Annotated in this window: 63 protein-coding genes, 1 tRNA gene and 9 pseudogenes (2 of these 73 cut by a window edge); 29 read left to right on the top strand and 44 right to left on the bottom strand. The window is 48.4% G+C overall.

Features of this window, described 5'->3' with window-relative positions; translation table 11 throughout:
• Positions 1-1,997: the 5' portion of a glycoside hydrolase domain-containing protein gene (locus MKQ70_RS30465; RefSeq protein ID WP_248078209.1), read on the bottom strand. Its footprint begins 973 nt before the window's first position; only the first 1,997 of its 2,970 coding nucleotides appear in the window; its start codon is at positions 1,995-1,997; its stop codon lies off the left edge, out of view.
• A gap of 70 nt (positions 1,998-2,067) precedes the next feature.
• Positions 2,068-2,208 (bottom strand): hypothetical protein, encoded by a 141-nt coding sequence (locus tag MKQ70_RS30470; RefSeq protein ID WP_248078211.1) that lies wholly within the window; start codon positions 2,206-2,208, stop codon positions 2,068-2,070.
• 141 nt (positions 2,209-2,349) lie between these two features.
• On the opposite strand from MKQ70_RS30470, the gene MKQ70_RS30475 reads away from it, so the two are divergent.
• Positions 2,350-2,871 carry a 3'-5' exoribonuclease domain-containing protein gene (locus tag MKQ70_RS30475; RefSeq protein ID WP_248078219.1) on the top strand — a complete coding sequence of 174 codons (522 nt, stop codon included), beginning with the start codon at positions 2,350-2,352 and terminating at the stop codon, positions 2,869-2,871.
• Here MKQ70_RS30475 and MKQ70_RS30480 read toward each other — a convergent pair.
• Positions 2,868-3,302, bottom strand: a complete 435-nt coding sequence (locus MKQ70_RS30480; protein WP_248078221.1) for a helix-turn-helix domain-containing protein — start codon at positions 3,300-3,302, stop codon at positions 2,868-2,870. The genes MKQ70_RS30475 and MKQ70_RS30480 overlap by 4 nt on opposite strands.
• 79 nt (positions 3,303-3,381) lie before the next feature.
• Positions 3,382-3,684: pseudogene (locus tag MKQ70_RS42920) on the bottom strand (cupin domain-containing protein); the annotation flags it as partial.
• A 272-nt stretch (positions 3,685-3,956) separates the two neighbouring features.
• On the opposite strand from MKQ70_RS42920, the gene MKQ70_RS30490 reads away from it, so the two are divergent.
• Both MKQ70_RS30490 and MKQ70_RS30495 read left to right on the top strand, forming a co-directional pair.
• On the top strand, positions 3,957-4,349 hold the full coding sequence (locus MKQ70_RS30490) for a helix-turn-helix domain-containing protein (RefSeq protein WP_248078223.1): 393 nt from the start codon (positions 3,957-3,959) through the stop codon (positions 4,347-4,349).
• A gap of 42 nt (positions 4,350-4,391) precedes the next feature.
• Entirely contained in the window at positions 4,392-4,787 is a 396-nt protein-coding gene (locus MKQ70_RS30495) for a VOC family protein (protein WP_248078225.1), read from the top strand.
• 395 nt (positions 4,788-5,182) lie between these two features.
• Here the strand turns inward: MKQ70_RS30495 and MKQ70_RS30500 are convergent, their stop codons facing one another.
• From MKQ70_RS30500 to MKQ70_RS30555, 13 genes and pseudogenes are all read right to left on the bottom strand, one after another.
• Entirely contained in the window at positions 5,183-5,962 is a 780-nt protein-coding gene (locus tag MKQ70_RS30500) for a hypothetical protein (protein ID WP_248078227.1), read from the bottom strand.
• A 5-nt stretch (positions 5,963-5,967) separates the two neighbouring features.
• Positions 5,968-6,420, bottom strand: a complete 453-nt coding sequence (locus MKQ70_RS30505; protein WP_248078229.1) for a hypothetical protein — start codon at positions 6,418-6,420, stop codon at positions 5,968-5,970.
• A 3-nt stretch (positions 6,421-6,423) separates the two neighbouring features.
• Positions 6,424-6,498 (bottom strand): annotated as a pseudogene (locus tag MKQ70_RS42925) (hypothetical protein); the annotation flags it as partial.
• On the bottom strand, positions 6,495-6,833 hold the full coding sequence (locus MKQ70_RS30510) for an AbiJ-NTD4 domain-containing protein (RefSeq protein ID WP_248078231.1): 339 nt from the start codon (positions 6,831-6,833) through the stop codon (positions 6,495-6,497). The pseudogene MKQ70_RS42925 and the gene MKQ70_RS30510, both read right to left, overlap by 4 nt.
• A 192-nt stretch (positions 6,834-7,025) precedes the next feature.
• On the bottom strand, positions 7,026-8,159 hold the full coding sequence (locus MKQ70_RS30515; protein WP_248078232.1) for a VapE domain-containing protein: 1,134 nt from the start codon (positions 8,157-8,159) through the stop codon (positions 7,026-7,028).
• 295 nt (positions 8,160-8,454) lie between these two features.
• Entirely contained in the window at positions 8,455-9,147 is a 693-nt protein-coding gene (locus MKQ70_RS30520) for a hypothetical protein (protein WP_248078234.1), read from the bottom strand.
• A gap of 81 nt (positions 9,148-9,228) precedes the next feature.
• Entirely contained in the window at positions 9,229-9,942 is a 714-nt protein-coding gene (locus MKQ70_RS30525; protein WP_248078236.1) for a hypothetical protein, read from the bottom strand.
• A 14-nt stretch (positions 9,943-9,956) separates the two neighbouring features.
• Positions 9,957-10,643, bottom strand: coding sequence for a hypothetical protein (locus MKQ70_RS30530; protein ID WP_248078238.1), 687 nt, complete (start codon positions 10,641-10,643; stop codon positions 9,957-9,959).
• Between the two features lie 194 nt (positions 10,644-10,837).
• The gene (locus MKQ70_RS30535) at positions 10,838-11,350 is read right to left on the bottom strand and encodes a site-specific integrase (RefSeq protein ID WP_248078240.1); all 513 of its coding nucleotides are present in this window, start codon (positions 11,348-11,350) and stop codon (positions 10,838-10,840) included.
• A 118-nt stretch (positions 11,351-11,468) separates the two neighbouring features.
• The gene (locus MKQ70_RS30540; RefSeq protein ID WP_248078242.1) at positions 11,469-12,023 is read right to left on the bottom strand and encodes a phage integrase SAM-like domain-containing protein; all 555 of its coding nucleotides are present in this window, start codon (positions 12,021-12,023) and stop codon (positions 11,469-11,471) included.
• Between the two features lie 276 nt (positions 12,024-12,299).
• A tRNA-Ser gene (locus MKQ70_RS30545) sits at positions 12,300-12,386 on the bottom strand.
• 56 nt (positions 12,387-12,442) lie between these two features.
• Positions 12,443-13,474: an asparaginase gene (locus tag MKQ70_RS30550; protein WP_248078244.1), complete on the bottom strand. Its 1,032-nt coding sequence runs from the start codon at positions 13,472-13,474 to the stop codon at positions 12,443-12,445.
• A gap of 42 nt (positions 13,475-13,516) precedes the next feature.
• Positions 13,517-14,287 carry a TatD family hydrolase gene (locus MKQ70_RS30555; protein WP_248078246.1) on the bottom strand — a complete coding sequence of 257 codons (771 nt, stop codon included), beginning with the start codon at positions 14,285-14,287 and terminating at the stop codon, positions 13,517-13,519.
• A gap of 250 nt (positions 14,288-14,537) precedes the next feature.
• On the opposite strand from MKQ70_RS30555, the gene MKQ70_RS30560 reads away from it, so the two are divergent.
• Positions 14,538-15,179, top strand: a complete 642-nt coding sequence (locus MKQ70_RS30560) for a hypothetical protein (RefSeq protein ID WP_248078248.1) — start codon at positions 14,538-14,540, stop codon at positions 15,177-15,179.
• 187 nt (positions 15,180-15,366) lie between these two features.
• Here MKQ70_RS30560 and MKQ70_RS30565 read toward each other — a convergent pair whose 3' ends face one another.
• Positions 15,367-15,996: a polysaccharide deacetylase family protein gene (locus tag MKQ70_RS30565; protein WP_248078256.1), complete on the bottom strand. Its 630-nt coding sequence runs from the start codon at positions 15,994-15,996 to the stop codon at positions 15,367-15,369.
• 45 nt (positions 15,997-16,041) lie between these two features.
• Between MKQ70_RS30565 and gltX the strand changes: the two are divergent.
• Positions 16,042-17,570 (top strand): annotated as a pseudogene (gene gltX / locus MKQ70_RS30570) (glutamate--tRNA ligase).
• A 113-nt stretch (positions 17,571-17,683) separates the two neighbouring features.
• Here the strand turns inward: gltX and glnS are convergent.
• Entirely contained in the window at positions 17,684-18,958 is a 1,275-nt protein-coding gene (glnS, locus tag MKQ70_RS30575; protein ID WP_282456878.1) for a glutamine--tRNA ligase, read from the bottom strand.
• Positions 18,955-19,347 carry a glutamate--tRNA ligase family protein gene (locus MKQ70_RS43465; RefSeq protein ID WP_282456879.1) on the bottom strand — a complete coding sequence of 131 codons (393 nt, stop codon included), beginning with the start codon at positions 19,345-19,347 and terminating at the stop codon, positions 18,955-18,957. The genes glnS and MKQ70_RS43465 overlap by 4 nt, the downstream gene beginning before the upstream one ends.
• 122 nt (positions 19,348-19,469) lie before the next feature.
• Here MKQ70_RS43465 and MKQ70_RS30580 point away from each other — a divergent pair, with 122 nt between their 5' ends.
• From MKQ70_RS30580 to MKQ70_RS41660, 4 genes and pseudogenes are all read left to right on the top strand, one after another.
• Entirely contained in the window at positions 19,470-19,928 is a 459-nt protein-coding gene (locus MKQ70_RS30580) for a cobalamin B12-binding domain-containing protein (RefSeq protein WP_248078258.1), read from the top strand.
• Positions 19,929-19,991: 63 nt separating this feature from the next.
• Entirely contained in the window at positions 19,992-20,675 is a 684-nt protein-coding gene (locus MKQ70_RS30585; protein WP_248078260.1) for an enoyl-CoA hydratase-related protein, read from the top strand.
• A 77-nt stretch (positions 20,676-20,752) separates the two neighbouring features.
• Positions 20,753-21,695, top strand: a pseudogene (locus MKQ70_RS41655) (class II fumarate hydratase); the annotation flags it as partial.
• 252 nt (positions 21,696-21,947) lie between these two features.
• Positions 21,948-22,127: a hypothetical protein gene (locus tag MKQ70_RS41660; RefSeq protein ID WP_248081751.1), complete on the top strand. Its 180-nt coding sequence runs from the start codon at positions 21,948-21,950 to the stop codon at positions 22,125-22,127.
• 73 nt (positions 22,128-22,200) lie between these two features.
• Here the strand turns inward: MKQ70_RS41660 and MKQ70_RS30600 are convergent, their stop codons facing one another.
• From MKQ70_RS30600 to MKQ70_RS43475, 13 genes and pseudogenes are all read right to left on the bottom strand, one after another.
• Entirely contained in the window at positions 22,201-22,797 is a 597-nt protein-coding gene (locus tag MKQ70_RS30600) for a sulfite exporter TauE/SafE family protein (RefSeq protein WP_248078261.1), read from the bottom strand.
• Positions 22,737-23,165 (bottom strand): hypothetical protein, encoded by a 429-nt coding sequence (locus MKQ70_RS41665; protein ID WP_248078263.1) that lies wholly within the window; start codon positions 23,163-23,165, stop codon positions 22,737-22,739. The genes MKQ70_RS30600 and MKQ70_RS41665 overlap by 61 nt, the downstream gene beginning before the upstream one ends.
• Before the next feature lie 528 nt (positions 23,166-23,693).
• Positions 23,694-24,371 (bottom strand): lipoprotein signal peptidase, encoded by a 678-nt coding sequence (locus MKQ70_RS30610; protein WP_248078264.1) that lies wholly within the window; start codon positions 24,369-24,371, stop codon positions 23,694-23,696.
• Positions 24,372-24,434: 63 nt separating this feature from the next.
• Positions 24,435-25,502, bottom strand: a complete 1,068-nt coding sequence (gene alr, locus MKQ70_RS30615; protein WP_248078265.1) for an alanine racemase — start codon at positions 25,500-25,502, stop codon at positions 24,435-24,437.
• 90 nt (positions 25,503-25,592) lie between these two features.
• Positions 25,593-26,936 (bottom strand): Mur ligase family protein, encoded by a 1,344-nt coding sequence (locus MKQ70_RS30620; RefSeq protein WP_248078267.1) that lies wholly within the window; start codon positions 26,934-26,936, stop codon positions 25,593-25,595.
• 66 nt (positions 26,937-27,002) lie between these two features.
• Positions 27,003-27,841: pseudogene (locus MKQ70_RS30625) on the bottom strand (TerC/Alx family metal homeostasis membrane protein).
• A 157-nt stretch (positions 27,842-27,998) separates the two neighbouring features.
• On the bottom strand, positions 27,999-28,247 hold the full coding sequence (locus tag MKQ70_RS30630) for a hypothetical protein (RefSeq protein WP_248078268.1): 249 nt from the start codon (positions 28,245-28,247) through the stop codon (positions 27,999-28,001).
• Positions 28,248-28,293: 46 nt separating this feature from the next.
• A pseudogene (locus tag MKQ70_RS43470) lies at positions 28,294-28,742 on the bottom strand (Gldg family protein); the annotation flags it as partial.
• Complete coding sequence (locus tag MKQ70_RS40105) at positions 28,720-28,914, bottom strand: Gldg family protein (protein ID WP_308199266.1); 195 nt, start codon at positions 28,912-28,914, stop codon at positions 28,720-28,722. The gene MKQ70_RS40105 and the pseudogene MKQ70_RS43470, both read right to left, overlap by 23 nt.
• Before the next feature lie 44 nt (positions 28,915-28,958).
• Positions 28,959-29,663 (bottom strand): DUF7088 domain-containing protein, encoded by a 705-nt coding sequence (locus tag MKQ70_RS30635; protein WP_308199267.1) that lies wholly within the window; start codon positions 29,661-29,663, stop codon positions 28,959-28,961.
• 70 nt (positions 29,664-29,733) lie between these two features.
• Positions 29,734-30,471, bottom strand: a complete 738-nt coding sequence (gldF, locus tag MKQ70_RS30640) for a gliding motility-associated ABC transporter permease subunit GldF (protein ID WP_248078270.1) — start codon at positions 30,469-30,471, stop codon at positions 29,734-29,736.
• A 76-nt stretch (positions 30,472-30,547) separates the two neighbouring features.
• Complete coding sequence (locus MKQ70_RS30645) at positions 30,548-31,366, bottom strand: cysteine desulfurase family protein (RefSeq protein WP_282456882.1); 819 nt, start codon at positions 31,364-31,366, stop codon at positions 30,548-30,550.
• Complete coding sequence (locus MKQ70_RS43475; RefSeq protein ID WP_282456883.1) at positions 31,351-31,710, bottom strand: aminotransferase class V-fold PLP-dependent enzyme; 360 nt, start codon at positions 31,708-31,710, stop codon at positions 31,351-31,353. The genes MKQ70_RS30645 and MKQ70_RS43475 overlap by 16 nt, the downstream gene beginning before the upstream one ends.
• 44 nt (positions 31,711-31,754) lie before the next feature.
• Between MKQ70_RS43475 and mce the strand changes: the two genes are divergently transcribed.
• Positions 31,755-32,159: a methylmalonyl-CoA epimerase gene (gene mce, locus MKQ70_RS30650; RefSeq protein WP_248078271.1), complete on the top strand. Its 405-nt coding sequence runs from the start codon at positions 31,755-31,757 to the stop codon at positions 32,157-32,159.
• Here the strand turns inward: mce and MKQ70_RS30655 are convergent.
• From MKQ70_RS30655 to MKQ70_RS30665, 3 genes are all read right to left on the bottom strand, one after another.
• Entirely contained in the window at positions 32,154-32,651 is a 498-nt protein-coding gene (locus tag MKQ70_RS30655) for a hypothetical protein (RefSeq protein ID WP_248078272.1), read from the bottom strand. The two genes, mce and MKQ70_RS30655, sit on opposite strands and share 6 nt — an antisense overlap.
• A gap of 1 nt (position 32,652) precedes the next feature.
• Positions 32,653-33,462 (bottom strand): fimbrial biogenesis chaperone, encoded by an 810-nt coding sequence (locus tag MKQ70_RS30660; RefSeq protein ID WP_248078273.1) that lies wholly within the window; start codon positions 33,460-33,462, stop codon positions 32,653-32,655.
• A gap of 101 nt (positions 33,463-33,563) precedes the next feature.
• On the bottom strand, positions 33,564-34,037 hold the full coding sequence (locus tag MKQ70_RS30665) for a hypothetical protein (protein ID WP_248078275.1): 474 nt from the start codon (positions 34,035-34,037) through the stop codon (positions 33,564-33,566).
• Between the two features lie 528 nt (positions 34,038-34,565).
• Here MKQ70_RS30665 and MKQ70_RS30670 point away from each other — a divergent pair.
• Complete coding sequence (locus MKQ70_RS30670) at positions 34,566-36,932, top strand: hypothetical protein (protein WP_248078277.1); 2,367 nt, start codon at positions 34,566-34,568, stop codon at positions 36,930-36,932.
• A 411-nt stretch (positions 36,933-37,343) separates the two neighbouring features.
• Here the strand turns inward: MKQ70_RS30670 and MKQ70_RS30675 are convergent, their stop codons facing one another.
• A complete protein-coding gene (locus MKQ70_RS30675; RefSeq protein WP_248078285.1) occupies positions 37,344-38,615 on the bottom strand; it encodes a UDP-N-acetylmuramoyl-tripeptide--D-alanyl-D-alanine ligase in 1,272 nt (423 codons plus the stop codon).
• Positions 38,616-38,729: 114 nt separating this feature from the next.
• On the opposite strand from MKQ70_RS30675, the gene MKQ70_RS30680 reads away from it, so the two are divergent.
• On the top strand, positions 38,730-39,101 hold the full coding sequence (locus tag MKQ70_RS30680) for a hypothetical protein (RefSeq protein ID WP_248078286.1): 372 nt from the start codon (positions 38,730-38,732) through the stop codon (positions 39,099-39,101).
• Between the two features lie 17 nt (positions 39,102-39,118).
• Here the strand turns inward: MKQ70_RS30680 and MKQ70_RS30685 are convergent, their stop codons facing one another.
• On the bottom strand, positions 39,119-39,322 hold the full coding sequence (locus MKQ70_RS30685) for a hypothetical protein (RefSeq protein WP_248078287.1): 204 nt from the start codon (positions 39,320-39,322) through the stop codon (positions 39,119-39,121).
• A gap of 99 nt (positions 39,323-39,421) precedes the next feature.
• Between MKQ70_RS30685 and MKQ70_RS30690 the strand changes: the two genes are divergently transcribed.
• The 4 genes from MKQ70_RS30690 to apaG all read left to right on the top strand — a co-directional run bounded on the left by MKQ70_RS30690 (position 39,422) and on the right by apaG (position 41,424).
• On the top strand, positions 39,422-39,667 hold the full coding sequence (locus tag MKQ70_RS30690) for a YceI family protein (RefSeq protein WP_248078289.1): 246 nt from the start codon (positions 39,422-39,424) through the stop codon (positions 39,665-39,667).
• Between the two features lie 20 nt (positions 39,668-39,687).
• Positions 39,688-40,626 (top strand): DUF5777 family beta-barrel protein, encoded by a 939-nt coding sequence (locus MKQ70_RS30695; RefSeq protein WP_248078290.1) that lies wholly within the window; start codon positions 39,688-39,690, stop codon positions 40,624-40,626.
• Positions 40,627-40,953 carry an eCIS core domain-containing protein gene (locus tag MKQ70_RS30700; protein ID WP_248078292.1) on the top strand — a complete coding sequence of 109 codons (327 nt, stop codon included), beginning with the start codon at positions 40,627-40,629 and terminating at the stop codon, positions 40,951-40,953. It abuts the gene before it with no gap.
• A gap of 84 nt (positions 40,954-41,037) precedes the next feature.
• A complete protein-coding gene (gene apaG / locus MKQ70_RS30705) occupies positions 41,038-41,424 on the top strand; it encodes a Co2+/Mg2+ efflux facilitator ApaG/CorD (protein WP_244845599.1) in 387 nt (128 codons plus the stop codon).
• A 55-nt stretch (positions 41,425-41,479) separates the two neighbouring features.
• Here apaG and MKQ70_RS30710 read toward each other — a convergent pair whose 3' ends face one another.
• Positions 41,480-42,076, bottom strand: coding sequence for a gliding motility protein GldB-related protein (locus MKQ70_RS30710; protein WP_248078293.1), 597 nt, complete (start codon positions 42,074-42,076; stop codon positions 41,480-41,482).
• 73 nt (positions 42,077-42,149) lie between these two features.
• Positions 42,150-42,527, bottom strand: a pseudogene (locus MKQ70_RS43480) (gliding motility protein GldB-related protein); the annotation flags it as partial.
• Between the two features lie 143 nt (positions 42,528-42,670).
• On the opposite strand from MKQ70_RS43480, the gene MKQ70_RS30715 reads away from it, so the two are divergent.
• The 13 genes and pseudogenes from MKQ70_RS30715 to MKQ70_RS30770 all read left to right on the top strand — a co-directional run bounded on the left by MKQ70_RS30715 (position 42,671) and on the right by MKQ70_RS30770 (position 52,452).
• Entirely contained in the window at positions 42,671-43,291 is a 621-nt protein-coding gene (locus tag MKQ70_RS30715) for a porin family protein (RefSeq protein ID WP_372490160.1), read from the top strand.
• 18 nt (positions 43,292-43,309) lie between these two features.
• On the top strand, positions 43,310-44,965 hold the full coding sequence (locus MKQ70_RS30720) for an NAD+ synthase (protein WP_248078300.1): 1,656 nt from the start codon (positions 43,310-43,312) through the stop codon (positions 44,963-44,965).
• Positions 44,966-45,024: 59 nt separating this feature from the next.
• A complete protein-coding gene (locus MKQ70_RS30725) occupies positions 45,025-45,381 on the top strand; it encodes a serine--tRNA ligase (RefSeq protein WP_248078302.1) in 357 nt (118 codons plus the stop codon).
• Positions 45,338-45,508 (top strand): hypothetical protein, encoded by a 171-nt coding sequence (locus MKQ70_RS30730; protein WP_248078304.1) that lies wholly within the window; start codon positions 45,338-45,340, stop codon positions 45,506-45,508. The genes MKQ70_RS30725 and MKQ70_RS30730 overlap by 44 nt, the downstream gene beginning before the upstream one ends.
• Positions 45,505-46,296 carry a serine--tRNA ligase gene (gene serS, locus MKQ70_RS30735; RefSeq protein WP_248081762.1) on the top strand — a complete coding sequence of 264 codons (792 nt, stop codon included), beginning with the start codon at positions 45,505-45,507 and terminating at the stop codon, positions 46,294-46,296. Before MKQ70_RS30730 ends, serS begins: the two co-directional genes overlap by 4 nt.
• A 186-nt stretch (positions 46,297-46,482) precedes the next feature.
• The gene (locus MKQ70_RS30740) at positions 46,483-46,773 is read left to right on the top strand and encodes a hypothetical protein (RefSeq protein ID WP_248078306.1); all 291 of its coding nucleotides are present in this window, start codon (positions 46,483-46,485) and stop codon (positions 46,771-46,773) included.
• A 103-nt stretch (positions 46,774-46,876) separates the two neighbouring features.
• Positions 46,877-47,422 (top strand): GNAT family N-acetyltransferase, encoded by a 546-nt coding sequence (locus tag MKQ70_RS30745; RefSeq protein ID WP_248078308.1) that lies wholly within the window; start codon positions 46,877-46,879, stop codon positions 47,420-47,422.
• 6 nt (positions 47,423-47,428) lie between these two features.
• Positions 47,429-47,932 (top strand): hypothetical protein, encoded by a 504-nt coding sequence (locus MKQ70_RS30750; protein WP_248078310.1) that lies wholly within the window; start codon positions 47,429-47,431, stop codon positions 47,930-47,932.
• Positions 47,884-48,261 carry a M48 family metallopeptidase gene (locus tag MKQ70_RS30755; RefSeq protein WP_248078312.1) on the top strand — a complete coding sequence of 126 codons (378 nt, stop codon included), beginning with the start codon at positions 47,884-47,886 and terminating at the stop codon, positions 48,259-48,261. Before MKQ70_RS30750 ends, MKQ70_RS30755 begins: the two co-directional genes overlap by 49 nt.
• A gap of 14 nt (positions 48,262-48,275) precedes the next feature.
• Positions 48,276-48,497: a hypothetical protein gene (locus MKQ70_RS43935; protein WP_504909803.1), complete on the top strand. Its 222-nt coding sequence runs from the start codon at positions 48,276-48,278 to the stop codon at positions 48,495-48,497.
• A gap of 17 nt (positions 48,498-48,514) precedes the next feature.
• On the top strand, positions 48,515-49,579 hold the full coding sequence (locus MKQ70_RS30760) for a HesA/MoeB/ThiF family protein (protein WP_248078314.1): 1,065 nt from the start codon (positions 48,515-48,517) through the stop codon (positions 49,577-49,579).
• A gap of 228 nt (positions 49,580-49,807) precedes the next feature.
• A pseudogene (locus tag MKQ70_RS30765) lies at positions 49,808-51,224 on the top strand (DUF1800 domain-containing protein).
• Positions 51,225-51,303: 79 nt separating this feature from the next.
• Positions 51,304-52,452 (top strand): DUF1501 domain-containing protein, encoded by a 1,149-nt coding sequence (locus MKQ70_RS30770; protein WP_248078316.1) that lies wholly within the window; start codon positions 51,304-51,306, stop codon positions 52,450-52,452.
• A gap of 41 nt (positions 52,453-52,493) precedes the next feature.
• On the opposite strand, the gene MKQ70_RS30775 is transcribed toward MKQ70_RS30770, so the two are convergent.
• The 4 genes and pseudogenes from MKQ70_RS30775 to MKQ70_RS30790 form a co-directional block, all read right to left on the bottom strand.
• On the bottom strand, positions 52,494-52,991 hold the full coding sequence (locus MKQ70_RS30775; RefSeq protein WP_248078318.1) for a hypothetical protein: 498 nt from the start codon (positions 52,989-52,991) through the stop codon (positions 52,494-52,496).
• A gap of 44 nt (positions 52,992-53,035) precedes the next feature.
• A pseudogene (locus tag MKQ70_RS30780) lies at positions 53,036-55,176 on the bottom strand (OPT family oligopeptide transporter).
• Between the two features lie 86 nt (positions 55,177-55,262).
• A complete protein-coding gene (locus tag MKQ70_RS30785; protein WP_248078320.1) occupies positions 55,263-55,481 on the bottom strand; it encodes a hypothetical protein in 219 nt (72 codons plus the stop codon).
• Positions 55,481-55,747: the 3' portion of a POT-type proton-dependent oligopeptide transporter gene (locus MKQ70_RS30790; RefSeq protein WP_248078322.1), read on the bottom strand. It continues 234 nt past the right edge of the window; 267 of the gene's 501 nt are visible here — the last part of the coding sequence; the start codon falls outside the window, past its right edge; its stop codon occupies positions 55,481-55,483. Before MKQ70_RS30790 ends, MKQ70_RS30785 begins: the two co-directional genes overlap by 1 nt.

The raw sequence follows: 55,747 nt of genomic DNA on the forward strand, positions 1-55,747 counted from the left end.
GAATCGATATAGGATTTCATCTCCTTGTGCGCAATAAATGGATAGTTGATGTATGGATTGATGGGCGTAGCATGATGAATATTTACCACGGTGGCGCCGGTGAGTTTGATGCGGTCAAGCGGCTCATACTTGTGATAAAAGCGCGTTTCCCACTGGAAGTCCGTGTTAATAGGATGAAACGGCGTAACAAGCAGGGTGAAGTTGTAATACAGCACCTCATCCTTTTTCATACTGCGTGCGCCGCTGTAATTCTCGCTCAGCATCGATTTGCCTTTAATGCCCATCCAGATGCCGCCTTTGCCGTTGTTGCCCCATGAGGTGGGTAGCAGCAAAGGTTTTTGCAGGTAGAAGTTGGTGTTTAGCGGCCGGGTGTAGTGTTCATCCCGCAGGCTGTATTGCAGTCCCGCATTTACATCGCCTACCCAGGCGCCGTCCTGGTTTTTATTCGCAACATCCCATTTCCAGCGGATGGTATCCGGGCGAAGGCCGCCCTTTCTGCCGAGTCCCATTACGTATTTGGATACGGTGGTATCAAACGGGAAATGCAGTTTGATATCGTCCAGCTGCAAGTCTTTGAGCGCGGTGAACTTTACGGTGTAGTGAAGGTAGCCGTCGAATTCCAGTGAGGCCGTAACATCCATTTCCAGTTCGTCGTTATGATTGACCGATCGCCAGCTCACGAGGCCGGGATGCTCTTCTTCCAGCTGAAAGTTCTTGTTCTTAAAAGTAAGGTCTTTGTGCGTGGCTGCACTCACTACATGAAAGTGGATGTTTTCGGCCAGCAGGTTACGCGGTGTATTGGTAATTTCCGTCATCTCCGGGCTGAAGAAAGTCTGTATCTGCTCCGGGAAGCCGCTGGTGTTCACGGTTACTTTGCGGCCTAGTAAACTGATGGTATTGCCATCGATCTGTAGCGGGATGTAGGGTTTAACTACCTCGTTGCCCTGCGCCATCGTGGAGTTGAGCCAGGTGAGCCGCGTTTGCAACTGCGGGTTGTTGGCGCCGCCATTCACCGCTACCTGGTTTTTGACGGTCAGTAATACCCTGATATCGGTAGACGGTGCTCCATCTGCCTTTATCGTGGCGGTGCCGCTGTAAACGCCGGGAACCGCGGTTTCCGGCACATCGATTAAACACCACATGGCCTGCACATCTCCTTTCGCAATGTTGACGGTTTGCTTAAATGGAGTGCCGTCGTAGCGAACGCCATCGGTATTGAGGCAGCTAAAACCACTAAGCGTAAGCCCGGAGGCATTTTTGAATTCGCTGAAGCTGATGGTAACGTTATTAAGTGCCGCGGTTACCGGGTATATGCCGAGTTGGAAGCTGTAATGTTCACCCTTCATCGCTGAGCCGGAAAATTCGCTGATCAGGCCCTTTTGCACCCAGCGCTGCGGCAGGTCATGCGGCAGCCGGATCGGGAATTCACGGTCTTCGGGAAACACCAGGTATGCCTGTCCGCCCCTGATAATCGCCGCTGTTTCTTTGGCCGTGGCGATTACCTCCATGGGGTAAAAACTGTTCATCGGGTTTACCGATTCGAAGTATAATACGTTCGCCCGGTTCGATCCCGTCATTTTGTTTATCCACTCGGTGCTTGCGTTAAAGCGCGGCGTATTGTAAACGGTTTGCGGGTAATTCGTGCGGGCCGTTACCTGGTACGACAGGTAGTAGATGTAGTACCTGCCGGCACCGGACGTAGGTTCGAAAAAGACGGTCCCCTGCTCCCGCGTAAGATTTTCTGTGCGCACATTCTGCACTACCTGGTTGGTTTGCGCATCTACTACAATGATGGCTTTATTCAGCGGATCATCGTGGCGGCGCCAGTTAAGTACCACCTTGGCTACCGGGCCGGCAACAGCGTTGACTACCGCGCGGTGATTACCGAGGGAGTCTGCATCCCAGCTGTCGTTGCCGGACACATATTTTGTTTGTTGCGCCAATGTGCTGGTAGCGGCAAAGGCGAAAAGACAGAGCAATTTCAAAAACTTGTTCATCGTCGATATAAAATAAGTTGTCGGGCCTGGAACGGGATCACCCATCAAACTTAAAAAATTAAAGCGGTTTTCACGCCATGAGCATGTTAAGTATGGGGGCGGCCTGTTCGCGGAAGTGCTGGATGTAGGTGCAGAGGCGGGTAATATGCATGTCATGAACGCCGCCATGAAAAGTAAGATCAAAACGGAAAACGCGGTTGCCGTCAAACACTACTTATGGGGCTTTTTAATGAGGAACAGGCCGGAAGTGAGCTTGCCGTATAGTTTCAGGTAAATTTGTTCATGCACAGGATGCCGGGTTTTTACGAATATAGGCACAAATCGATATTTTTACGGGCAAAACCCATTACCAATGCCCTATATCATGGTAGACGTGGAGTCTGACGGTCCCATTCCCGGCGACTATTCCCTGGTCTCGTTCGGAGCGGTGCTTGTAGACGAGCAACTTGATAAAACCTTTTACCGTCAGTTGCACCCCATCTCTGACAAATTTATACCGGAAGCCCTGGCCGTGTCGGGCCACAGCCGGGAGGAAACGTTACAATTTGGCGATCCTGCCGCGGCCATGCAGGATTTTGCTGCGTGGTTACAACAGGTGGCGGGTAACGAGCGGCTCATCTTCATCAGCGATAATAACGGGTTCGACTGGATGTTTATCTGCTGGTATTTCCATCATTTCGTCGGGAAAAATCCCTTTGGCTTCAGTTCACAGAACCTCGGGAGTTTGTATAAAGGCCTGGTGAACGACACTTTCAAAACCTTTAAACATCTGCGCAGAACCGCGCATACGCACCACCCGGTCGATGATGCGAAGGGGAATGCGGAGGCATTGTTGACGATGAAACGCGAGCTGGGACTAAAAATCCGGTTCTAGTGCGCGCGCTGCAACAACACGGATGCGTTTAGTCCGAACTTCTTCTTAAAAGCGAACGAAAAGTGGGAGAGGTCCTCAAACCCCACTTCCAGGTAAATTTCCGAAGGCTTTCTTCTTTCACTTTCGATGAGGAAACGCGCTTCCAGCAAACGTTTGTGTGTAAGCCAGCGGCTTGGCGTGGTGGAGAACACGGCAGCAAAGTCGCGTTTGAAGGCAGACAGGCTGCGGCCGGTAAGGTATGCAAAGCGTTTCAGGCTCACGTTGAACCGGAAATGCTGGTTCATAAACGACTCCAGGTTTATCTTCTGGGGCGTGGCAAAGTCGAACAGCACGTCGGTCATTTCCGGGTTTTGTTCCAGCAGCAGTTGCAGCAATTCTTCCCGTTTGTTGTTCACTTCGGCTTCGGACAACTGGCTGCTGCGGCGAAGCATTGGCGCCAGGGGTGTGCAGAAATGCGGGTACGCGCGGATCCGGCTGCAGGCGAAGGAACGCGCCGTCGCGGCGGCGGCCGGTTTTACGCTGCGGGTGTTTGGCGGCAAAACGTTGCAGGAAGGGCGTATCAAATACTACCACTACCTTTTCGAGTTGGCCATTTACACGTTGAGAATCGTAACGTGCCAGTTGATTTTTCCGGACCAGGCAGTATTGTCCTGCCTGTAAGGTGTACTGGCGTTGACCGTCGTATCCGGTCATTTCCCCTTTGGGGACATATATGAAAAAGTGTTCCTGTATGAATTGTTCGGGCGAAATTTTCGGGCCCAGGTAACCACTGGTAATGCCGATGGTACGTTGGAACAGGTCATCTGCGCTCATGATGTCGGGTTTTTATCATTGTTGACGATTGAGCGGAGCAGATATTTTACGATGGGCGAAAATTTTTTTTTGAGCCGGTTTTCGGCATATTCGGCCGCTCACCGGGCTGGCGGTTGCCACCTTCCTGTCGGGCCCTCCGGCGCGCCTCGCGAGGGAGTGGGTGCTTTACCGCGACCGTTTTATTTTTTTGCCCGCCGGGTCCGGTATATACCAGGTAGTATCGGCGATAAAAGCAAAGCTTTAACCTATCTTTAGGAAGCGAACTTCGGAATATGACCTATTATCTTACACAAATAACCAGGATAAAAGAAACTTGTTATGCTAACCAGGCACAACTGGATACCGTAATAAGTACCCGTCATTACATCGACCATCACTATGATAAAGAGCTGAACCTTGATTTACTCTCTCATGTGCGGTTCACTTCAAAATTTCACCTGCTCCGGTTGTTTAAAAAATATTACGGACAAACGCCGGGGCAATACCTGACGGATAAACGAATAGAAAAGGCAAAAGAGTTGCTCGACGGCGGCAGGAGTGTGACGCAAACGTGCTACGATATCGGCTTTGAAAGTCCCAGTTCCTTCTGCACGTTGTTTAAGCACCGTGTAGGCATCACTCCGGTGGCTTTTCAGAAAAGAGCAATTTTCACAAAGTCGGCGTAATTTTCTTTTCGCAACTTAGCTCCATCAATAAAAAAGATAAAGATGAAAGTTAAAATAATCAGCATTCCTGTGCTGGACCAGGAAGCGGCCCTGCAGTTTTACACGGAAAAATTAGGCTTTCTGAAAAAGGTAGATGTGCCCTTAAGTGAACACAGCAGATGGCTCACGGTGGTGAGTAAAGAGGACCAGGACGGACCGGAGATCTTGCTGGAGCCTGCCCCTAATCATTTTGAACCCGCTAAAGTTTATCAGCGGGCGCTTTTCGAGGCAGGTATTCCCTACACGCAGTTCAACAGTAACAATGTTCAGCAGGATTACGATAGGCTTGTTGCGCTCGGGGTTACGTTCAGTGTGAAGCCAACGGAGATGGGAACGGTGAAAATCGCGGTGTTCAACGATACTTGCGGGAACAATATTCAGCTTGTGGAAATGTTATAGATTTTCTCAAGCCAGGGCCCATTGCCATGCGGCAACGGGCCTTTCTTTTTACCGCATCATGGATAAGGTTTTGAGGAATATGGGCTATGTTGCCGAACTTGGGATCACACCATATACACGCACTATTACCTGTAGTGCAACACCTGGGGCGAATTCCTGTAGAACAAAGGGTATGTGCTAAATACAACGAAAAGACCGTCATTCTTGGGTGGGGGACTTAATTTGAGTAGCTGCCACATCACCCGGACGAGGCATATGCCAGTCAGCAAGTAGCCGCATAACTTTAAGCGACGCACTTTTTTAGCATATTGGATCGTCGCCTTTAGACGGTTTTTTTCGAGCTGAGGATCATGAAAACGCCCAGGGCCAATGGATTAGGAAATAGCCACATTTGTTTATTTAGCTTTTTCTGCACCCTCCTTAATGGAATTTTCAGACAACTGGTCTGCTGCCAGTTGTAGTAATTCAATTGATGTTATTAGATATTCTTTGTCAATATCTCTGAGGTCTCCAATCATGTATTTAGGATTTGACACTTTGGATATATATATATTATTTACAATTCCTTTGTTGTGAATATGGAGGTTTCTGGTTTCATATATTTCAATAAGAGTATCTAGATGGTTAAAATTATTTTCATTCAAGCTAACCCTAAACTTTTCATTGATTAACTTTAGCTGGTCTTTAAGGGATTGGTATGCAATTTCTGCTGCCTTTTCATTAATCAATTCGTCTTTAAGTATTTCAATATTATTAGATTTAATGATTCTCTCAAGGCTTATTGGCTTTGATGAAATGAGAGCCTGGGGACAATTTTTAAATAATAGGATAAGTAACTCTTGTAAAAATCCATCAAAGATGGAGGTTGCATAAGCCAAAGTTGATACTCTCATTATGAACCAGTAGTTGCCAGTAAGAGACTTTTTGTTTCTTATTGTGTCCAGTACATAATTTAGAATATCCAGACCTTCTTTATAAAATTCTCCTTTTTCATTTTTAACAGGAATGTTAATGCCTGCAAAATTTAAGTCTGGATTATGACTTATTTTTTCAAGCATTGAGTGTTCTGCATCATGTAATGTTGTTATTAATCTATCCATTTCTGTAGCATATATCTTCAGCTGGTAGAATTCATGATGTACCTTATCTTGAAGTATTTTAAAATTTTGCAGCATGGGAATTATGTTAGGCTTACACTAGATTTCTCAGTCTTGACAGTTAGATAGTTAATGAATGCACTGCAAGAAACAAGCATATACTTAGCATCTTCAAAGTCACAGTTAGGAGATTCCATGAGGGCATGTCTTATTCCACCTTCATCACTAGTATACCCATAAAGTTCTTTAAATGCTTTTTCAAGTGAAGGATGAAGTTTAATTTCCCCTTTTATCCTATTCAAAGATGCTGCAAGAGTGTCCTTATCCCTCCCTGAAATTTTCTTTGCAATGGATTCTACTGCTGAAATGGATTCTTTAATGGAGTTTCTGTAGTCAGGATTTACTTTGTCTGAGAGTTTCTCTAGTGCTGCTCTCAAATGAATGTTGCAGCCATTTAAGGGAGTATAAGTAGCAGTTTGAGATATAGCTTCTTCAATACTTTCTACTTCCTGTTTATTGCTGATGGGTGCAATCAAACCATCAATAAACCTGTAAGCAGAGAACTCTCTTTCAAAGATTTGATTAAACTGTTCATAGATTGAATTATTTCTTATGAAATAGTTTTTATGAGATAATTCACTGTTTCTTCAATCAGTTCTAATGCTTGATGCCATTCCCCTTCTAATATATTATTCCTAAAGAAGTCTCTTAATAAATACTGATAGTGAGGGATGGTATCAATTGGCTTTTTGTAAATATTGTGCCACAAATACTTTGCTATACTTTCTTGTATTGGCTCTAGTCCATGCTTGTACCTTGTTAGTTTTAAGGGATCACAAATTGAAAGTTGAAAAACATTCCATAAGGTATTTCTTAGATCTAAATCTAATGCTTCTACTTGAATTTGTTTATGGGTTGTAGTTATTCCCATTCTTTGACTAAACTTCATGCAGTTTGAATTATAAGGACAATTTAGAACTTTTAGCCCAATCCAGTATGTTCTGGCATGCTAAAAGTTCCTGTAAAAATTTCCAGTTATCTAGTCAGTCAATCCCTTAGTATATTTCTGGCTGACAGATTTTTATGTCAATTAAATTTTAGAAGGAGTTACCTCTTTTATTTAAGGTAACTCCTTTTTAGTTTAGGTTATAATTAGGGAAACTGTTTTCTTTTCATTTAAGTAGTAAATATAAACTCCCTGAGCTTTGCCTCTAACAAATCCATATTTTTTCATATACCTACCTATTGCTTGTACAGTTGCCTCATTTACAATAAGAGAAGTCTTGGTAGCAAGGAAATTTGCAATTTCAGTTGCTGTCCATTTATGTTGTGCACTAGCTTGTTCTGGATCAACTGGTTCTAGCCATTTAAGCATTGTTTCCTCAATAAAACTGGTTACCTGAAATTGCTCATTGTGCTGTAAAATTTCATCAATTTCTTCCCCATCAAAGTAGTATTTGAATCCAGTCTTGAAAAGATGCCATGCTTGAGAATAAACTTTATTCATGTCAACACTATGTGAATGTTGGATTTCCTCAACTTCAATAGTTAGAAATCTTCTATTTCCTGTGGGGTCATTTAAATATTGTTTGCTATTTACTGACCCCATGAATGATGCTCTTCTTGGCATAGTGTCATCAAACTGTGCATATGGCCTTCTCTCTCTGATTTCAAGTGAAGTAATAATCTCTTTCAGTCTGTCTGTATCTTTCCTACTGAGATTGTCCATTTCATCTAAATTAATTAGAAGGCATTCTGATAACCTAATTTTAGTGTCCTTATTTCTCAGGTTTGGAACACCAGAGTAAAAGTATCCTGACAGCTCAGAAGGCAGTAAGTTCTTCATCCATGTAGTTTTCCCAGAACCCTGTTTGCCTGTAAAGACAATAGCTGTATGATTTATTACACTGTCTGTTGTGGCACAACCAGCTACAGCTACCAGCCATTTTTCCAGACATTTCTCCCAAAACTCTTTGTTTGTGGTTTTGACAGTATCAGCTAACTGCTGTATGTAGTCCACTCCATCCCAGGTAGGTAGACTTTTGAAATAATCTACAAAGGGGTCAAACTTTGGGGTGAAATCTGAATGTACTACTGTCCTAAGAGTTGTAGAATTTACTTTAATTCCCTTTTTGCCTAGCTCCCTAATAATAGAGTTGAAATTGTAGTCAGTTAGGCTTACATAACTTAACTGTGGCTTCTTTTTAAATTCCAGTTTTCCAGATACTAAGTTAAATCTGAAATCATAGTATGTCCTTAAATGGCTTTCAATCAACTCAATAGGTGATTGCCCATCTTCCTCAGTCCCTGAAATTTGGGCTGCTCCAGAAATTTCTTGGTTTTCTGTTACTTCAAGGTTACCTACCTTACCCTCATCTGGTAGTTGGGTAGGGTTAATTACTGCTTCTTCTACTTTCTGACTTTGAGAAGAGAGGCCAGAGTTACTGTTTAAGGCCTCCTGTGTTTTTGCATCTCTGCCATGTGTTAATTTTTTTGTTAAAAATTTTTATAACACTGCAAAGATGGTTTAGTAGTAAAAGTCCCTTAGTTCCCAACTAGTCCCCAGGGGACTAACTTTCTCCTTTTAGAAAGTAATTGCTCAAATCAATAGCATCATCATTTTTGGCCCTTTTTTCCATTTGCTTGCTGGGCTTCAGGTTAGTTTTCACTGTACTTTCTAGGCTAAAAGTTTGCCCATCCTTATCAATAAAATTATCAATAATTAGAAGCTCAATTTCTTTTGGAGTGGCTTTAATTAGGGGAGGGATGCCATGGGCCTTCACCCCATTCATCAAATCAAAGAATAGAGTGGTTAGTATGTTTGTTTGTCCCAGCCATTGAATTTTCTTATCTGGTTGGATTATTAGAGGGATATTCATTTGCTTCTGACTTACAGCTTCATCCTGCACCTGATATTTGTCAATTAATTCTGCTTTAAGGGCTTGTAGTGATTCTGAAATGAATATGTATGGCTTAACATATTCCATTTCCTTTGAATACAAAATTAGGGAGTTCATGGTTTTGTATATGGTTTTCAAATATACAGTCTGTCTTTTCTCATCATCTAGGGAAAGAAGAGCATTGTCAATTTCATCTAGAGCAGCCATCATTTGCTGATGGACTTTGAGCTCAAGATGTCCAGCAAAAGTTAAAGTTTCAACCCTAATTTCACTATCTTCAACTAAGGCATTTGTAACTGCATATTCAATTTTACTATTTTGGAAATCTCTTTTTATTACAGGGCCAAAATCAGTGCTCATCATAAATTTCAGTTCTCATTGGCTATTTTATTTCTAAGAATTAGATCTTTGAAATATTGTAGTGGGTGATTGAACATAACTAAGTTATTTTATAAATCTTCTTGTGGCTCTAACAATGTTATAAATCATATAGGATGAAATTATTCTCATAAGAATATCTATTATAATCCAGCCCCCATAAAACCCACCCTCTTCAAACTTTCTAATTGGGTTCATTAGATAAAAGTATTTGTTGAATCCCATCCCAAAGGCTTGACTATTGAAGTTATTGCTGAATTGAAAGTCAAAAACATTGGAACACCCAAGCAGAACTAAAAATAAAACAGAGTGTAAGGAGAAGAGCCATAATAATGGCCTTCCTATGCTCTGTCCAAAATCACTTGTCCAATAGCTAAAGGCAATGATAAGCTTTGTTCCCAAACTACCTTTCCCAAGACCATTTAGGTAGCATATCATTTCTTTGGAGTGAAATTTTTGTTCATTAATTACATCTCCCTGCTTTGACATTGCATGTTTCAGTTGCCTATAAGTTTCTCTGCTTTTTAGTTCAAAGATTTTGTGTTTTTCAGGAGTTTCTTCCTGCTTGGTTACAGGGATGGCTCCCAAAACATTTTCAGACCAAGTCACATGGTTGAATGAGCATTGTGTAAAATCTGAGTCACCCAGGACAATAAGGCTGTATTGCTTAAAGTTAATTGAACTAAATTCAGCCTTATTAAGCTGTGAGTTTATAATTAATATTCTTGCTTGGTGATTTAGGGCTGCTATGTTGGCCAACTTCAATCTAGCTTCATTCACATATCTCTCTATTGCTAGATATGAAATTTGGATGTTGTTGATGAAAAGTGACATTTTTTGGCAGTTCCTGATAGGTTTATTGATTGAACAACTTGGTTACTTCCATCAATAAAAATATCCCCTTCAACTTGATTTGCAATAATGCCAATATGGCCTATCTTACCTTTAAGACTAATGTTAAGGTCTGTGAAGACCCCTCCAGAAATGGATAGCTTGCTTACATTTTTTATATCCCATCTTGATTCACCATAGCTTCCCTTGAAGATTAATATTTGCTCAACTGATGAATTTATTATAAGTAAACCTCTTGCAAATGAAGGAGAATCAAATGTGGACAGGGCCCCTTTGACAATGCAATCAATCATCCAGAATTTTTTCTGAAATTTAGAACCTTTGAATGTAATCCCTTTTTCAAAATAGCAGTTTTTGAAAGTGAAGTCTTCCCTGCAATCTACTGTTAGTTTTATGTCAACTTCTAAAGCAAATATTTTGTTTGTAATGTATTTACTTGTGTAAATTCTTTGAGGTGGTTCTCCCTTTGTCAACTTCTCATAAAAGGAATTCCACTCACTTACTACTTCATAATCTTTAAGTTGCTCTTCTGAAAAATAATCTTTATAACTCATAGCATTTACAAATGGGGAGAAGGCAGAGAATCTCTGCCTTCTTAAATATGAACTATAATTTACATAAAAATCCAAATAAGTAAAAGAACCAAACCAATAAGTATTTGTATAGCAGGGTTTTCTTGTGACTTATATGAGGTTCTAGATAATAGTATTGAGTTGCTAAAAGTTCCTAAAACCCAACAAATAGCCAGAATTACAGGAATGCAAATAACCAGCATAATTTTATCCATTACCCACAATTTTAAGTTCACCAATTAACTTATCTCTCAGCTCCTGCATGTCTGGCTAATCTTGGTATCCAGCACCTTAGCATAAATCTGAGTTGTTCTCAAATTAGTATGCCCAAGCATTTTGGAAATTGATTCAATAGGTATCCCATTGCTCAAAGTTATGGTGGTGGCAAAAGTGTGCCTGCTCAAATGAAAAGTTAACCTTTTGTCAACCCCACATAAATCTGCAATCTCTTTCAGATAGGCATTCATTTTCTGGTTGGATAATACAGGAAAAAGTAGCCCTTTAGGCAAGTTTTGATTACTATACTTTGCCAGTATTTCTTCTGCTACAGGTAGGATGGGTACACTGATCCTGACACCTGTCTTTTTTCTCATACTGTTAATCCACCTATTACCATCTATGCCAATAACCACCTGTTTATCAGAAAGACTTTTAACATCAGCATATGATAAGCCTGTGTAGCAGCAGAAGATGAAAATATCCTTTACTGTGGCTATTCTGGCATTGGTAATCACTTTGCTGTGGATTTTCCCAACTTCTTCCATAGTAAGGTGGCCTCTGGCTACATCTTTAAGTGAGCATTTGAAGTTTTGAAAGGGATTTTGTCAAGCCAGTTGTGGGCTATAGCCATATTTACCACCCTTTTCAGGAACTGAATGTATTTTATAGTGGGGTATGGCTTATGCCTTCCTGGGTTTTGAGGTAAATTTCAAAGCTTACCACAAATTCATGGTTAAGCTCCTTTAGCTGTAAGTCCTTCATCTGGTATTGATGCTGAATAAACTGGCTAACCTTAGATTCCAGTGTTTTGTATTTAGTTACAGTAGCCTTTGTAGAGGTGTGACCAACTCCCTGCCTTAAAAGTTCATTTTGGTAATGGAATGCCTTTAACAGGGTTAAGGTGTCTTCCTGCTCTCCAGACATTCTGGATATTACACCTTCTGCTGTAGGTGGAATTTCTTTTTCCAGCAGTGTGTTGAATATTTTGATAGACTTGGCCCTTATAATGTCAAGGCTGTTATTAGTTTCCTGAGTAGTAGGAGAATTGCCCCTTACTCTTTCTTTAGAGCTGTCCCATTTAGAGGGTTCAGCATAAAGACCAGTGTTTAACTCATCCTTTTTACTGTTGATGGTAACTCTCAGGATTATTGGTGCCTGCCCTTTCTTGTTGATTCTGGATTTATATAACCAGAAAAGGGTTTTCATTCTTGCATCCATGACTAACAGTGTTGTGAATCCATTTATATTTCAAAAAGGATTCAAGTGTTAAAAATCATGAAGCACTTGGTGGTATTGAATTACAGGGGCTATAAGTTGTTAGCAGTTGAAATTTGGGATATGTTAGCAGTTATGCTACCAGTATAAAACTGGATTTCTAATAAAACTGCATCTCTTTCCTCTTCTGATAATTTGAAAAATCCTTGCAAACCAGCTACAGTATTGCCATAAACAAAAAATGCCCAAAGACCTAAGTCAATGAGCATTTAAAGCTTGCGGAGAAGAAGGGATTCGAACCCTTGAAACCCTTTCGAGTTTACACACTTTCCAGGCGTGCCAGTTCAACCACTCCTGCACTTCTCCGTACGGTTGAATAAGGGCTGCAAAGATAAACATCTTTTACAAACTTCCAACCCTTTCTACAATATTTCTGAGGGCGTTAATTCACCGCGCAACGACGTTTCTATCTGGCAACGCAGTTCGTCTTGCGTCAGTTCCTGGCCTAATAAAAACATCAGTTTAGTCGTGGCTGCTTCAAAGGTCATATCATGCCCGCTGATCACGCCGATTTCCTGCAGGTAACGGCTGGTTTCGTATTTGCCCAGCTCCACGGAGCCACCATCGCACTGGGTGATGTCTACCATCGCAATGCCTTTTTCCCGGCCGCGTTTCAGGCAGTCGATGAACCATTGCTGGGTGGTGGCGTTGCCGCTGCCGAATGTTTCGAGGATGAGACCTTTAAGGCCGGGTGTATTAATGATAGCATCTACCGCACGGCGGTTGATACCGGGGAATATTTTCAGGACGGCGATGTTAGACTCCAGGTTTTTGTGCACTTTCAGCGGCTTTTCGGGCGCCGGCAGCACGTAGGGCGTTTTATACTTGATATCGATGCCCGCTTCGGCCAGCGCCGGGTAGTTCATCGAATAAAATGCTTCGAACTTTTCGGCATTATACTTCTTCGCACGGTTGCCGCGGAACAGCATAAAGTCAAAGTAAATACATACTTCCGGCACCACTACCTGTCCATTATGCCGCGTGGCGGCAATTTCCATGGCGGTAATGATGTTCTCCTTGGCGTCCGTTCGGATCTTGCCAATCGGAAGCTGAGAGCCGGTCAATATTACAGGTTTGGAAAGATTTTCCAGCATGAAACTGAGCGCGGAGGCGGTAAAGGCCATCGTATCTGAGCCGTGAAGGATCACAAACCCATCGTAGCGGTCGTATCGGTCTTCAATAATCCCCGCCAGCTCCACCCATACGTCGGGCGACATGTCCGAACTATCCATTGGCGGATTAAATGCATACACATAAAAATCGATCCCCATCCTGTACAACTCAGGCAGATTGTTGCGGATTTCGTTAAAGCCGATCGGTCGTAATGCGCTGGTCTTTTCGTCGTAGATCATCCCAACGGTACCTCCCGTATAGATGATAAGTATTTTACTCATGTATCTTCTTGCAATTGCATTGCAAAGGTATCCACTTATCAGTTAGAGCATTTTGAATAATTTCCGGGCATTCATGCTGGTAATCGCAGCTACGTCGGCTATTTTTAGATTTTTTATATCCGCGATCTTTTCACCGATGAGCGGAATGTACGCGCTCTCGTTCCGTTTGCCGCGGTAAGGCACCGGGGCCAGGTAAGGCGCATCTGTTTCTAATACAATGTGTTCGAGGGGAATTTCGGCCATTACTTCCTCCAAGCCCGATTTTTTAAACGTAACCACCCCGCCGATGCCGAGGTAAAAGCCCATTTCGGTAATCTCTTTTGCTTCGGCCACGGTGCCTGAAAAGCAATGGAATACGCCGGACAGGTTACCACCGTGCAGTTCTTTCACCACGTCAATGCACTCGCGGGTAGATTCACGGCTGTGGATCGCAATGGGAATGTCGTACTGCTTCGCCAGCTTGATCTGCTCCCGGAAAGCCTCGTACTGCTGGGGCACGAAGGTTTTATCCCAGTAAAAATCCAGCCCGATTTCGCCTACCGCCCAAAATTTTCGCTTATTTAACCATTCCCGCACAATAGCCAGCTCCTCCTCTACGTTTTCTTTCACGTCGCAGGGGTGCAAACCCATCATTGGCAGGCATTGTCCAGGGAATTCGGCTTCCAGCTGCAACATCCCATCTATTGAAGAACTATCGATATTAGGCATAAATAACTGCGAAACCCCGGCCTCCAAAGCCCTTTTTATCATATCCGTCCTATCGCTTTCAAACTTGTGGCTATATAAATGGGTATGCGTGTCAATCCAATTCATTATATTTTTTTATTATAATTTGAATTTAAATACTTTTATATTAATTTTAATACTAATTAAACCTGAAAGGCAAAGTTACGGTCTGATTAACCATACCTATAAAAACTTCTATGATGAAACACTATTTTAACACCAACAAGGTCCTTGCCATGGGCATGACTGCCGTTGCTACTGTCACCATTTTCTTTGCTTAAAAGATGACAAGGTAGCGGATAATAAACAAGAATCCCAGGCGCTGGTTGCCGCCCAGGTGAATGCTGAGGTGGGCGCGCTGTATGAGGATGCTTTCAATTCAACTATTTACGCCAGTTATACAGAAGATAATCTTGTAAAGGAAAATGGCCGCGTAGCGCCAGGTACCTTTAAAACCTCGACCATCTGTCCAGGTCTTTCTATTGATGTAAGTCCAGTAGAATATAACGTTTGGCCTAAGATCATAACACTTGATTTCGGTACTGGATGCACGGTAGGTACGCTTACTCGTAAAGGTATAATTGAGATAAAACTTACCAGTTTCCTCTTTAAGAAAGGAAGCACTGCTACACTAACATTTAAGAACTACTCCGTAAACGGCATCAAAGTAGAGGGCACTCAAACCATCACCAATACTTCAGCGAACACCGGTTTCTCTTATACTTACGCAGTTACAGGCGGTAAAGCAACTTACCCGGATAACTCCGTATACACTTACGTTACCAACCGCGCCGTAGCACAAACCGAAGGCAGTACCACACTGCTCGATCTCGGCGACGATGTATACGGCATCACCGGCACCGCTACCGCCACTTACACCGACTCTACCAACGCGCTGATCACCGCTAACTTCAATACCAAAACCGCACTGGTAAAGAAAGCTGATTGTCCGCACATCTCCGAAGGTATCCGGAAGTAGTGCTCAACAGCATCAAAGGCGCCATCGATTATGGTAAAAAAGAAACCTGCGATGATAAAGCTACTTTAACCGTAGGCGACAAATCAAAAGAAATCACCCTTCCTTAACCGGAAAGCAGATCATAGTTAAAACACAGATGGCCGGGCACATTCGCCTGGCCATCGCCTATTTTAGGAGTAAGGTGTTTTTATTTAGGTTGATATTGCGGCAATGCCTCCATCCGCCATCCCTTTTTTTTACAGAATGCCAAAGCCCTTGGCAGCGCGTATTCCAGCCGTTCCCACGCCTTCGCGCTGTCATGAAAAACAATGATCGATCCTTTCTGCAGTTTAAATACCACGTTCTGCAAACATTGCTCGCCACTGATCTCCGTATCAAAATCGGCACTCAGCACATCCCACATTATGATATGAAAATCCGGTTTCAGTTGCCTGATCTGGAAGGGCGAAACTCGTCCGTAAGGCGGGCGGAAAAGGTTGCTTTTAATGTAGCTCCCAGCGGTGCGGATGTTTTCGAGATAGGTTTTGTTGCCGGTTTTCCAGCCGTTAAGGTGGTTGTGGGTATGGTTGCCCACGGCATGACCTTCTGTTAAGATACGCTGGTAAATATCGGGTTGCTCCACCACGTTTTTGCCGATACAAAAGAACGTGGCCTTCGCATTATATTGTTGTAATTGGTCCAGTACGAATGGCGTGGCCTGTGGGTGCGGACCATCATCAAAAGTAAAATAAACCACCGGCGCCGTGGGCGAAAGGCTCCAGGTACAGCTGCGGTAAATGTTTTTGAGCAGGGCCGGGGTTTTAGTAAAATAGAACATATGCTAAAGTACCTATAATAAACCATTTGTTTACCTTTGCGGGCTATGGAACAGAAAAAAGTAAGAGTACGTTTTGCACCCAGCCCTACGGGCGGCCTTCACCTGGGAGGTGTTCGTACGGTGCTGTTCAACTACTTGTTCGCGCGTAAGCACGGCGGCGATTTCGTGCTGCGCATTGAAGATACCGATCAAACCCGCTTTGTAGAAGGAGCGGAAGACTATATACAGGAATGCCTTCGCTGGTGCGGCCTTGTTCCGGACGAAGATCCGATCAAAGGCGGCCCCTACGGCCCTTACCGCCAGAGCGAGCGTAAACCGATGTACCGCCAGTATGCCGAGCAACTGGTAAAAGCAGGTAAGGCTTACTACGCCTTCGATTCCCCGAGGAGCTGGAAGCCATGCGCGAAGTGGAAAAAGCAAAAGGCAATCACGCCCCTCAATACAACCGCGCCATTCGCGGCGCCATGCGCAACTCGTTTACGCTTAGTGAAGCGGAAGTAGCCGAACTGCTCGAAAAGGGCGCTCCGCACGTGGTACGCATCAACATGCCCGAAAACGAAGATGTATCGTTCACCGATATGATCCGCGGCACGGTAACGTTTAATACCTCCACGCTGGATGATAAAGTGCTGCTGAAAGCCGACGGTATGCCCACTTACCACCTCGCGGTGGTAATCGATGACTACTTAATGAAAATCTCCCACGCCTTCCGTGGCGAAGAATGGCTGCCTTCCGCACCTATCCATATTCTGCTGTGGCATTACCTGGGCTGGGAAAGCGATATGCCGCAATGGGCGCACCTGCCACTGATTCTTAAACCGGATGGCAATGGTAAGCTGAGCAAACGCGATGGCGACCGTCTCGGCTTCCCGGTGTATGCAATGAACTGGGGCACACCCGGTACAGAAACCTTCACCCGCGGTTTCCGCGAAATGGGTTTCCTGCCCGAAGCGTTCGTAAACATGTTGGTGATGCTGGGCTGGAACGATGGTTCCGGACAGGAAATTTTCTCCATCGACGAACTCATTCAGCGCTTCTCTATCGAGCGGGTACACAAAGGCGGCGCTAAATTCGATTTCGATAAAGCGAAATGGTTTAACCAGCAATATATTCAGAAGACCGACAACGCTTTGTTGGCAAAGCTTTTCGAGCCTGTACTGAAAGAAAAAGGGATCGCGTTCGACGCAGCTTACACCGAAAAAATCACCGCACTGGTGAAAGAACGTTGCCAGTTCGTGAACGAAATATGGGACCACGGTTTCTTCTTCTTCCAGAAGCCCGAAACCATTGATGTAGATGCCGTAAAACCCAAATGGACACCAGAAAAACAGGCATTCTTCGAAGAGTGGGCCTCCGGTTTCGATCAATTGCCGGAGTTCAATGCAGTAGCACTCGAAGATAGCTTCAAACAACTGGCTACCGCGAAGGGCATCAAACCCGGCGAACTGCAGATGCCTTTCCGCATCATGCTTTGCGGTGGTAAATTCGGTCCGCAGGTATTCGTGATTGCCGAAACGATCGGCAAAGCCGAAACGATCGCGCGCATTCAACATGCCCTGCCTTTATTTGCTTAGAACATCTGAACTTGCATTATACAGAGAGCCCTGCCGGACGGTAGGGCTTTTTCTTTATTTACAAAAAAGCCCCCGCAAACACGGAGGCTTCCTTCTCAATATCCATCAAAAATTTACTTCTTCGCTTCCTTCGCCCAGGTATCCTTCAACGTCACCGTGCGGTTGAATACCCGACGTTCCGGCGTGCTGTCCTTATCCACAACAAAGTAACCTTTACGCATAAACTGCAAACGCTCGCCTTCCTTTGCTTCCTGCAAGGAAGGTTCAATATAGGCGTTCCGGATCACCTGCAGCGAATCCGGGTTAATGTGATCTTTAAAATCACCTTCCGCGTCGGCCACGTTTTCTACTTTAAATAAACGGTCGTACACCCGTACTTCCGCGGTAGCTGCATGCTGTACGCTTACCCAGTGAATGGTGCCTTTTACAGTAAGACCACTGTTATCCGTGCCGCTTTTGCTTTCGGGCAGGTATGTGGCATATACGGTGGTTACATTGCCATCGGCATCTTTATCAAAACCGGTGCAGGTAACGATGTACGCGCTTTTCAGGCGAACGGACAGGCCTACGCCCAAACGGAAGAACTTCTTCGGAGGGTTCTCCATGAAATCTTCGCGCTCGATCCACAAGGAGCCGCTGAAAGGTACAATGCGACTGCCCGCAGCTGCATCTTCCGGGTTGTTTTCTACCTGCATTTCCTCTACCTGCCCATCCGGATAGTTGGTGATCACCAGTTTAATCGGATCCATCACGGCCATTACACGGTTCGCGGTTTTATTCAGTTCCTCGCGGATGCAGAACTCGAGCAGGCTGATGTCGATCAGGTTGTCGCGTTTCGCTACACCAATTTTTTCGCAGAAATGGCGGATGCTTGCAGGGGTGTAACCGCGCCTGCGTAAACCACTGATGGTGGGCATGCGGGGGTCGTCCCAGCCGGTAACATGATGCTCGTTCACCAGTTGCAGCAGTTTACGTTTACTCATTACCGCGTAGGTCATATTCAAACGCGCAAATTCATACTGGTGGCTGGGAAATATGTTCAGTTTCTCAATGAACCAGTCGTACAGCGGGCGGTGGGGAATGAACTCCGTGGTGCAGATCGAATGGGTGATCTGCTCGATGCTGTCGCTTTGTCCATGTGCAAAGTCGTACATCGGGTAAATGCACCACTGGTCACCTGTGCGGTGATGATGCGCGTGCCTGATGCGGTACATGATCGGGTCACGCATGTGCATGTTCGGCGAAGCCATATCTACTTTGGCGCGCAGAACTTTCTCGCCATCTTTGTATTTGCCCTCCCGCATCTCTTTAAACAATGCTACGTTTTCGGCTGCGGAACGGTTGCGGTACGGACTTTCCTGACCGGGTTCGGTCGGCGTGCCTTTCATGGCCGCGATCTCATGGCGGTGGAGTCATCCACGTAAGCATACCCTGCTTCGATCAGCTTTACGGCAAACTGGTATATCTGTTCAAAATAATCACTCGCATAAAACTCATTGGCCCAGTTGAAGCCCAGCCATTGAATATCTGCCTTGATCGAGTCCACGTACTCGGTATCTTCCGTTACCGGGTTGGTGTCGTCGAAACGCAGGTTGGTTTGCCCCTTGTATTTCAGCGCCAGGCCAAAATTCAGGCAAATGGACTTGGCGTGCCCTATATGCAGGTAGCCGTTCGGCTCCGGCGGGAAGCGGGTGAGCACCCTTCCGCCATGTTTGCCGCTGGCAATGTCTTCTTCAATAATCTGTTCTATAAAGTTTAACGATTTTTCCTCGCTCATATAACTTTTGGCTTTTTACCGGACTGCAAATGTAAGATAAAGTAGCGTTCCTGCTACGGAAACACCCCGGTGCGCTTTACTCATAAAATACTACATTTACAATTCAACATCAAAAAAGGTTTATGGTCAACCCTTTACAACGCCCTGTCCGCGTACTGGTAGCCAAAGTGGGGCTCGACGGCCACGATCGCGGCGCCAAAGTAATAGCCTCCGCCCTGCGCGATGCCGGCATGGAAGTGATTTATACCGGGCTGCGCCAAACGCCTGAAATGGTGGTGAATGCTGCTTTGCAGGAAGATGTGGACGCCATCGGCATCAGCATCCTCAGCGGCGCCCATATGACGGTTTTTCCACGCGTACTTTCTATTATGAAAGAAAAGGGCATGAATGATGTACTGCTGACTGGCGGCGGTATCATCCCCGATGAAGATATTAAAGCACTGAACGACCTGGGGTGGGAAAGATTTTTCCGCCCGGCACCAGCACCCAGGAAATTGCCGGCTACATCGCAGACTGGACGGCCGCTCACCGGAATTTTTAAAAAATCATTGTTATGTACGAAACCATCAAAACGGAATTAGCAGGAAATATTTTCACGATCACGATTAACCGTCCCGATAAGCTACGCACTGAACCAGACCGTTATGAAGGAACTGGCGCTGGCTATCGATGACGTATACACGAATAAGGACATTAAAAGCGCTATTATTACCGGCGCCGGCCCCAAGGCTTTTGTGGCTGGAGCCGACATTGCAGAGTTCCTGACCTTATCACCGGATCAGGGCGCCGACCTGGCCAAACGCGGACAGGTTATTTTTCAACGGATAGAAGATTGTCCCAAGCCGATCGTAGCCGCAGTAAACGGTTTCGCCCTCGGCGGCGGCTGCGAGCTTGCCATGGCCTGCCATTTCAGGGTGGCGGCCGATAACGCGAAGTTTGGTCAGCCCGAAGTAAACCTGGGCATTATTCCCGGTTACGGCGGTACGCAGCGCCTCACGCAGCTGGTGGGTAAAGGAAAAGCACTCGAACTGATCATGACGGGCGATATACTGCCTGCTTCCGATGCCCTGTCATGGGGACTCGTCAACCACGTGACCAGCGCAGAAGAACTGATCCCGAAAACCCGCGCCATCCTCGAAAAGATACATGCCAAAGCACCGCTGGCCATCGCCAAGGTGGTGAAGTGTGTAAATGCCGCGCTGGATAAGGAGCTGGACGGATACGAAACCGAAATCAAAGAATTTGGCAAATGTTTCGGCACCAAAGACCAGCAGGAAGGCGCGGAGGCGTTTATCCAGAAGCGGGCGGCCAATTTTACAGGTGAATAGGCCGTTTTTTGGGCATTTTCCTGTAGGTTTGTATCCCTAAAAATTAGCACATGGATTTCAGAATAGAGAAAGACACGATGGGAGAGGTGAAAGTGCCCGTGAATGCTTACTACGGCGCGCAAACCCAACGTTCAATCGAGAATTTCCGCATCGCACAGGATATTAACAGGATGCCGAAGGAAATCATCCGCGCATTTGCCTACCTGAAAAAAGCAGCAGCACTTACTAACCAAGAAGCCGGCGTTTTGCCTGCCGAAAAAGCGGCGCTTATCGGCAAGGTGTGCGACGAAATCCTAAGGCAAACTGGATGATGAATTCCCGCTGGTAGTATGGCAAACCGGTTCCGGCACCCAGAGCAACATGAACGTGAACGAAGTGGTAGCTTACCGCGCACACGTACTCAATGGCGGCCAGCTGTCTGATAAAGACAAATTCGTTCACCCGAACGATGATGTGAATAAATCACAATCCTCCAACGATACTTTCCCTACCGCCATGCACATCGCGGCGTATAAAATATTGCTGGAAACTACCATTCCCGGTATTAAAAAACTGCGCGATACCCTGCATGCCAAAGCAGTAGCATTTAAAAACGTGGTAAAAATCGGCCGTACGCACTTCATGGACGCTACGCCGCTTACCCTCGGACAGGAAATCAGCGGTTATGTTTCACAGCTGGACCACGGTCTGCGTGCGATCAACAACACCCTGGCGCACCTGAGCGAACTGGCATTGGGCGGCACTGCCGTTGGTACCGGTATCAACACACCAAAAGGTTATGCTGAAAACGTAGCGAAAAAGATCGCGGAACTCACCGGTCTGCCTTTTATTACTGCAGAAAATAAATTCGAATCACTGGCCGCTCACGATGCCATCGTAGAAGCGCACGGCGCACTGAAAACAGTAGCCGTTAGCCTGATGAAAATCGCGAACGATATCCGTATGCTCAGCTCAGGCCCGCGTTCCGGTATCGGCGAGATCCATATCCCGGATAATGAGCCAGGTTCCTCCATCATGCCCGGTAAAGTAAACCCTACACAGTGCGAGGCGCTCACCATGATCGCTGCACAGGTGCTGGGTAACGATGTGGCCATCAACATCGGTGGTGCTAACGGTCACTTCGAGCTGAACGTGTTCAAGCCCTTAATGATCTATAACTTCCTGCACTCCGCGCGCCTCATCGGCGACGGTTGCGTGAGCTTCAACGACAAGTGTGCCGAAGGCATTGAGCCATTGGAAGCTAACATCCGCAAGCACGTAGAAAATTCACTGATGCTGGTGACAGCGCTTAATACGAAGATCGGCTACTACAAAGCAGCAGAGATCGCGCAGAAAGCACATAAAGAAGGTACTACCCTGAAGGAAATGGCCGTGAAACTCGGTTATGTAACCGCCGAAGAATTCGACCAGGTAGTAGTGCCAGGCAACATGGTGGGCGATATCAATATCTAAGAAAGATTACAACCGCATAAAAAAAAGGGCGTCCTGCGAAAGGACGCCCTTTTTCATTATGGCAAAAGAAATATTATAACCAGGCGAGAATGATCGTGCGAAGGCTCATCAGGATCACCAGTGTGCCTACCAACAACATCAAAGGTTTACGTTTGATCTTTTTAACGAGAATTGCGGCAAACGGAGAAGCGATCACGCCGCCGATCACCAGTCCCACGATTACATGCCATGCGGCAATGCCATTGTACAGGAGGAAGGTAACGGCACTGGATAAGGAAATGAAAAACTCCGCTGCGTTCACCGAACCGATGGTATAGTTCACGGTACGACCCTGGCTCAGCAGGGTAGAGGTCACGATCGGGCCCCAGCCGCCGCCGCCAATAGAGTCCATAAAACCGCCAAAAGCAGCCAGTGGCCCAAGATTGCGGGTCTTACTCTTACGTTTGCGTTTCTTCAGTGCTTTGGTGATAATCACCACACCGAGGATCAACAGGTAAGCGCTCATATACGGCTTGATCGCATCGCCGTCGATCCAGTCGCTGAGCAGGTAAGCGCCCAATACCGCCCCGATCACGCCGGGCACAAGTAAGTTCAGAAACAGTTTTTTATTTACGTTGCCCAATTTAAAGTGTGCAATGCCGGAAGCACCTGTGGTAAACACTTCTGCCACATGTACGCTGGTGCTGGTAACAGCGGGGGAATGCCCAGGCTGAGCAACATAGATGAAGAAGACGCCCCGTAAGCCATGCCCAGCGCGCCATCGATCATTTGCGCCGCAAGGCCCACCCCGATATAAAAAAACAAATCCTTTGTAAAAACCTTGTCGGCAAATTGTCCTACCCGTGTTTGCGCATCGTGCGACAACCCATAGAAGTAGGCGTACACGCCGGCGATCAGTACTACGCCGATAATACCGATGATTACCCAGAGCACGCGGTTGCTCTTATTGTCCTCGTTTACGAGGTCAATAAGTACTTCCTGGCTCTCTACCGTAGCCTTGCGTTGCTCAATCTTATCGATCACCTCATTATGCGACATATATTATAATGCTTGTATAGTCTATAGATATTGTGGACTAAAATAGTTTGAATATGTGGCATCTCCAAATATTTCAGGAAATAAAACGGGAAGCATGATAATCCGTGATATTGAATAAGGAGTGTTAAAATAACATCAAAAAGGTCGCAATTCCGTTATAGGATCCTAAGAGGATCCTAACTAAATGTAACTAAATCCTAACTGAGCCAGTATACAATCAGTAACAAGTTAGTAACAGTTAGTTACAATGCTCTTGGTATCCTCTTAGGATCCAACACAGTAGCGGGTTCCGCGAAAAGCTGATTTTACGGTCAAAAAGTGGGAGTGATAGTATTTTAACATATTGGGGCGATCAGCGCCGCCAAAGTGAGTGGTCAACCGCGACAGGGCAAGTGCCGGACCATAACAGGGGCTGACCCAAAAGTCAAACGAAGGCTTTGAGAATCGTATAAGCGATAATAGGTGTCCATGAGGTACCCGAATAAATTAGGGCTGACCATTACTTTTGGTCAGCCCCACAAGAAGTTGTTATGGTCGCTTACATGACTGGTGCTGATCGTCCACTACGGAGTTCGTTTCTACCGTATTGTGGTTTGTCGGCACTTTGCGTATAAGGAAACGTTTCTGGAAGAGCAGGATGGTGATTACGCCCACGGAAATGGCCGCATCGGCGATGTTGAACACCGGACGGAAGAAAATAAAGTACTCTCCTCCCCAGATGGGTACCCAGCTTGGGAGGTAACCTTTATACAGCGGGAAATACAGCATATCCACCACTTTGCCATGCAGGAAGCTCGCATATCCGCCGCCCTGGGGCAGGAATTGCGCTACATCGGCCGCGGTGCTTTCAGAGAAGATCAGTCCGTAGAACATGCTGTCGATCAGGTTGCCGGCAGCGCCCGCCAGGATAAGGGAGCCACAGATGAGCAGCCCTTTGTGGTAACCGTCGCGGATGAGGCGTTTAATGTATACAAAACCCACGACTACCGCTACCAGGCGGAACAGGGTCAGGAATATTTTACCGAAGCCGCCGCCGAACTGCAGTCCGTAAGCCATGCCTTCATTCTCGATAAAGTGAATGTGGAACCAGTCGGCGAAAATGGTATACTCCTGGGTTAAAGCCATATTGGTCTTAATCCAGAACTTCAGCGCCTGGTCAACCAGCAATACTAAAACAACGATAATAACGACGTGACGATACTTCAAAATCTCTGAATTTTTGCCAAAAATAGCATTTTCTTTTAATCCTTTACGGTTTGATGTTTCTTACTATTCCTGGAAATAGATGCGCTTAACGCGTTGTGAAATGCCGGTAAGGATCTCGTATGGAATAGTTTCGCCCCAGGCCGCCAGCAGCTGTACGGGCAGGTCTTCCCCGAACACGATCACCACATCTCCTTCTTTTACGTCGGGAATAAGCGTCACATCAAGCATTAACATGTCCATCGCAATTACGCCCGCTACGGGGGCGAGTTTACCGCGGATGAACATTTTTCCCCGGCCGTTACTCAGTTTCCGGCTGTAGCCATCTGCATAGCCGATGCGCACAGTAGCAATGACCGATGGTACTTTAGCCGTCCATTTGCCGCCATAGCCAACTGTTTCGCCGGGAGCCAGTTTCTTTACCTGCGCCACGGTGGTTTTAAGGGTGCTCACGTTTTTCAGCTTCGCCTGCATTTCCGGCGAACTGTCTACGCCGTACATGCCAATACCCAGCCGTACCATATCGAATTGCAGGTCGGGGTGGCGGTGAATGCCGGAGCTGTTGGAAATGTGCCGGATAATAGGGTATCCGAGCGACTTTTGTAGCTCGGCGCTCATTTCGCGGAACAGGTCGCCCTGCTTTTTCGTGAACTTGTCCATTTTAGGGTCCTCGCTTCCGGCAAGGTGGCTGAAAATAGACTTCACCTGGAAGTAACCGTGCTCTTTCAGCTGCCTGGCCAGTTCGGGAATGTCTTTCTTCTCAAAGCCCAGCCGGTGCATACCGGTATCTAACTTTATGTGGACAGGATAATTCGTTTTGTTGGCGGCCCGTATTTCTTCTTCAAGTTGCGAAAGCAAATGCATTGAATAAATTTCCGGTTCCAGGTTCCATTGCAGGATGGCGTCGAAAGTGCTTGGCTCGGGGTTCATGACCATGATCGGCATGGTGATGCCCGCCCGGCGAAGCTCTACGCCCTCATCGGCGTATGCCACGGCGAGATAATCTACCCCGTGGAATTGCAGCAGGTTTGCAATTTCAAAACTGCCGCTGCCGTAGGAAAATGCTTTCACCATGCCCATCAGTTTGGTGCCCGGCTTTAATAAGGCCCTGGTACTGCGTGATGTTATGGGCAATGGCGGATAGGTTTATCTCTAATATCGTCTGATGCGCTTTATGCTCCAGCAATTTGCCGATGCGTTCGAACTCAAATACCCGCGCGCCTTTTACCAGGATGGTTTCTGGACATAATCCTGTGGATTGAACTGCTGGATGAATTCTTCGGTACTCAGGTAAAAGCTGCTTTTTAAGCCCAGTACCTGCTGGAAAATCCTCTTCTCCCGGCTGATGTTGCGTCCAATGCCCACCAGCTTTTGAATGCCTTTCTGCTCCAGCAGTGCAGCTACTTCTTCGAACAGGCTTGCCTCGCTTTTACCGCTCTGCAAAATATCGCTCAGGATCACCGTTTTGGTTGGATGCTGGCGTTGCTGCTGTAAGAAGTCGAGTGCGATAGACAGTGAACCCATATCGGAGTTGTAGCTGTCATTGATGATCGAGCAGTTGTTGATGCCCTGTCGCAGTTCGAGGCGCATAGCGATGTTGCCGAGGCGGTCCATCCGCTCGATAATCGTGGATTGCGGAATTTCGAGGTACAACATCAATGCCCAGCAGTTGATGGCATTTTCGATGGAGCCTTCGTCGATAAACGGAATATTAATATGCAGCGCTTCGCCTTTGTACAGCGCGTCGATGCGGGTGTGGTTGTTATTTTTATCGCAGCTGATAATGCGCAGGTCGGCGTCTGTTTTGCGCGACCAGGAAAAGAGCTGGATGGCTTTATCGGTCTCGCGTTTGCCGACCTGGGTATGAAAATTTAGTACGCACTCGTTGAGCGCCAGGTAGTCTTTCGGATAAATGAGCACATCACTTTTCATGAACAGGACCAACTTTTCGTTGATCTTTTGCCGCACGTTCAGAAAGCCTTCGCTATGTGCTTCGCCGATATTGGTGAATATGCCGATAGTGGGCTTGATGAGCTTTTCGAGGTTCACCATTTCGCCGGGTTGGGAAATACCTGCCTCAAATATAGCGAGATCGTTTTCCGGCTTCATCTGCCATACGGACAGGGCTACACCGGTTTGCGAATTATAACTTTTAGGGCTGCGCACAATGTTGTGGTCCTTTTCCAGCAGCTGGTATAACCACTCTTTTACGATGGTTTTGCCATTGCTGCCGGTAACGCCGATCACGGGAACGTGGAAGTGCTGGCGATGCCACGCAACCAGGGCGTGCAACGCCTGTAAGGTGTCTTTTACCAATATAACATTGGCTTTGGGGTACTTTTGCAGGTCTATTGCTTCGCTGACTACGAAATTGCTGACGCCTTTTTCATAGAGCTCTTCAATAAACTGGTGCGCATTGCGGCGCGCACTGATAAGGGGAATGAACAATGATGTTTCTGCAAAATTCAGCTTGCGGCTGTCCAGTACAATATGTTCGATCTCCGGAGTACCTGTCTGTTGCAACAGTTCTCCCTTCAGTACCTTGCTGATGGTTTCTGCGTTATACACTTTTTATATGGTTTGTCGAGTTGGCTACCGCCTATTAACGGTTAAACCTTCTGGTCTGTTATTTCTTCAGGGAAATCTTTTTTTTTGATGATATAAGGAATATAGGATAGAACCGCCCAAACATGCCACGATCACGATCAGCGACACGTAAATGGGTATATGAACATTAAAGTATTCAATCAGCATTTTAACACCGATAAAGATCAGTACGATCGCGATACCCTGCTGCAGGTAATCGAATTTGTCCACCGCGCCACGCAGTAAAAGAACAGTGAACGCAGGCCCAGTACGGCAAAGATGTTAGAGGTATATACTACCAGCGGCTCCTTTGAAATGGCGAACACGGCCGGAATAGAATCCAGCGCGAACACTACGTCGGTTACCGCCAGCATCATTACTACCAACATCAGGTTGGTCAAATATGTTTTGCCTTCTCTTTTTACCACGAACTTTTCTTCGGGATTGTCATGTGTGACGCGAAAGTATTTACTGATGAATTTATAAATGGGGCTGTCGGCCGGGTTATATTCATCATCTTCTTTCACGACGAACATCTTAAAGCCCGTGTATACCAGGAAGGCGCCGAAAATATACAATATCCAGTGGAAGCGCTCTATCAGCGCCACGCCGAGGGTGATAAAGATGGCGCGTAATACGATCGCCATCAAAATACCGATCAATAAAACGCGGGCATAGTTGGTTTCTTTTATTTTGAAGAAACCGAAGATGAGTATAAATACAAAGATGTTGTCGATGGATAGCGACCACTCCATTAAGTAGGCGCTGAGGAAGCTCACTGCGATCGTGGAGCCGTCTTCATACCAGAGATAACCGAAGAAAAGGAACGCGAGGCCTACCCAAAAGGAGGTCTGGATAAGTGCCTTTTGATGGAAATAGTAGCAGATTTTTTACTCAGTAAGCCGAGGTCAAAAATAAGCGCAACGATAATAACAATGCCGAAGACGATATACGTCCATTGCTCCGGTGTCATGAAGGATGAAATTTTATGAAAGGCAAAGATAGTGCTTTCAGATCATCCTTTTTCCGCTAATCCTGTGCCATTCAGGCGGTAAACCTGCGCTGGCGGATAAAATTGAATACCATGGCGAACAGCAGGACCAGTCCTACAGGCACTACAAACGCCAGCAACTGCCATTTCGTGCGCTGTTGTTTCACTTTTTCCCCGTCTAGCAGGCGCAGTGTTACTTCGCGGTTGCGGGTTTCCATAATACCGCTGGTATTGGTGAGGTATTCCATACAGTTCGTGAAAAATTCTTTGTTGGCGAACACGTAGCCCCTGGTTAAATTCATTCACGCCCATTTGCAGCGGCCCGTTCTTTTGCGAAAATGCATTGGTCACAAAGTCGGCGCCCGCTACCACGATCAGTTTGCCGGGTTCGGCAGTGGTGGAACGGTACGGTACGCCGCTCAACTGTTGGATCGCCTGTTGCTGCCCGCCGTTCAGGCGGTGGTTATATAATGAAGTGAAATTGCCTTCGAGTAACACCGCGGCCGGAATTTCTTTCTGCATGAACTGGCGCGGGTTCGGCTGTACCCTCACATCGGCCAGGTTAATACCGATGGGCGCCGCTACTTTGCGGCTGCGGTCAGAAGAGGCCAGCAGTACTGTTTTGCGGATGCCGCCCCCGTCATGGTATCTATAGAATTGGTAAAACGTCCCATGACCACATCCATATTTTTTACGATGGGATGTACACCGGTGGGGGTAAATACCGGAAAGTAAGTAAAGGGAACAGGTTGGATCTGCGGTTTGTCGCCAATGTTACCAACGATCAGCGGCACCACATCGCACTGCAGGTCCCTGGATCAGGTCCAGGTTTACACGAACGCCGTAACGGAACAGGATGTCTTCCAGTCCAAGTCCGCGATCGAGCGCTACGAACTGGTTGGCGCTGTGCAGGCTGTCTACATCGGCGGTCAGTGTGCTCAGGAACCAGATCACCTTGCCGCCGTTCATGACAAACTGGTCGATCTTTAATTTATCTTCTTCTGTAAAAGTTTCTATCGGTTTTTAAAGATGATCGTGCCGAACTCGCGCGGAATAAACGGGTTCAGGCGGAGGTTGATCGTGTCCAGCCGGTATGTTTGCTGCAGCGTGCGCAGTGCATCGTATACGTGCGGGCCTACTGGTTCTCCATGACCTAACATATAACCTACGAGCGGTTTTTCCGGCAGTGTTAATTGGTAAATAGCGTTCGCGAATCGGTACTCCAACATGGCAGCCGAGGCGTTCAGCGCCTGCATGGGGTCTGCGCCGGGTTGTCCCTGCAGAAGGTTAACGCCAATTTCCTGGCCCTTGTAACGCAACATGGCGCCGGGGAAAATCAGGTTTTCTGAATAGCCTTCGCTACCGTTCGCTGTAATCTGCAGGTTAAACGGCATAATGCCTTTAGACACCAGGGAATCCTGGAAAATAAAACGGGCGCTGTCCGGCAGGTGCGAGCCGGGTGTTACGAAACGGAAGCGCACGTTGTTGCGGCCATATTCCGTAAACTCCGCCAGCAGCTCCTGTGTGCTCTGCGCCAACTGGCGGAAGCCCGCAGGATAATTGCCTTTCAGGAACACATCTATTTCCACCGGCGCATCCAGGTTTTGTAATAACCTTTTGGTAGAGCTGGTGAGCGTGTAGCGCTTTTCCGCCGTCAGGTCCCAGCGACGATGCAGGTAAGATGCCGCCGTATTTACGCCGATGAGGATGAGCAGCACGAAGAGTACGCGCTGTATATATTTTTTCGTTTGTGTCTTGTCGTAACTTCCATGAGGTATGTATATGGACTTATGCCTGCCAGATCCTGCGTTGCAGCGATACTTTGGTGAGGTACAGCATAAAACCGATCACGCTGAAAAAGTAAATAATATCGCGGCTATCGATCACGCCGCGGCTGATGGAATTGTAATGGAAACTGATGCCGGCCATCTGTAAGTAATAATCGATGCCGCCTGCGAACACGGGCAGTTTACTCAACGCTTCAAATCCCGTATAAAAAATATAACAGGTGAAAACAGCCACGAGGAAAGCTACCACGGCGTTGGAGGTAATCGAAGATGACCAGATGCCGATTGCGGTGAAGGTGCCGCCGAGCAGCAATAACCCAATATAAGATCCCATAATGCCACCTGTATCCAGCATTCCCGGCTGGGCCGATAATTGCGATACCGCGATGTAGTAGATGAGCGTGGGCACGAGCGAAATCAGTACGATCAGTGCACAGGCCCAGTATTTACCCAGTACGATCTGCCAGCCGGTGAGGGGCTTGGTGCTCAGGAGCTCCATGGTGCCGCTTTTGAATTCTTCGGACAGGCTGCGCATCGTAATAGCTGGAATCAATAGTAAGAAGATCATCGGCGCCAGCTCGAACAGCGGATCGAGATTGGCGTAACCCGCATCGAGCAGGTTCGTGTCTTTAAAAACGAAGAGGAATAATCCATTAGCCAGCAGGAACAGTATGATGGCTACATACCCGGTTATGCTGCTGAAAAATTGATGGATCTCTTTTTTAAATATGGATAGCATGAAATATCAAAGTTGCGTAAAACTAAATAGTTTATGTGCAAGCTACAAATTAAGTTTAAAACTTATAAATAGGATTTTACCCCTCAAATGGCTTCAGTGCTCTTAACGTTTCCACTGCCATTCCAATTGCCCCGATCACATAATCTATTTCCGCTTCCTCTGTAAACCTGCCCAGGGAAAACCGCAGCGAGCCCCTTGCGAGGTCGTGGCTTAGTCCCATGGCTTTTAATACATAACTGGGTTCGCGGCTGGCCGAAGTGCAGGCGGAGCCGGAAGATACGGCTACGCTTTTGCCCGTGGCCATCATCAGCGCTTCGCCTTCCACGCCTTCAAAGGCAATGTTGGTAACATGCGGCAGGCGTGCGGCGCCGTTTACGTGAGCGCCGGGGATGGCCAGCAGCCCGGCTTCCAGCTTGTCGCGGAGCTTTTGTAACCGGCTGCTTTCGGTGGGCATGTAATGGCCGGCCAGTTCGCATGCCTTGCCGAAACCCACGATGGCCGGCACATTCAGCGTACCGGAACGTACACCGCGTTCATGTCCGCCGCCGTCGATCTGCGGCGCTACCCGTACCCGCGGTGATTTGCGGCGCAGGTAAATGGCGCCTGTGCCTTTAGGCCCGTACAGTTTGTGCGCGCTGCAGGTGAGGATGTCGATGCCGTCGCTATCCACGTGCACCGGAATTTTTCCGACGGCCTGCGTTGCATCGCTCATGAGGAGTACGTTGTGTTTGCGGGCAACCGCGCTGATCTGGTTCATCGGGTGAATTACGCCGGTTTCATTATTGGCATACATGAGCGAAATCATGATCGTATCGGGACGAATCGCGGCTTCCAGCTCCATAAGGTCGATGGCGCCTTCGTGGTTAACGGGCAGGTAAGTTATTGCCGCACCCAATTGTTCCGGTGATGGCAGGTGTCCAGCACCGCTTTATGTTCGGTGGCACAGGTAATAATGTGGCGGCCTTTTGATGCGTAGGATTCCATCGCGCCTTTCAGGGCCAGGTTGTTAGCCTCCGTGGCCCCGGAAGTAAAATAGATTTCCGTGGGATGCGCGCCGATCAATGCCGCTACCTGTTCCCGTGCAAGGTCTACCGCAGCGCCTGCGTAAAGTCCCAGCGAGTGGCTGCGACTGGCGGCGTTGCCGAAGTGTTGGGAAAAGTAAGGTAACATCGTTTCCAGCACCTGCGGATCGCAGGGCGTGGTGGCGTTGTAATCGAGGTACACCGGCAGTTTCAGCATGTCTGTCCACTTTTGAGTAATTAAAAGTACTATATTCACGTCATATGCTGAAAGTAGAACATATCGGTATCGCCGTACGCTCGCTCGCCGATGCCGTGCCACTATATGAAAAACTGTTGAATACACCCTGTTACAAACAGGAGCCGGTACAAAGCGAGTGGGTAGAAACCGCTTTTTTTCTGCAGGGAGAAACAAAAATAGAATTGCTCGAAGCCACCGGCCCCGATAGCGCCATCGCAAAATTCATCGATAAAAAGGGAGAGGGGATTCACCACATCGCATTTGAAGTGGAAGATATTTTTGCAGAAATGCAGCGGTTGTCTGCAGAAGGTTTTGTGCTGTTAAACGAGCAGCCCAAACGTGGGGCCGACAATAAACTCATTTGCTTCGTGCATCCGAAAAACACGCATGGCGTGCTGATCGAAATCTGCCAGGAAATTCGTTCATAGCCCCGTTGTCGTAAAAATTATACTCGAAGTATAAGTACCGGCCGGCACCAGCAGATGGTTGCCGCCTTTCATTGTATACCTGAAACTGAAGTTGGCCGTCAGCGCCAGCACGCCGCTGGCAATTACCTGGCTGGTGGTCGACAAGGTGACTACACCGGTGCCAATTCCGGACACCCCAACCACCTGAACTGTTACATTACTCACAGGAATGTTGTTACTACCACTTGTAAGATTCGCCGTTTGCGAACGGATGGATACCGTCCATGCCAGGCCCAGTGCCAGTAATATGCTGGATGGTGCATCGGAAAATTTTCCGTTTTGATATTCGGCAGGCGTAGCAATATCTATCGGCGGGGGACTCGATGTGGTGAAGCCAAGGAAGTCGCGTTCGTCGTAAATACTTTCCGGATGCGGCCCTTTCTGTGCATGCAGCTGCAGGCAGCAGAAAAGACTGCAAAGTATGATACAGTATGTAATTTTATACAGGTGCATATTACTGATGATCAAACTCCAGCTCCCCGATCCGCAAAGGTATTTCAGGGCCATTATCCACAATTGCCACGGCGAGGTAATTACCTTTTTTCAAATTTGCAGGCAGGCCAAACTGCACCACCCGTGTAACGCCCGGCATGGTTGGCGCAGGCTGTGCATCGAGCTTGATTTCTTCCGCGGTGGCCTGATTGGTGAGCTCCAGTTTTACATGGCTCTCCGCCATCAACTCGCCCGTATTTTTAAACACTACTTCCAACATGTGTTTGGAGGAATCGCCTGTTTTTTTCCAGCCACCATCACGGAAGTTAATGATGTCGATGGACTTTTTGCTGAGTGTTGGCGGCGTATAATACACGTGTACGCCTACTTCCAGGCGAACGACCATGCTGGCGCCATTTTTCTTTTGCACACGGATGCTTTCATCATCTTCCGCCTGTGTCAGAAAAACCATCGCATTGCGCACCGTGTTGCCGGCATCGGTAGGCGCCAATAACTTAACCGGAATGTTACGCTCTTCGCCAGCCTGTAACGTAATGCTGCTATAGGGTAATTCTATCCATCCTGCGCAGGAATTATGAAGTGAGTCTGGGCGGAAATAATGCTTGTCGCCAAGACTGTCGCGCTGCCAGTCGGCCAGCGTGATGCTGAACACCATGGCGCTTTTCCCCGGATTAAGTATCCTTATGTCCTGCGTGCTGGATTGTCCAGCGGGAAATGAATAAAATAAACGTGACGGAGCAACGGAAACGGATGGCTGTGCCTTTGCGATACCGGTGCAAAGGAGCAGTAGAAAGAACAACGGTTTGTACATGAATTGTGCTTTGGTTGTACTTGAGGTGAGTGCAATAGCTTACCATCCGCGGGCGAAAGGGTGCCCGCGGCGGTATAGGAATCGGTGGTCATCAATACTGATTATCCGGCAGTGGCGGTAAATGTAATCGTTGTTACATAATCGCCCGCAGGTTGTCCGATAAATGCTGCGTTGTTTGCGTCTGTACTGTAGGTCAGGTTGATGTTCTTCAGAATAGCCGCAGGTGCAGTTGTAATGATGTTTTGGTCGGTAGTCGACAAGGCTACCGTGGCGGTTGTACCAACGCCGGTATTACCCGTGGGCGCAACTTTTACATTACTCACGGGGATGGTGTTAGCGCCATTTACGAGGTCGCCTGCTGCTCTTACTTTCACCGTGTAGGCAGTGGTGCTGGTCACTGTTAATGCATTATTATACGTAACAGATACACCGGTAGCATAGTCGGAAGCACTCGCAAAAATCAACGTGGGATTAGTTTGATTCACGGTTAACACCAGCGCAGATGTGAGTCGTACAGTGAGGGTAGCATTTTGGGCGGCGGCTTTTTGTGAGATGGCGCACCCCGCTAGTAACAAGCAAAACGCAAGCAGTATTTTTTTGGGCTTTTCATGAGATGAAATTTTTAAGTCAATAATCTCGATTGGAAATTAGGTGATTTTTATGAAAAATATCATCTACATTTATAGCAATCAACCTGCCGAATATGCCCCGTAGCTTCCGTTTCAAGCTATTACTGATGTGTTTCACGTTTGTTATTTCCGGGTTAAAAAGCCAGGGGCAGGCTGTGCTTTTTTCGAGAAAGATGCGCTCACAACAAAATCAGGACAAACGGTAACGGCTATACTTAATCTTCGCAATTCCGCCACAGTAAACATTTCTGGTCGACTCTCATTAAAGACTGATGGAATTCAGTTGCTCAGTACGGAGGTGCGCGACGTTACACTTTCGCCCGGCGAAACCCGCAGGTTCGTACTTAAATTTTTTGTGCATGAGGAACAAAATAACAAAGCAGATAATTCCTGTACAGCAGCGTTTACGGATGCTGTCAATAACATTGGCTTAACAAAAAAATCCGCTTCTACATCGAGCGAAAACGACGCATCGTGATGATGCCCCAGGAGCAACCTGTTATTACCCGGTCTGCACAGGATACCTTGCGGTGGCGCGTACATATAATGAACCGCGGCAACAGCGATGAACCGCTTCAATTGCGCTACAGCGCCATTCCCGGCGGGTTCAGGTTTGTTGAAGCGCCGCCTGCATTTACACTGCCACCGGGTGGCGACACGTTAATCATTGTAAGAGCGCTGCCAGACGGGCAATCACAGTCGATACAAAATCCGCAGATCAGTGTCACCGCCAGTACGCCCAACAATCTTGTACTCGCCACTGCATACTGTCAGCCCTTACTGGTGACCAACCGTTACTCCGATCGTACGCAGGATCTCATGCTGCAGGGCAACTACTTTGATGCTTCCGTTCGCAATTTATTAACGGGAGCACCTTACCAGGAAGCTACCCTTGTATCTTCTTATAATGATGCGAACACCGCACTCGATATCAAACTGCAACACCTTTGGTTCTTTCAGCAACACCAGCGTTTTTTTATGGATAGTTATATCTATTTAAAACAGGGCCCGGTGTTCGCGAAGGCGGGTAATATTACTGCGTTGCAGGAAATACTGCTCAATGGCCAGGGTGCGCAGGCCGGGGTAGATGTTGGGGGTGGCGTGTCTGCATCGTACACTTATTTATATGATAATAATAACCAGGTGCGTTACACCAATGAAAAAGGATATGTGCAGCTGCCCCGCATAACTACACACGCCATAGATATAGATCGCAGTAGCGAAGGCGGTTTAAATTTTCATACGCAACTCGTACATCGCAGGGATCCGCGCGCGGGTGTTACATCGCGGCTGGGATCTTTCAGCTGGAAGTTTGAGGATAAAGAAGCTTTTCAATTGCGCGGTGTGCTCGGCGCCAGCGATGAGGTGATCGACTCCACGGGTGAACGATATACCGCGGCTGCCGGCGGGCTCGATATTTCCGGTTCCTCCGGGCGTTATTCCTGGAATTCGGTGAACTATGTTTCCGGGCGGCGCTATGCCGGTTTCCGCCGTGGACTCCGGTTGTTCGACGAGCGTTTCAGCATGCTGCTTACAGATAAAATAGAACTCGGCGTTCGTTACCTGCAACAGTCCAACGCGCCGCGCCTGTTTAATGAACTTATTTATAACTTTGTGCCGCAGATCGATGAGCAACAGATCGGTGAGTTTTCTTTGCGCATTATGCCCTCAAGCAATTTTAGTTTTACGCTGAGGCCCTACCGTCACTGGCAAACAGCCGCTTACAAACCGCAGAACATCCCGGACTTTACATCAGTAAGCGATCGCCTGGCGCTGGACGTGCAGCTGCAAACGCCGTCGGGTTTTTATGCCACCGCTACGTACGATATCGGCAGCACCCAATACAACATCAACCGCGAAAAGGCGAACGTGTTTCAATCGCATAAGATGAATATGAGTGTTGGCTGGAACTGGATCTCGCTTTCCGGCTGGGGGCAGATACGGCCATTTTATCTGCGCGAATACGCGAACATGGCCGCCGTGTATCAGGCGTACCGGAACTTCCAGGTGGGGCCGGTATTGCAGCGCAGCCTGTTCAAAGGACAATTACAAATGATGGCCAGCGCGCAGTTCCTTTACCAGGATATTTTGCCGGGCTGGCTTGAAATCTATTCCGCGCGCTGCGCCTGGCAGGCGGGCCGGCATTGGCTGCTGCATGCCGATTACTCGCTGTTCGCCCCGGGCCGATACGACTTTTCCAACCTGGGCGCCGGCGTCAGCTACCTGTTTTCCAAACCCGTTGGCACACCGCGCGCGTCGCGTTACCAACTCGTGTTTTTCGACGACCGGAACAATAATGGGGTCCGGGAGCCTGGCGAGGCAGGCATCAAAGGCGTGCTGGTGCGCGTGGGTAGTGCCGGTATGGTGTCCGACGCCGGTGGGTCTATACAGTTCGAGAGCGGCGAACGGGAGGAGCGGCTGGCCGACATTACCGCTCCAGCCGGCTGGATGACAGAGGCGCAGGTATTACTGCCTGCGCATCGTGGCGGCAGGTTGCTGGCCATTCCGGCCAAACGCAGCGCCGGTATTACAGGAAAGGTGCAATGGGAAAAGGGCCGTTACAGTCAGTATTCCCAATCGCCCAACGCCTGGATGGTAGAGGCTTCCGGGCACGGAAAACAGTTCCAGGCTTATGTTACGGAAGATGGCCGCTTCCGGTTGTGGCTGCCACCCGGCACCTACGACGTGGCCTTGCGCCAGGTACAACCGTCTGGCAGCTTCGAAGGCGTGCCTTCACAGATCGTTATCTTACAAGGTGATGAGGAAGCAACGCTTCAATTCCGGGTAAAAGAAAATGAAGGTGGGGCGATAATTAAACACTTTGGGAAAGCGAACAAATAGATGGTTGTCAGTGTTATATAGGGTGTAATCGGTTGAAACCCTTACTGCTGCTATATTTCAGCGGTTGGGCTGGCTCAGGGCCAATACAGTGGCGAAGTTTTTGTTTAATAAATGTTAAAGACAGCAATTACTGCGGGAAATGTTTTCAAAATAGGAAATCTACCCGCGAACAATTACCGTAGGTATCTGTTGTTAATAATAACTACTAATGTATTAGCAATTAGGAAAAGTAAGGAAAGCTTACTATCTTGATTTTCAATAAAATAATCTAGCCGTAGGCTATTTGAAAAATACTCTAAAGTTGGCATAGGTTATGAAAACCTGTGAGTTGTTTAGCTCGCAGGTTTATTTTTTACCAACCCCGGTAAATTTATTAAGCCGCAGCAGTTACTCACTGCTGCGGCTTTTTTATCAGCTTTGAATAACTTTTTCCATCCCCACACTGCGCGAACCCTTGATCAACAGGTGCGTATTTTCAAAACCCTGAGCGTCCAGCCAGCGTTTGGCTTCTTCGGCATTCTTTAAAAAGATATAAGGGTGTTGCACTTTTGCGAAGTCGCCGCCCACGAGTACTACAGCTTTCCAGTGAGTTCTTTCCAGCAGCTTGATTAGTTCCTGGTGCTCTTTTACGCTATCGTCTCCCAATTCCATCATGCCGCCTAATAATAACACCTTGCTTTCCGCTTCCAGTCCCGCGAAATTTTCGATCGCCGCTTTCATGCTGGAGGGGTTGGCATTGTATGCATCCATGATGACCAGGTTGCTGCCCAGCGGCATGATCTGCGAGCGGTTGTTGGAGGGTACGTATCCTTCTATCGCCTTTTTAATCACATCCGCAGGAATATTAAAATGCCGCCCGATGGCAAAGGCTGCCAATGCATTAGGCAGGTTATACGCGCCAACCAGTTGTGTGCGTATATGCTCGCCGCCTGCTTTGAACTCCAGCAGTGCGGTGCCGGGTACCGCTTCACCGGTATAGTCGGCGTGTTCGGCCCCGTAAGTTATCACGTGGGGGATGCCTTTGCTCATTTCGGCCAGGTAGTCGTAGCCGGAAAAATAAAACACCGTACCATTGTTGGCCCGCAGGTAATCGTATAATTCACCCTTGGCTTTTTTAACGCCTTCGGGGCCGCCAAAGCCTTCCAGGTGTGCTTTACCAATATTGGTGATGAGTCCGTGCGTAGGCAATGCCACTTTACAGTAGCCCTCAATTTCGAGCTGATGGTTAGCGCCCATTTCAATCACGGCCATTTCAGTATCGGCCGGAATGCTCAGTATCGTCAGCGGCACACCAATGTGATTATTCAGGTTGCCCACGGTGGCCACGGTTTTATAAGTGGTTTCCAGTACGGTTTTCACCAGCTCCTTCGTAGTGGTTTTACCGTTACTGCCGGTGATGCCGATAAACGGGATGCTGAATTGTTGGCGGTGGTGCAAAGCCAGTTGCTGCAAGGCTTCCAGTACATCCGGTACCAGCATCATTTTATCCGGCTGGGTAAAATAGGCTTCCTCGTCTATCACCGCCACCGCCGCGCCGGCGTCCAGTGCTGCTTTAGCATAGGCGTTACCGTTAAAGTTCGGGCCTTTCAGGGCAAAGAAGATGTCGCCGGGTTGCAATTTCCGCGTGTCGGTTTGTACCGAAGGATGCTGTTGGTATATATGATACAGTTGCGCTATGGTCACGTTATATTAGTTTAATAGTAAATGTATTATCTTTCTCTGGAAAGACAACTCTTTGCAAGATAAGCACGTATACAGAAAATTATAAGGTTTCAAAAAAGATAAATAGCTAAGAAGATGAGATACTTATCCGGCATATTGCTCCTATGGCTTGTTTACAGTGCCTGTACCTCGGAACAGGCGCCTAAACCGGGTGCATCGGTGGTGGCCTGCGACACTGCGCACATTACTTCCGGTCGCATGTATACGCTGATACAACAGCACTGTACCAATTTTAATTGTCACCCCGGCGGCGGTGCCCCGGCCCGGGCGAACTTCGGTACGCTGGCCAGCCTGAAAACATTTATCAACAATAACCGCAGCCTGTTTGCCGACAAGGTAACCGGCCCCACGGCCGACATGCCGCAATCGCAGGGCTTTCCCGCACTGTCCCGCGAGGTGCGCGATTCGATAGCCTGCTGGATCAATAACGGAATGCCTGATCAATGACCTGTAAACGACGTGCTTTATGAAACGATTGCTGCTGTTCCCTGGCTTTTACTTCCTGTACGCTGGCGGTTGCCGCGCAGGGTATTTACACTTCCCGGAACGTTAATTTGTCTTTTTTTCTCAAAGGCGCCTATGGAGGACATTGACGCCAAAACCTCCCAGGGGGTATCTGCCATCAATACAAAAACCGGGGCCGTGTATTTCAAGATTGCGGTCAACACCTTCCAGTTTAAGAAATCCCTGATGCAGGAACACTTCAACGAGAACTACCGGAAACACACAAGTACCCGAATGCCGAGTTTAAAGGCAACATCAATGATTTGCCGGATCTCAGCAAACCCGGAACTTACCATGTGACCGTTAGCGGCACGCTGACCATTCACGGTGTTGCCAAAGCGTACACCGAAAAGGGTACGGTTACCGTGAGCGACGGCAAACTCGCCGTGAGCAGCACTTTTAAGGTAAAAGTAGCTGATCATAAAATAAAGATCCCCACGCTGGTGATCAAAAACATTGCGGAAGTAGTGGACGTAACCGTTACCGGTACGTACGCACCCGCCCAATAACTAACTGCTAAAATCGTCTTATGTCCTTCGTACGCCTTCTTATCGCTGCTGTATTCGTATCCGCGCCCTGTTTTGCGCAGGATGACCTGAGCAATATGTTTAAAGATTCCACCAAACGCGGCGAGCCGGTCATCGCTACGTTTAAATCCACCCGTATTATCAATGGCCAGTCGAACGAAACACTCGGCAAGGGCGAGTTGGACTTCCGGGTAGGCCACCGTTTTGGCGATATTGGCGGCGCTAACGGCGGCTCCAAAACCTTTTTCGGGATAGATAACTCCTCCGACATCCGCATCGCTTTTGAATACGGTATTACCGACAAGCTGACGGCCGGCATTGGCCGTACCAAAGGCTCCGGCAACCTGTCGCAGTTGTACGAGGGGGTGATCAAATACCGGTTGCTGCAGCAAACGACCGATAACCGGGTACCCCTTGCAATTACCCTTTTCGGTAACGCAGTGGTAAGCGCCATGGAATCTGCCGAAGAAGTGTCATCGCCCTCGTATTTCGGCAAGTTCAGTGATCGTATGAGTTATACTGCGCAGGTAGTGCTGGCGCGGCAGTTCGGGCATGCCTTTTCACTGGCGGTGTTGCCTACTTACGTGCATCGCAACCGCGTGGGATATGCCGATATGAATAACATGTTTGCCCCGGGCGTAGGCGGCCGGCTGCGATTTACTAACAGGCTGGCGCTGGTGGTGGATTACTTTGTACCGTTCCGCGACCAGGAAAGCAAGGATTACGCGAAAACCCTGGGGATGGAGTATTACAACACTCTTGGTGTTGGACTGGAGATTGAAACTGGTGGGCACGTGTTTAACCTGAGCTTTACGAACTCGACCGCCATTCTTGAAAATCAATTCATTCCGGAAACTACGTCTACCTGGACGAACGGTCAGTTCCGCTGGGGCTTTAATATTTCCCGTAGATTTGACCTGGACCGGAAGCATAAAAAGTAATTGGAGATCATCATTTGTACCATAAAAGAAGATTCATGGGTAGCCAGGCTGGCTGCGAAGAAACTGGGGGCGAAGGCGGTGGCCATCGTATTTGGCCGCACCATTCACCTGCACGGTGCGGATCGCGGCGAGCTGCTGAACAACACCGCCTGGCTGCGTCATGAAGTTTGCCACATACGCCAGTACCGCCGCCATGGTTTTGCCGGCTTCCTTTGCCGCTATCTCTGGGACTGGATATGGCATGGCTATTGGAATAATAAGTTTGAAGTGGAAGCGCGGGCAGCTGAAAAGAACCCGGGCGTGATGGAAAATGTGCAGATTGTATAAAGATTCGTTAAAAGCGACCCGGCCGTGGATTTTTTTACCGCTCTGGGTGATTTTTCCTTATTTTTACTTACAAAGGTTGTTCCTATGGTCAAGAAGGTAACAGAGGGCATTACTATCAGCGTGGAAACGTTCTACCAGCCGGATTATTCCAATCCCATCGGAAGTGAGTTTATGTTCGCTTATCGTATTACGATTGAAAACAACAACACCTTTCCGATCAAATTGCTGCGCCGTCACTGGTATATTATCGATTCCAACGGCACCCACCGCGAAGTGGAAGGAGAAGGCGTGGTAGGCGTGCAGCCATTATTAGCGCCCGGCGAAAGCTATCAATATGTGTCCGGATCCAACCTCCGCACAGAGATTGGTAAAATGTACGGGAACTATCAGATGGAAAACCAGCTGAATAAAAAGATGTTCGAGGTGAAAATCCCCGAATTCCAGATGGTAGTGCCATTTAAACTGAACTAACGAAAATACACTTACTGCCAACGCCGTATCGGCCTATCCCTGCTCACCTATACTTTTATCTGGGCCTGTACTTCGATTCATTAAAAATCTGCAACACATCTTTATTTTCCATTAACTGCTCAAGGCTTACGTCGGGGTGTTTATCCATGTAAGACGATACGATGCGGCTGCCTACGTATGCGCCGATCTTGCCGGGTGATCCCGGAGGCATGCCCTGTGTGCTGGGACCTTCGCCCATAAAGTGCATCAGTTGCTGCCAGTCAGTAGTGTACAACAGGTTTTGCTGCACAAAATACTGCCAGATCAATTCTTCATTTTCTTTACACCAGTCCAGCTGCGCCCGTGTATAACCTATACGCAGGGTATCGGCCGTCGCAGGTAGTACTTTGGAAAGGAAGTATTGCTGCCTGCCCGCATCGATCATTTGCTCTATCAGCTTGCGGCCTTCTGCAGGGCGGGGGAACAAGTCCTGTTCCACCACTTTCATCACGTTCACCGGGATGTAGGCCGGTTCAAAGGTTCTCACAAGATAAGCCGGCAGCTCGGAAGACAGCACGCCGTAAATCGGGAAATCTTTGCCCAGGTACATATCCAACCCGATGCCCACGGTACTGTCTACCGTCAACGCGCCATAGTTGCCGATGGCAGACATGAACGTTCTTACCCCTGGGCGCCTGAAAGGAGGGGATGTAGTACTTCGTAAAGCGGAATGCTTGTGTCAGTGCATCTTCAGTGGCTTTCACCGAGGTGAAGTGGTGGTTGATGCTATCCTGCAACAGGCGGAAGTCACTGTTGGTTAAAAACGCCCTGATGGCGAGTGTTACCAGGGTGTCGCCTGCTGTATGCGGACCGAAGTTCAGTATATGTTGGAAATAGAAACGGGCAAAGTCGGGATATTTTTCATGCAGCAATTTTAAACCAGCCGCCACGTTATTGGTATCGATATTAAAAAAATCCTGGTCGAACCTTTCTATTTTTACGGAGATGGGAATATTGCTCACATCGGGCGTGCGCGTGCCTTGGCGGCAGGCCGAAAATACAGTCCATAGGGTAAAAGAGGACAGGATAAGGCGCAGGATATTTTTATTACTGTAAATTTGCATCGCTTTTTAAAACTTAAATGATGGTAAAAATATTGCATAACATCTTATCCCGGAAAAAGAATTATTGGAAATGTTTAATGTTTGCGGGGCTGGTCATGGGATCAAGTGTAACGGCAAAGGCGCAGGACAGTTTCTCCAAGCGGATGTCCAAAAAGATGGATAGAAAAGTGCGTTTTGGTTTTAAGCTCGATCCGGGTGTGGCGATCATGCGTCCGCAGGACAATGGTATTGAGCGTAACAGCGGTAAGCTGAATCTTGCTTACGGCATCATGGCCGACTTTTTCCTGGACAGGGAAGAGCGTTACTCGTTCGGTACCGGCTTCGAAGTGGTACATACCGGTAGCACTTTAAAGTACGATCAGGGGATTGGCCTCAACAAATTCAACGATTACACCACGGAATACGATCTGCGTTTGCAGTACCTGCAGGTGCCGCTCACATTGAAGCTGAAAGCGGATACCCGCGACGACATTGGTATCTGGGGCCAGTTCGGCACCTACTTTGCAGCGCCTATTAAAGCCCGTGCAAACGTGATCAGCAATAATAAAGAATATACCAAAGAAAACGTGATGACCGACATGCACCGTCTCAACATGGGACTGCTGCTGGCGGCCGGTGTGGAATACCCGCTGACGGAAACCTTGTCTGGCATCGTTGGCTTCGGCTACCAGGGCGGCTTTACCGATCTTACCCGTAATAAAAGATGGAACGACGGCCGGGTGAACCTGAACAGCTTTTCACTGAGATTAGGGCTTTACTTTTAGTAGCAGTAACTTTAACGTATGAAAATAGTATTAGCGCAGCAGAACTATCATATTGGTAATTTCGAAGACAACACCGCGAAGATCATCACCGCCATTCACAAGGCGGAAGCCGCCGGGGCCGACCTGGTCGTGTTCAGCGAACTTTGCGTGTGCGGTTATCCTCCCCGGGATTTCCTCGAGTTCGAAGATTTTATCAACAAAAGTTATGCGGCGGTAGATATTATTAAGTCTCATACCGCAAAGATCGCCGTATTGATCGGGGCGCCCGCGCGCAATCACCGCCGCGAGGGCAAAGACCTGTTTAATGCCGCCTGGTTCCTGTATGAACAACAGGTAAAATACGTGGTGCACAAAACCCTGCTGCCCACTTACGATATATTTGATGAGTACCGTTATTTTGAGCCGGCCGATGAATGGAAGGTCATTCCGTTTAAAGGCAAACGACTGGCAGTAACGATCTGCGAGGATATCTGGAACCTGGGCGACAACCCGCTTTACCGCGAGTGCCCCATGGATAAACTGATTACCCAGCAGCCGGACGTGATGATCAACCTTTCCGCTTCTCCTTTTGATTACGATCACGACGAGGACCGGAAAGCGATCATCGTGGCCAATGTGCGCAAATACCAGCTGCCCATGATTTACTGCAACACCGTAGGCTCGCAGACCGAAATCGTGTTCGATGGCGGTTCGCTGGTATACGATGCGCAGGGTAATATCGTGAAGGAGCTGCCTTACTTCGTGGAAGCCACGGATATGGTGGACCTCGACAACCTGACTGGTACGCAACCCGCGGAGATAAAGGCCAGCGTGGCGGAATTGGTATTCGATCACAACATCGACCGCATTTATTCCGCGTTGGTGTTGGGCATTAAGGATTATTTTAAGAAGATGGGCTTTACAAAGGCCATCCTTGGCTCGTCGGGCGGTATTGACAGCGCGGTGGTGCTGGCACTGGCCTGCGAAGCGCTGGGGGCGGAGAATGTTCGGGCGATCTTGATGCCGTCACCGTATTCTACAGAGCATTCGGTGAACGATGCAGTAGCATTGAGCGAAAACCTCGGTAATCCCCATGATGTTATCCGCATCAACACTATTTACGAAACTTTCCTGGAGACGTTAAACCCGTACTTCAAAGACCTGCCGTTTAATGTGGCGGAAGAAAACACGCAGTCGCGCATTCGTGGTAACCTGCTGATGGCGCTGAGTAATAAGTTCGGTTATATTTTGTTGAACACCTCCAACAAAAGTGAACTGAGTACCGGTTATGGTACGTTGTACGGCGATATGGCAGGTGGCCTGTCCGTAATCGGCGACCTGTACAAAATGCAGGTATACGCCCTGGCGCGGTACATCAACAGGGAGAAAGAAATTATTCCCCTCAACATCATAGATAAAGCACCTTCGGCGGAATTGCGTCCCAACCAGAAGGACAGTGATAGTTTGCCTGACTATGCTATCCTCGACCGCATTTTGTACCAATACATTGAGCGCCGGCAGGGGCCCCGCGAAATTGTCGCATTGGGCTTTGATGCCGGGCTGGTGGCGCGCGCACTGAAGCTGGTGAACACCAACGAATATAAGCGCAACCAGTTCTGTCCCATTATACGCGTGTCGTCCAAGGCATTTGGCGTGGGCAGGAGGGTGCCGATCGTAGGCAAATACCTTTCCTAACTTAAATTGATTGTCCTTTCAGCCTGTTAGCGCTATATTTGTCAAAATTTTTTGACAAAATGTTACAGGTACAGTTTATCCGTCAGCACAAGGAACTGGTTCTGGAACGCCTTACCCTGAAGAATTTCAAGGATCTGGGCGTTGTGGACGAAGTATTGACGCTGGACGACAAAAGGAAGAAGCTCACACAGGAATACGATGACACCCAATCCCGTGTGAAATCCAGTTCCAAAGAAATAGGTAAACTGATGTCGCAGGGTTCGCAGGAAGAAGCAGAAAAGCTGAAAGCGGAAGTAGCGACCCTGAAAGAGCGCCTGGCTCCGATTAATGATGAACTGAACGCCACCGAAAAATTATTGCTGGAAACCCCTGGTGAAACTGCCCAACCTGCCAGCCGCCAACGTTCCCGCGGGTAAAACTCCGGACGACAACGAAGTGGTGCGCATCGGGGGCGAGCAGCCGCAATTGCATGCAGGCGCGGTGCCACACTGGGACCTGGTGAAAAATACAACCTTATTGACTTTGAACTCGGTAATAAAATAACGGGTAGCGGTTTCCCGGTGTATGTAAACAAAGGTGCGCGGATACAGCGCGCTATGCAGCAATACTTCCTGGACTTCAATACTGCCGCGGGTTACACTGAGTACCAACCGCCGTTGCTGGTAAACGAAGACAGTGCTTTTGGCACTGGTCAGCTGCCCGATAAAGAAGGCCAGATGTACTATGCGAACGAGGACAAATACTATTTGATTCCTACTTCAGAAGTACCGCTGACCAATATTTTCCGTGATGAGATTTTAAAAGAAAGCGATCTGCCCATCAAAATGACGGGTTATACGCCTTGTTTCCGCCGCGAGGCCGGTTCTTACGGTAAAGATGTGCGTGGCCTGAACCGCCTGCACCAGTTCGATAAAGTAGAGATCGTGCAACTCACGCATCCCGATAAATCAACCGAAACCCTGGATGAGATGGTGGCGCATGTGGAAAAGCTGATTCAAAGCCTCGGCCTGCATTACCGCATCCTCCGTTTGTGCGGCGGCGATATGGGCTTTGCATCCGCCATTACCTATGATTTTGAGGTGTACAGCGCAGCACAGCAGAAATGGCTGGAAGTGAGCTCCGTTTCCAGCTTTGAAACTTACCAGACCAACAGGATGAAAATCCGTTATAAAGACGGCAATGGCAAAACGCAGTTGCTGCATTCACTGAACGGCAGCTCCCTGGCATTCCCGAGGATCCTGGCCTGTTTGCTGGAGAACAACCAGCAGGAAGACGGTATCGTGCTGCCGGAAGTACTACGTCCGTATACGGGGTTCGATAAGATCCAATAGCATTGATAACAATAGTTTAAGGACAGGCCCGCCGGTTGCTACCGGCGGGCCTGTTTGTTTGTAAGGGCCGGGGCTGGCAGGTGACAGGCAACCGGCACAGTTTTCGTACGTATACGTTTAAACATCTATTTTTTGATTTGGTATAAATCAGCTACTTTGCTCACGGCTTTAACTAAATACGTTACTATGAAAAGATTAGGTCAAATCGGTTTCGCCATGCTGTTGCTGAGCGCCTGTTCCCGTAATACTACCAATACCGGTCAGGATGCTGCCACGGCGTTCGCGAAGTACCCCGCATCTGAAGGGAAAACCATTTTCCAGGAGAAATGTAGTCGTTGTCACAAGTACCGCATGCCGGAAACGCGCACCGCGGAGGCTTGGGGACCGATTATGAACCGCATGGCGCGTAAGGCGCGGCTGGACGATTCACAGAAAGCAGCAGTGCTGGCTTTTGTGAAGGAACATGCGAAAAGCTAGTTTGACGGCCCACAAATGATTTTATGCAGGCAGTTGTTCACCCGGACAACTGCCTTTTCTTTGATGCTGCTTTTTTCGCCCTGAGCCTTACATTTGTGGGAGTATGCAGCACTTTTTACCAAACGGCAGTACACTGGTGATCCGGAAACCCAGGATCGAAGACGCGCCGGTTTTACTGGAAACCTTCCGCCGGATGACGCAGGAGAGCGATTTCCTGCTGTACACACATGCCGAGGCCATGAAGTTCGGGCAGCGGGACGAGGAAAATTTCATCCGGCAATACCTGCTTCAACCACGGCACTTATTGCTGCTGGCAGAAGCCGATGGACAGGTGGTAGGATCGGTGACCATTAACCAGAGCAAGTTTGGGAAGCAGTTGCACTTAGGAGAACTGGGGATTGCTATTTTGCGCGATTGGTGGAACCTGGGTATCGGGCGGCGGTTGATGACGGCGGCAATGCGCTGGGCAGATGAACATGCGGAGATTGAAATCATTCATTTTAACGTAGTAGCCAACAACGAAAAAGCGATACAACTTTACCGCAATTTCGGGTTCTTGGAATGCGGTCGCCTGCCACAGGGAGTGCGCGGCGCCGATGGAAGTTTTACAGACCTCATTACAATGTCCAAACGCATCAAAAATTTTTAACCGTTCATGCAGACCTTTACCGGTAAATACTTTTACGACACAGCCGAGCCGCAACAGGCCGGGCTTTCCTTTGCCAGCAATAAATTACAAATCGGGTTAAAAGATGAACATGGTAATCCCCGCAACGTGTTCTGGTTCTGGGAAAAAATAGTGGTGGATAAAATGATTGGGGGAGATGTGGTCCTGTCGTATGCTGGTTACCCCGCCCAACGACTGGAAATTGTATCGTCCGATTTTGCAGCGGAGGTGGACAAGCGCCGGAAGGTAATAGGTAAACCCGAACGCAGCAACAAGGCTGTTACCGCACTGGTGAGCATGGTGGGGGTGTTCATTATGCTGCTCATCGCATTGTACTTCTGGATCGTACCCTGGCTGGCCGGCAGAGCCGCCATGGCCGTTCCCGTGTCGTACGAAAAACACTGGGCGATAATGCGTATAAGCAACTGGTGGGACAATACACCGTGTTGCCGGACAAAACGAAGCTGGCGAACGATTTCTTTAAACAACTGAAGATAAAGACCGCGTATGATATCCGCATCACCGTAGTGAAGGACGATCAGCTGAATGCGTTTGCGGTACCGGGTGGGCACATCGTGGTGTATGATAAATTAATTAAGCAGATGAAAGGTCCGGGCGAACTGGCCGCGCTGCTTTCGCATGAATACTCGCATGTGGAGCTGCGGCATACGACCAAAACCATGTTCCGCAGTATGGGCACGTATGTGATGTTGTCGCTGGTATTCGGCGATCTGACAGGAGTGGCCGGTGTTGTAGTGGAAAACGCGCACAGCTTAAAAACCTGCAATACTCCCGCAGCCTGGAACGCGAGGCGGACCTGAACGGCCTGGAACTGCTGCATGAGCGGAATATTGGTGGCGAAGGTTTTGTAGGCCTGTTTAAAACATTAGGACAGGAAGGTGGTGCAGCACCGTCGGAGTGGTTGAGCAGTCACCCCGATTTGAAGAACCGCATCGAGTATGTGCAAAAGAGTCAGTTTTATCATGCAGATGGCGTGGCGGACAGCGCGCTGGTGCGTATTTTCAGGGAGTTGCAGGCGGACGGCAAATCCTGGTAATTGTTAAAAAGATAAACATGCAACGATACGACAGACAAACGCGGCTGAAAGATTTTGGCCCGGAGAAGCAGGCTTTGTTACAACAGGGAGCTGTGCTGGTAATCGGCGCGGGCGGCCTGGGTACGCCGGTATTGCAATACCTGACGGCTATGGGCATTGGCCGCATTGGCATCGTGGAACATGACACTGTGTCTATCACCAACCTGCAACGACAAGTATTATACGATACCCGCGACGCCGGCAAATCCAAGCTGACCGTGGCGGTTAATAAATTAAAGGCGTTGAATCCCGAAGTCCGGTTCGATGCCTGGGATACCTTCATTTTGCCACATAACGCCTTGGAAATCATTTCGCAGTACGATGTGGTGGTGGATTGTTCCGATAATTTCGGCACACGTTACCTGGTGAACGATGCCTGCGTAATGGCCGGGAAGCCGCTGGTGTATGGCGCTATTTACCAGTACGAAGGACAGGTAAGCGTGTTCAACTTCAAAGGTAGCGCCACTTATCGCTGCCTGTTCCCCGATGCCCCCGGCGAAGGCGAGCGGCTCGATTGCAATGAATTGGGGGTGCTGGGTATTTTACCCGGCATCGTAGGCAGCTACATGACGAATGAAGTCGTGAAAATTGTGTGTGGTATTGGCTTGCCGCTGACCAATCAATTGCTGACCATTCATATTTTGCAGAACGACCACCAGTTATTCCATTTCGGGCCGGTGCCGGCGAACCTGCAGATCAAAGCTTTACAGGCGTCGTATAACCAGGGCGCCTGCGAAGCGCCGCCCACACTGCAATCATTGGACGTGGAGGAGCTGGCGCGGTGGCGTCAGGAGGGACGGAAGTTCCAGTTGCTGGATGTGCGCGAGCCGGACGAATGGGCCATTTGTCATATCGAAGGCGCGGTACACATCCCGATGCATTTTGTAGTGCCGCAGCTGGCGCGGCTTTCGGCGAACGAGCCGGTGGCGGTGCTCTGTCATCATGGAATGCGGAGCCAGATGGTGGCGCAGCAACTGCTGAAGGCGGGATTCCGGGAGGTGTATAATGTGACCGGGGGATTCATGCCTGGTCGGTGCTGGTAGATACGGAGATGGAGCAGTATTAGTAAAAAGTGTTATCGTTGAAGTGAGTGATAAACGGGGGCTGAGCGCAGAACAGGTGCCGGTCCCCGGAAAAATAACCCTAACATAAAGTGGTCTGGAATAATATTTGGACATCATTTGTTAACATTGGCCCATTAAACTTCGAAGCATTCTCACAGTCATATCCTTAAATCTGTTCATATGGCCCTGGTCCCTGAAAAATTACAAATGCAGCACCTCGCCTGGCGCGCCGGTTTCGGCGAGAACCTTCCCGTGATCGAAGGTTGGGGCAAAAGGAAGCGGAAAGACACCGTCAAAAAGATACTGGCCGGCCAGGATAAGGAAATGGAGGAACTGCGGGTGATCAACGAGACCGATCTGCCCGACTACAAGCGCCTCAAAAGCATGAATGAGGAAGAGCGCCGGACGGTGCAGAAACTCAATACAGACGGGATTAAAGACCTGAACGTATCGTGGATGAACGCCATGATCCGCACCAATCACCCGTTGCGCGAAAAAATGGCGCTTTTCTGGCACGGGCACTTTGCCTGCCGCACACAAAATGTGCTCTACAATCAAAAACTGCTCGATGTAATCCGCACCCATGCCCTGGGTAACTTTGGCGACCTGCTGACCGGTGTGTCCAAAAGCTCGGCCATGTTGCAGTTTTTGAACAACCAGCAGAACCGCAAGCAACGCCCCAACGAAAACTTCGCCCGCGAAGTGATGGAACTGTTTACGATGGGCCGCGGTAATTACACTGAAAAAGATATCAAGGAGGCTGCACGTGCCTTTACCGGCTGGAGTTTCGACGATATGGGCGAGTTCCAGTTCCGGCAGAAAGTGCATGATGACGGGGAGAAAACCATCCTCGGTAAAAAAGGAAATTTTACGGGGAAGATGTGCTGCAGTTATTGCTGGAGAACAAACAAACCGCGAAATATATTACGGGCAAGATTTACCGCTATTTCGTGAACGATACGCCGGATGAGGCGCGCATCAACGAACTCGCGAACAAGTTTTACCAATCTAATTACGATATCAAGTCGCTGATGCAGGAAATTTACATGGGCGACTGGTTTTATGAAGAGAAGAACGTGGGTGCCATTATCAAATCGCCGGTAGAACTGATCGTGGGCCTGCGTCGCGCCATTCCCATGCAGTTTGAACAGGAGGAAACGATGTTGCTGTTTCAGCGGGTGCTCGGCCAAACATTGTTTTATCCCCCAACGTGGCCGGCTGGCCCGGTGGCCGAAGCTGGATCGATAGCTCCAGCCTGATGTTCCGTATGCGGGTGCCGCAGATCGTGCTGTATTCACAGGAGTTTAATATCCGGCCCAAGGAAATTACACCGGAAATGGGTGAGGGCAAGAATTATAAAATGACGCTGGAGATCAACGATTTCCTGAAGCGGCAGTATGCCAAAAAAGTGAACGCGCAGATAGACTGGAAGCCTTATGTAGAAGGGTATAAAGACGTGTCGCGGGAGCAATTGGCGGAAACCATCGCAGGCACATTGTTGCTGAAGAACAAGAGCCTCGACAAAACCTTCCTGGATAAATATGCGGATGCCACCAGCCGCGAAAACTATATTAAAACCGTGACGATCGACGTCATGAGCACGCCTGAATACCAGCTGTGTTAATCATCAAAATATTCGTCTTATGTTAATTGTAAACAGACGCCGTTTTTTGCAGGTAGGCTCATTGGCTTCGGCTTCACTGATGCTGCCTAAATTTCTGAAGGCCTTTGAAACCGGGCAACTCGTGCCTCCCGGTAATAAAGTATTGGTGGTAATCCAGCTTTCAGGCGGCAACGATGGCCTGAACACGATCATTCCTTACCGCAATGATATTTATTATAAAAACCGTCCGGCCCTCGGCATCAAGCGCGAAGCTGCGCTGGGGCTGAACGATGACCTCGGCATCCATCCATCGCTGAAAACGTTTAAAGCGTTATATGATGAAGGCAATCTCTCGATACTCAATAATGTAGGGTACCCGAACCCCGACCGTTCGCACTTCCGCTCCATGGACATCTGGCATACCGCCAGTGAGAGTAAGGACTACTGGGGCAGTGGGTGGATTGGCCGTTACCTGGATGCACAGTGTAAGGGGTGCGACAAACCCACGCAGGCACTGGAGATTGACGATACGCTGAGCCTTGCCTTAAAAGGCGACCAGGTAAAAGGACTTGCGTTAACGGACCCCACACGGTTGTTCGGGACGAGCAACGAACGTTACTTTAAATCGCTCCTGCAAAACCAGCAGCAGCACGGGCATGATGAGCACGACAACGCAGACTACCTGTATAAAACGATGGCCGAAACCATTTCCTCCGCATCATACATCCAGAGCCAGTATAAAACGTACAAATCGAAAGCGCCTTACCCTAATTCCGCTTTGGGCAAAAATTTGAAAACGATCGCAGAGCTGTTGATGACCGATATTAATACGAGCGTGTATTATGTATCGCATGGCAGCTTCGATACGCATGTGGGGCAGGACGGGCAGCAGAAAAGGTTGTTCGAGCAGCTGGACGAGGCGGTGAAAGTGTTTACAGACGACCTGAAAAAGAATAACCGGTTCCAGGATGTGGTGGTGATGACGTTCTCGGAGTTTGGCCGCCGCGTAGCGCAGAACGCCAGCGGTGGTACCGACCATGGCACGGCGAACAACATGTTCCTGATCGGCGGTGGTTTAAAACAGAAAGGAATATTGAATGATGGCCCGGATTTAACGGACCTGTCGGAGGGCGACCTGAAATATAAGGTAGACTTCAAAAGCGTGTATGCAACGCTGTTGGGTAACTGGCTGGGTGCAGACGATGCCGCGATCCTGCAGCATAAGTACGAACGACTGAACTTTGTATAAAATAAAAAAATCCGAAGCGTAAAGGCTTCGGATTTTTTTATTTAGTAAGATGTGTATACGATGCGGAAGGCGCCTTTCGTAATCGTGCGCGTGTCGCCGAATGCGTCTATCACCGTGCCGGCGAAGCCGCCTTCGATGGTAGAATCTGACTTGGCGCGGATCGTAAAGGTCATATTGCCCGTTTGATCGTCGGCGGTCAGCTGGTTGCCTTGTTGCAGCAACAGCACATCAAATGTGTTACCTGCTTTGGTGCTGTTGTAGGTGCCTGGTTTCAGTTCGGCTTCTTCGCTTCTGAGCGATAATACCGTTCTTGTACCGCCTTCGTTTACCGCAGTGGCATGCAGGGCGGAAAAATTATATTGAGGATCCGGGCTGGTCGGCAGGAACAGCAAAGCCGAATTCAATTCGGTCACGTATGGTATTCCATCCATCTGGAAGGAAATAAATCTGCGGGTAGGCGGTTCCGTACTTTCTTTGGTACAGGAAAACAAAAAGAGGGTTACAAGCACTACTCCAAGTGGCATCAATCTACGGCGCATAGGTGGTCCTTATTTTACTTCAAATGTAATATATATAACTGATATTATATACGTAGCCGGGGCGTTTTTATTGCATTCCGGCTACGTTTTTTCTTTTTTAGGTTGATGGGTGAAATAAACCGGTTACGCTTCCAGCTTCTTCGGAACTTTTTCGCGATGCGGTAAAGTACCCATCCCATGAATCCAAAGGCCGGGGCTGCCAGCAACTGGTAGCCGCCATTACCCAGGTGGGCTTCAATGGCTTGCTGCAGGCTTGCGCTTTCCAGCGCGGCCGCCGCGTTCTCGTTCACGGTTAATACGGCTACGACCACGCCGGCAATGGCGCCGCCGGCTACCAGGCCCGTCGCGAACAGGTTGCCGCGCCCCAGTTCTTCCTCTTCAGGCGTCAGGTTAATACCCTTCTTTTTACGCTGCCAGTCGATCAGTCCACGGATAGCACCGCCCACAAATATCGGCAGGGTAGTGGACAAAGGCAGATAAGCGCCCACCGCAAAGGATAATGAGCTGATGCCACACAGTTCCACCGTAATCGCGATCGCCGCGCCCACGATGATAAATTGCCAGTCGAGCCCGCCGGACTGGATACCTTTGATCAGTACTGCCATCAGCGTAGCCTGCGGCGCCGAAAATTCTTTGGTGCCAATGGCGTGCATGGTGCCGTTCGCCACCATTTCTCTCGTTGGCGTGTCGAGTATGTGTACGGTCCAGCCCACAACAAAGGCCGATACGATGGCGCCAATGAACAGCGCGATCTGCTGATACCGCGGTGTGGCGCCCAGCAGGAAGCCGGTTTTCAAATCCTGGGATGTATTACCGGCATTTGCCGCCGCGATACAAATGATGCCGCCTACAACGAGGGCCATCGGCTCATACGCTTTACCAGACCAGCCCACTGCCAGGAAAATGAGACAGGTGCCCATGATCGTTGCGATGGTCATGCCGGATACGGGGTTGTTAGTGGTGCCGATAAGTCCCACGATGCGGCTGCTCACCGTCACGAAAAACGCGCCGAACAATACGACCAGTACGCCGATCAGCAGGCGTTGCCAGAACGAATCGCCTGGCAGCAGCGTAATCAGCGACATGGCAAGGATCAGTCCTATCACGCCAACCACTACCACTTTCATGGACAGGTCTTTTTCCGTGCGCAGGCGCGATGTTTCGTCTGCCCCTTTATTGATGGAACCAAGGCTTCCCTTAAATGAGTTGATGATCGTAGGAATGGTTTTGATCAGCGTGATAAACCCACCGGCTGCTACCGCACCCGCGCCAATTTGTTTTACATAGGCCTGGTATACGGCGTTCGACAGGTTATCGAACGTATGTGTGGCAGGATCCCAGCCGAAACGGGCATTAGGCGTATCGAGGCTGGCCAGTTGTCCGAGTTTCACAAGTTGCAGGGCAATCATATCGTGTGGTACGAGGGAGGCCAGCAGGGGAATGAGCGCCAGCCATGACAGCACGCCGCCGGCTACGAGCACGCCGCAGATGCGGGGGCCGATGATGTACCCCACGCCAAGATACTCCGGCGTAATTTCACCGCCTATTTCCGCGGCGGGGTAGTATTTGTTCGTACGGCCCGTAACAAACGAAGGCGCCTCTGAAATCACGTGCAGTACGCGTTGGAAGAATGCATATACCACCGCGAAGCCCAATCCGAGGAATGCTGTTTTGGCGAAGTCGCCGCCTTTTTCACCAGCTTTAAGCACTGATGCACAGGCGGTGCCTTCCGGGTAGGGGAGTGTGGCATGTTCCTTAACGATAAGCGATTTGCGCAGGGGGATCATAAGCAGCGTGCCGATCAGGCCGCCCAATACCGCGAGTATCAGTATCGTCCAGTAATTGAAATAAGTAGCGCCCTGGCTCACGCCCGCTTCGTTCAGCGACAGGAACAGGAAGCCAGGAAGCGTAAACGCCACGCCGGAGGCAATGGATTCGCCGGCGGAGCCGGTGGTTTGAATGATGTTGTTTTCGAGGATGCTGGTTTTGAAAAGCGCCTGCCCAGCGTGATGGCCATTACGGCAATGGGAATGGAGGCCGATACCGTAAGGCCGGCTTTTAAGGCAAGGTATACGTTGGCGGCGCCGAAGATAATCCCGAAAATGCAGCCCATCAGGACCGACTTAAGGGTAAATTCTTTCATGTTTGTTTCCGGGGAAACGAAGGGCTTAAAGTTGAGACTCATATCAGGTGGTGGTGGTATGTGGCAAAATATACAAAAAAGGAGCTACCGTGGAAGGTAACTCCTTTTCTATCAGTATAAAAAGAGTATTATCTCACGCCGTGCATCAGCTTGTTCAGCCAGCGTACGAGGAAAAACAGGATAAGGGCAGCGATACCGGCCATGTATACGAACAACATAAAGAAGTCGTACATACTGGTCATCTGGTAACCCATAAAGTTGGTTACCGAGCCATTTGTCGGATACAGCGCTCCCAGTTTACCCGCTAGTACGTTCGCCGCTGCGTTGGCCATGAACCATACCGCCATCAGCAGCGAGCCAAAACGGAGGGGGAGAGCTTATTTACCAGTGATAAACCGATAGGAGATAAGCAAAGTTCGCCCCAGGTATGTAATGCGTACATACTGGTTAATAGCAGCATGCTGGCTTTCTTATCTGCCGGCAAACCATCTACACCCACCGCAATTACCAGGTAACCTACCGCGAGCAGGAACAAACCAAGCGCCATTTTGGTGGGCGAGTTAGGCTCTGCTTTGCGTTTGCCCAGGAAAATCCAGATAGCAGCAAACATAGG

The sequence above is a fragment of the Chitinophaga sedimenti genome (assembly GCF_023156195.1).
GTDB classification, from domain to species: domain Bacteria; phylum Bacteroidota; class Bacteroidia; order Chitinophagales; family Chitinophagaceae; genus Chitinophaga; species Chitinophaga sedimenti.

What these genes read in the sequence shown, in the direction of transcription:
- MKQ70_RS30475 (WP_248078219.1), top strand. Translation starts at nt 2,350, where the DNA reads ATGCCCTATATCATGGTAGACGTGGAGTCTGACGGTCCCATTCCCGGC.
- MKQ70_RS30480 (WP_248078221.1), bottom strand. Translation starts at nt 3,302, where the DNA reads ATGCTTCGCCGCAGCAGCCAGTTGTCCGAAGCCGAAGTGAACAACAAA.
- MKQ70_RS30490 (WP_248078223.1), top strand. Translation starts at nt 3,957, where the DNA reads ATGACCTATTATCTTACACAAATAACCAGGATAAAAGAAACTTGTTAT.
- MKQ70_RS30495 (WP_248078225.1), top strand. Translation starts at nt 4,392, where the DNA reads ATGAAAGTTAAAATAATCAGCATTCCTGTGCTGGACCAGGAAGCGGCC.
- MKQ70_RS30500 (WP_248078227.1), bottom strand. Translation starts at nt 5,962, where the DNA reads ATGCTGCAAAATTTTAAAATACTTCAAGATAAGGTACATCATGAATTC.
- MKQ70_RS30510 (WP_248078231.1), bottom strand. Translation starts at nt 6,833, where the DNA reads ATGAAGTTTAGTCAAAGAATGGGAATAACTACAACCCATAAACAAATT.
- MKQ70_RS30520 (WP_248078234.1), bottom strand. Translation starts at nt 9,147, where the DNA reads ATGATGAGCACTGATTTTGGCCCTGTAATAAAAAGAGATTTCCAAAAT.
- MKQ70_RS30535 (WP_248078240.1), bottom strand. Translation starts at nt 11,350, where the DNA reads ATGGAAGAAGTTGGGAAAATCCACAGCAAAGTGATTACCAATGCCAGA.
- MKQ70_RS30540 (WP_248078242.1), bottom strand. Translation starts at nt 12,023, where the DNA reads ATGGATGCAAGAATGAAAACCCTTTTCTGGTTATATAAATCCAGAATC.
- MKQ70_RS30550 (WP_248078244.1), bottom strand. Translation starts at nt 13,474, where the DNA reads ATGAGTAAAATACTTATCATCTATACGGGAGGTACCGTTGGGATGATC.
- MKQ70_RS30555 (WP_248078246.1), bottom strand. Translation starts at nt 14,287, where the DNA reads ATGAATTGGATTGACACGCATACCCATTTATATAGCCACAAGTTTGAA.
- MKQ70_RS30565 (WP_248078256.1), bottom strand. Translation starts at nt 15,996, where the DNA reads ATGTTCTATTTTACTAAAACCCCGGCCCTGCTCAAAAACATTTACCGC.
- glnS (WP_282456878.1), bottom strand. Translation starts at nt 18,958, where the DNA reads ATGAAAGGCACGCCGACCGAACCCGGTCAGGAAAGTCCGTACCGCAAC.
- MKQ70_RS43465 (WP_282456879.1), bottom strand. Translation starts at nt 19,347, where the DNA reads ATGAGCGAGGAAAAATCGTTAAACTTTATAGAACAGATTATTGAAGAA.
- MKQ70_RS30580 (WP_248078258.1), top strand. Translation starts at nt 19,470, where the DNA reads ATGGTCAACCCTTTACAACGCCCTGTCCGCGTACTGGTAGCCAAAGTG.
- MKQ70_RS30585 (WP_248078260.1), top strand. Translation starts at nt 19,992, where the DNA reads ATGAAGGAACTGGCGCTGGCTATCGATGACGTATACACGAATAAGGAC.
- MKQ70_RS41660 (WP_248081751.1), top strand. Translation starts at nt 21,948, where the DNA reads ATGCTGGTGACAGCGCTTAATACGAAGATCGGCTACTACAAAGCAGCA.
- MKQ70_RS41665 (WP_248078263.1), bottom strand. Translation starts at nt 23,165, where the DNA reads ATGTCGCATAATGAGGTGATCGATAAGATTGAGCAACGCAAGGCTACG.
- MKQ70_RS30630 (WP_248078268.1), bottom strand. Translation starts at nt 28,247, where the DNA reads ATGAATTTAACCAGGGGCTACGTGTTCGCCAACAAAGAATTTTTCACG.
- MKQ70_RS40105 (WP_308199266.1), bottom strand. Translation starts at nt 28,914, where the DNA reads ATGAACGGCGGCAAGGTGATCTGGTTCCTGAGCACACTGACCGCCGAT.
- gldF (WP_248078270.1), bottom strand. Translation starts at nt 30,471, where the DNA reads ATGCTATCCATATTTAAAAAAGAGATCCATCAATTTTTCAGCAGCATA.
- MKQ70_RS43475 (WP_282456883.1), bottom strand. Translation starts at nt 31,710, where the DNA reads ATGCTGAAACTGCCGGTGTACCTCGATTACAACGCCACCACGCCCTGC.
- mce (WP_248078271.1), top strand. Translation starts at nt 31,755, where the DNA reads ATGCTGAAAGTAGAACATATCGGTATCGCCGTACGCTCGCTCGCCGAT.
- MKQ70_RS30655 (WP_248078272.1), bottom strand. Translation starts at nt 32,651, where the DNA reads ATGCACCTGTATAAAATTACATACTGTATCATACTTTGCAGTCTTTTC.
- MKQ70_RS30660 (WP_248078273.1), bottom strand. Translation starts at nt 33,462, where the DNA reads ATGTACAAACCGTTGTTCTTTCTACTGCTCCTTTGCACCGGTATCGCA.
- MKQ70_RS30680 (WP_248078286.1), top strand. Translation starts at nt 38,730, where the DNA reads ATGAGATACTTATCCGGCATATTGCTCCTATGGCTTGTTTACAGTGCC.
- MKQ70_RS30695 (WP_248078290.1), top strand. Translation starts at nt 39,688, where the DNA reads ATGTCCTTCGTACGCCTTCTTATCGCTGCTGTATTCGTATCCGCGCCC.
- apaG (WP_244845599.1), top strand. Translation starts at nt 41,038, where the DNA reads ATGGTCAAGAAGGTAACAGAGGGCATTACTATCAGCGTGGAAACGTTC.
- MKQ70_RS30710 (WP_248078293.1), bottom strand. Translation starts at nt 42,076, where the DNA reads ATGTCTGCCATCGGCAACTATGGCGCGTTGACGGTAGACAGTACCGTG.
- MKQ70_RS30715 (WP_372490160.1), top strand. Translation starts at nt 42,671, where the DNA reads ATGTCCAAAAAGATGGATAGAAAAGTGCGTTTTGGTTTTAAGCTCGAT.
- MKQ70_RS30720 (WP_248078300.1), top strand. Translation starts at nt 43,310, where the DNA reads ATGAAAATAGTATTAGCGCAGCAGAACTATCATATTGGTAATTTCGAA.
- MKQ70_RS30725 (WP_248078302.1), top strand. Translation starts at nt 45,025, where the DNA reads ATGTTACAGGTACAGTTTATCCGTCAGCACAAGGAACTGGTTCTGGAA.
- MKQ70_RS30740 (WP_248078306.1), top strand. Translation starts at nt 46,483, where the DNA reads ATGAAAAGATTAGGTCAAATCGGTTTCGCCATGCTGTTGCTGAGCGCC.
- MKQ70_RS30745 (WP_248078308.1), top strand. Translation starts at nt 46,877, where the DNA reads ATGCAGCACTTTTTACCAAACGGCAGTACACTGGTGATCCGGAAACCC.
- MKQ70_RS30750 (WP_248078310.1), top strand. Translation starts at nt 47,429, where the DNA reads ATGCAGACCTTTACCGGTAAATACTTTTACGACACAGCCGAGCCGCAA.
- MKQ70_RS30760 (WP_248078314.1), top strand. Translation starts at nt 48,515, where the DNA reads ATGCAACGATACGACAGACAAACGCGGCTGAAAGATTTTGGCCCGGAG.
- MKQ70_RS30770 (WP_248078316.1), top strand. Translation starts at nt 51,304, where the DNA reads ATGCTGCCTAAATTTCTGAAGGCCTTTGAAACCGGGCAACTCGTGCCT.
- MKQ70_RS30775 (WP_248078318.1), bottom strand. Translation starts at nt 52,991, where the DNA reads ATGCGCCGTAGATTGATGCCACTTGGAGTAGTGCTTGTAACCCTCTTT.
- MKQ70_RS30785 (WP_248078320.1), bottom strand. Translation starts at nt 55,481, where the DNA reads ATGGCGGTATGGTTCATGGCCAACGCAGCGGCGAACGTACTAGCGGGT.